The 43365-nt window shown below is 72.4% G+C and carries 38 protein-coding genes and 1 pseudogene; 15 read left to right on the top strand and 24 right to left on the bottom strand.

The window, feature by feature from the left end; genetic code table 11:
• Nucleotides 1-144: 144 nt before the first annotated feature.
• From ACIQU3_RS35510 to ACIQU3_RS35520, 3 genes are all read right to left on the bottom strand, one after another.
• Nucleotides 145-1764 (bottom strand): RICIN domain-containing protein, encoded by a 1620-nt coding sequence (locus ACIQU3_RS35510; RefSeq protein WP_403929762.1) that lies wholly within the window; start codon nucleotides 1762-1764, stop codon nucleotides 145-147.
• Nucleotides 1765-2094: 330 nt separating this feature from the next.
• A complete protein-coding gene (locus tag ACIQU3_RS35515) occupies nucleotides 2095-2472 on the bottom strand; it encodes a toxin Doc (protein ID WP_403743417.1) in 378 nt (125 codons plus the stop codon).
• A gap of 3 nt (nucleotides 2473-2475) precedes the next feature.
• A complete protein-coding gene (locus tag ACIQU3_RS35520; protein WP_030845137.1) occupies nucleotides 2476-2721 on the bottom strand; it encodes a hypothetical protein in 246 nt (81 codons plus the stop codon).
• 185 nt (nucleotides 2722-2906) lie between these two features.
• Here ACIQU3_RS35520 and ACIQU3_RS35525 point away from each other — a divergent pair, with 185 nt between their 5' ends.
• Complete coding sequence (locus ACIQU3_RS35525) at nucleotides 2907-3872, top strand: sigma-70 family RNA polymerase sigma factor (protein ID WP_403743423.1); 966 nt, start codon at nucleotides 2907-2909, stop codon at nucleotides 3870-3872.
• 36 nt (nucleotides 3873-3908) lie between these two features.
• Here ACIQU3_RS35525 and ACIQU3_RS35530 read toward each other — a convergent pair whose 3' ends face one another.
• From ACIQU3_RS35530 to ACIQU3_RS35540, 3 genes are all read right to left on the bottom strand, one after another.
• On the bottom strand, nucleotides 3909-4700 hold the full coding sequence (locus tag ACIQU3_RS35530) for an alpha/beta fold hydrolase (RefSeq protein WP_403743425.1): 792 nt from the start codon (nucleotides 4698-4700) through the stop codon (nucleotides 3909-3911).
• 85 nt (nucleotides 4701-4785) lie between these two features.
• Entirely contained in the window at nucleotides 4786-7029 is a 2244-nt protein-coding gene (locus ACIQU3_RS35535) for a glycoside hydrolase family 9 protein (RefSeq protein ID WP_403929765.1), read from the bottom strand.
• 157 nt (nucleotides 7030-7186) lie between these two features.
• A complete protein-coding gene (locus tag ACIQU3_RS35540) occupies nucleotides 7187-10282 on the bottom strand; it encodes a glycoside hydrolase family 2 TIM barrel-domain containing protein (protein ID WP_403929768.1) in 3096 nt (1031 codons plus the stop codon).
• A 256-nt stretch (nucleotides 10283-10538) separates the two neighbouring features.
• On the opposite strand from ACIQU3_RS35540, the gene ACIQU3_RS35545 reads away from it, so the two are divergent.
• Both ACIQU3_RS35545 and ACIQU3_RS35550 read left to right on the top strand, forming a co-directional pair.
• On the top strand, nucleotides 10539-12926 hold the full coding sequence (locus ACIQU3_RS35545) for a SpoIIE family protein phosphatase (protein ID WP_403743431.1): 2388 nt from the start codon (nucleotides 10539-10541) through the stop codon (nucleotides 12924-12926).
• Nucleotides 12927-13260: 334 nt separating this feature from the next.
• Entirely contained in the window at nucleotides 13261-14520 is a 1260-nt protein-coding gene (locus tag ACIQU3_RS35550; protein WP_403743495.1) for an SLC13 family permease, read from the top strand.
• 12 nt (nucleotides 14521-14532) lie between these two features.
• On the opposite strand, the gene ACIQU3_RS35555 is transcribed toward ACIQU3_RS35550, so the two are convergent.
• Both ACIQU3_RS35555 and ACIQU3_RS35560 read right to left on the bottom strand, forming a co-directional pair.
• The gene (locus ACIQU3_RS35555; RefSeq protein ID WP_403929771.1) at nucleotides 14533-17043 is read right to left on the bottom strand and encodes a ricin-type beta-trefoil lectin domain protein; all 2511 of its coding nucleotides are present in this window, start codon (nucleotides 17041-17043) and stop codon (nucleotides 14533-14535) included.
• Between the two features lie 371 nt (nucleotides 17044-17414).
• Nucleotides 17415-18282, bottom strand: a pseudogene (locus ACIQU3_RS35560) (helix-turn-helix domain-containing protein).
• Between the two features lie 282 nt (nucleotides 18283-18564).
• Between ACIQU3_RS35560 and ACIQU3_RS35565 the strand changes: the two are divergent.
• Complete coding sequence (locus tag ACIQU3_RS35565) at nucleotides 18565-19407, top strand: phytanoyl-CoA dioxygenase family protein (protein WP_403929773.1); 843 nt, start codon at nucleotides 18565-18567, stop codon at nucleotides 19405-19407.
• Between the two features lie 16 nt (nucleotides 19408-19423).
• Here ACIQU3_RS35565 and ACIQU3_RS35570 read toward each other — a convergent pair whose 3' ends face one another.
• From ACIQU3_RS35570 to ACIQU3_RS35580, 3 genes are all read right to left on the bottom strand, one after another.
• On the bottom strand, nucleotides 19424-20392 hold the full coding sequence (locus ACIQU3_RS35570; RefSeq protein WP_403929775.1) for an aldo/keto reductase: 969 nt from the start codon (nucleotides 20390-20392) through the stop codon (nucleotides 19424-19426).
• A 106-nt stretch (nucleotides 20393-20498) separates the two neighbouring features.
• Nucleotides 20499-21035, bottom strand: a complete 537-nt coding sequence (locus tag ACIQU3_RS35575) for a flavoprotein (RefSeq protein ID WP_403929777.1) — start codon at nucleotides 21033-21035, stop codon at nucleotides 20499-20501.
• 28 nt (nucleotides 21036-21063) lie between these two features.
• Nucleotides 21064-21522 carry a nuclear transport factor 2 family protein gene (locus tag ACIQU3_RS35580; RefSeq protein WP_403929780.1) on the bottom strand — a complete coding sequence of 153 codons (459 nt, stop codon included), beginning with the start codon at nucleotides 21520-21522 and terminating at the stop codon, nucleotides 21064-21066.
• Nucleotides 21523-21614: 92 nt separating this feature from the next.
• On the opposite strand from ACIQU3_RS35580, the gene ACIQU3_RS35585 reads away from it, so the two are divergent.
• Nucleotides 21615-22166: a TetR/AcrR family transcriptional regulator gene (locus ACIQU3_RS35585; protein ID WP_403929783.1), complete on the top strand. Its 552-nt coding sequence runs from the start codon at nucleotides 21615-21617 to the stop codon at nucleotides 22164-22166.
• A 9-nt stretch (nucleotides 22167-22175) separates the two neighbouring features.
• Here ACIQU3_RS35585 and ACIQU3_RS35590 read toward each other — a convergent pair whose 3' ends face one another.
• A complete protein-coding gene (locus ACIQU3_RS35590; protein WP_403743446.1) occupies nucleotides 22176-22373 on the bottom strand; it encodes a ferredoxin in 198 nt (65 codons plus the stop codon).
• A 12-nt stretch (nucleotides 22374-22385) separates the two neighbouring features.
• Nucleotides 22386-23582 carry a cytochrome P450 gene (locus ACIQU3_RS35595; RefSeq protein WP_403929786.1) on the bottom strand — a complete coding sequence of 399 codons (1197 nt, stop codon included), beginning with the start codon at nucleotides 23580-23582 and terminating at the stop codon, nucleotides 22386-22388.
• Between the two features lie 476 nt (nucleotides 23583-24058).
• Between ACIQU3_RS35595 and ACIQU3_RS35600 the strand changes: the two genes are divergently transcribed.
• Nucleotides 24059-24691, top strand: a complete 633-nt coding sequence (locus ACIQU3_RS35600; RefSeq protein WP_403929789.1) for a LysE family transporter — start codon at nucleotides 24059-24061, stop codon at nucleotides 24689-24691.
• 103 nt (nucleotides 24692-24794) lie between these two features.
• Nucleotides 24795-25244, top strand: coding sequence for a nitroreductase family deazaflavin-dependent oxidoreductase (locus tag ACIQU3_RS35605; protein ID WP_403743453.1), 450 nt, complete (start codon nucleotides 24795-24797; stop codon nucleotides 25242-25244).
• 87 nt (nucleotides 25245-25331) lie between these two features.
• Here ACIQU3_RS35605 and ACIQU3_RS35610 read toward each other — a convergent pair whose 3' ends face one another.
• The gene (locus ACIQU3_RS35610) at nucleotides 25332-26393 is read right to left on the bottom strand and encodes a cation diffusion facilitator family transporter (RefSeq protein ID WP_403929791.1); all 1062 of its coding nucleotides are present in this window, start codon (nucleotides 26391-26393) and stop codon (nucleotides 25332-25334) included.
• On the opposite strand from ACIQU3_RS35610, the gene ACIQU3_RS35615 reads away from it, so the two are divergent.
• Both ACIQU3_RS35615 and ACIQU3_RS35620 read left to right on the top strand, forming a co-directional pair.
• A complete protein-coding gene (locus ACIQU3_RS35615; RefSeq protein WP_403929794.1) occupies nucleotides 26392-27417 on the top strand; it encodes a glutathione S-transferase family protein in 1026 nt (341 codons plus the stop codon). The genes ACIQU3_RS35610 and ACIQU3_RS35615 overlap by 2 nt on opposite strands.
• 36 nt (nucleotides 27418-27453) lie before the next feature.
• The gene (locus ACIQU3_RS35620; RefSeq protein WP_031108703.1) at nucleotides 27454-27750 is read left to right on the top strand and encodes a DUF4235 domain-containing protein; all 297 of its coding nucleotides are present in this window, start codon (nucleotides 27454-27456) and stop codon (nucleotides 27748-27750) included.
• Nucleotides 27751-27891: 141 nt separating this feature from the next.
• On the opposite strand, the gene ACIQU3_RS35625 is transcribed toward ACIQU3_RS35620, so the two are convergent.
• Together ACIQU3_RS35625 and ACIQU3_RS35630 are read right to left on the bottom strand one after the other, a co-directional pair.
• Nucleotides 27892-28284, bottom strand: coding sequence for a VOC family protein (locus tag ACIQU3_RS35625; protein ID WP_403743460.1), 393 nt, complete (start codon nucleotides 28282-28284; stop codon nucleotides 27892-27894).
• Between the two features lie 79 nt (nucleotides 28285-28363).
• The gene (locus ACIQU3_RS35630) at nucleotides 28364-28828 is read right to left on the bottom strand and encodes a pyridoxamine 5'-phosphate oxidase family protein (protein WP_403743462.1); all 465 of its coding nucleotides are present in this window, start codon (nucleotides 28826-28828) and stop codon (nucleotides 28364-28366) included.
• A 712-nt stretch (nucleotides 28829-29540) separates the two neighbouring features.
• On the opposite strand from ACIQU3_RS35630, the gene ACIQU3_RS35635 reads away from it, so the two are divergent.
• The gene (locus tag ACIQU3_RS35635; RefSeq protein ID WP_403929798.1) at nucleotides 29541-31223 is read left to right on the top strand and encodes a hypothetical protein; all 1683 of its coding nucleotides are present in this window, start codon (nucleotides 29541-29543) and stop codon (nucleotides 31221-31223) included.
• A 184-nt stretch (nucleotides 31224-31407) separates the two neighbouring features.
• Here ACIQU3_RS35635 and ACIQU3_RS35640 read toward each other — a convergent pair whose 3' ends face one another.
• From ACIQU3_RS35640 to ACIQU3_RS35665, 6 genes are all read right to left on the bottom strand, one after another.
• Nucleotides 31408-32658, bottom strand: a complete 1251-nt coding sequence (locus ACIQU3_RS35640) for a cytochrome P450 (RefSeq protein WP_403743467.1) — start codon at nucleotides 32656-32658, stop codon at nucleotides 31408-31410.
• Nucleotides 32655-33257, bottom strand: coding sequence for a GTP-binding protein (locus tag ACIQU3_RS35645; RefSeq protein ID WP_403743469.1), 603 nt, complete (start codon nucleotides 33255-33257; stop codon nucleotides 32655-32657). Before ACIQU3_RS35645 ends, ACIQU3_RS35640 begins: the two co-directional genes overlap by 4 nt.
• Entirely contained in the window at nucleotides 33238-33609 is a 372-nt protein-coding gene (locus tag ACIQU3_RS35650; RefSeq protein ID WP_104784390.1) for a DUF742 domain-containing protein, read from the bottom strand. Before ACIQU3_RS35650 ends, ACIQU3_RS35645 begins: the two co-directional genes overlap by 20 nt.
• Complete coding sequence (locus ACIQU3_RS35655; RefSeq protein WP_248502226.1) at nucleotides 33606-34016, bottom strand: roadblock/LC7 domain-containing protein; 411 nt, start codon at nucleotides 34014-34016, stop codon at nucleotides 33606-33608. Before ACIQU3_RS35655 ends, ACIQU3_RS35650 begins: the two co-directional genes overlap by 4 nt.
• Before the next feature lie 5 nt (nucleotides 34017-34021).
• Nucleotides 34022-35764: an ATP-binding protein gene (locus ACIQU3_RS35660; protein ID WP_403929801.1), complete on the bottom strand. Its 1743-nt coding sequence runs from the start codon at nucleotides 35762-35764 to the stop codon at nucleotides 34022-34024.
• Nucleotides 35765-36051: 287 nt separating this feature from the next.
• Nucleotides 36052-36996, bottom strand: coding sequence for a GlxA family transcriptional regulator (locus ACIQU3_RS35665; RefSeq protein WP_403743474.1), 945 nt, complete (start codon nucleotides 36994-36996; stop codon nucleotides 36052-36054).
• Nucleotides 36997-37067: 71 nt separating this feature from the next.
• Here ACIQU3_RS35665 and ACIQU3_RS35670 point away from each other — a divergent pair, with 71 nt between their 5' ends.
• Nucleotides 37068-38018, top strand: a complete 951-nt coding sequence (locus tag ACIQU3_RS35670; protein ID WP_403743476.1) for an NADP-dependent oxidoreductase — start codon at nucleotides 37068-37070, stop codon at nucleotides 38016-38018.
• Nucleotides 38019-38039: 21 nt separating this feature from the next.
• On the opposite strand, the gene ACIQU3_RS35675 is transcribed toward ACIQU3_RS35670, so the two are convergent.
• Together ACIQU3_RS35675 and ACIQU3_RS35680 are read right to left on the bottom strand one after the other, a co-directional pair.
• Nucleotides 38040-39146, bottom strand: a complete 1107-nt coding sequence (locus ACIQU3_RS35675; RefSeq protein ID WP_403743479.1) for an NAD(P)-dependent alcohol dehydrogenase — start codon at nucleotides 39144-39146, stop codon at nucleotides 38040-38042.
• A gap of 23 nt (nucleotides 39147-39169) precedes the next feature.
• Nucleotides 39170-40624, bottom strand: a complete 1455-nt coding sequence (locus ACIQU3_RS35680; protein ID WP_403929803.1) for an aldehyde dehydrogenase family protein — start codon at nucleotides 40622-40624, stop codon at nucleotides 39170-39172.
• A 104-nt stretch (nucleotides 40625-40728) separates the two neighbouring features.
• Between ACIQU3_RS35680 and ACIQU3_RS35685 the strand changes: the two genes are divergently transcribed.
• The 4 genes from ACIQU3_RS35685 to ACIQU3_RS35700 all read left to right on the top strand — a co-directional run bounded on the left by ACIQU3_RS35685 (nucleotide 40729) and on the right by ACIQU3_RS35700 (nucleotide 43278).
• Complete coding sequence (locus tag ACIQU3_RS35685) at nucleotides 40729-41166, top strand: MarR family winged helix-turn-helix transcriptional regulator (RefSeq protein WP_403929806.1); 438 nt, start codon at nucleotides 40729-40731, stop codon at nucleotides 41164-41166.
• A 204-nt stretch (nucleotides 41167-41370) separates the two neighbouring features.
• Entirely contained in the window at nucleotides 41371-41748 is a 378-nt protein-coding gene (locus ACIQU3_RS35690) for an anti-sigma factor antagonist (protein ID WP_403929809.1), read from the top strand.
• Between the two features lie 105 nt (nucleotides 41749-41853).
• Nucleotides 41854-42516 (top strand): DUF4230 domain-containing protein, encoded by a 663-nt coding sequence (locus ACIQU3_RS35695; RefSeq protein ID WP_403929812.1) that lies wholly within the window; start codon nucleotides 41854-41856, stop codon nucleotides 42514-42516.
• Nucleotides 42517-42732: 216 nt separating this feature from the next.
• Nucleotides 42733-43278: a VanZ family protein gene (locus ACIQU3_RS35700; protein WP_403743489.1), complete on the top strand. Its 546-nt coding sequence runs from the start codon at nucleotides 42733-42735 to the stop codon at nucleotides 43276-43278.
• Nucleotides 43279-43365: the final 87 nt, after the last annotated feature.

The raw sequence follows: 43365 nt of genomic DNA on the forward strand, positions 1-43365 counted from the left end.
CCGCCCCGGGGCCCGGGGCCCGGGCGGGGGGGGGGCGGGGCGGGGGGGGGCGGCCGGGGCCCCGCGGGGGGGGGGGGGTTGGGGGGGGGGGGGGCGGGGGGGGGGGGGCGCCGCCCCCCCCCGCTCAGTGCCCGCAAGCCCTCGTCACGGGGTGCGGCCCTCGGACACGGTCACCTGCCGGGCGGCCGGCTCGTCCTGCTCCTCGATCGACAGGGAGCCCTCCGTCGCCGGCAGCCGCTCCAGCTGCCAGCGCTGGGCGTCGGAGGAGCGGTCGCGGACCTTGACGACGAGGTCGGCGTCCGGGTCGTCGTCGGCCGGGGTGAGGGCCAGTCGCTCGTCCCAGCGGGGCAGCAACTCCCCCTGCGCGGTGAGGTCGTAGCGCACGTCGTCGCCCCGCTCGGCATCCTCGTCGGCGCAGGTGCCGAGGACCACGACACCGGCGTCCTTGTGGGAGTCCAGGCACAGCCCCGGGTCGGCGACGCTGCGCAGCAGTCCGTCGTCCTCGTACGTCCACTGCTGGGTCCACACCGTCGAGCACTGCGCCAGCTTCGTGCCCGAGCCCTCCTTCGGCAGGTCCCGGATGTCCAGGCACAGGCCGGCGCCGGTGTTGCGCAGCCGTGTCACCCCCTGGGCCGCCGGGAGACCGGCGGTGCCCGGTGGCGTCGCCGAGGTGGAGCCCTCGCCGCCGGCGGCGCTGTTGGAGCCGGCCGGGTCGGCCTGCCCCCCGTCGTAGGAGGACGCGCTGATGATGAGCACCGTCGCCAGTACCCCGGCCGAGACCGCGCCGACGCCCGAGAGCAGCGCGCGCGGGGTGCGCAGCGTCTCCCGGCGGGCGGGCACGGGGAGCCGGGACAGCAGCCCGTGCCGTCCGCCGCCCCGCCGGCCGCCGCCGCGCCGGCCCGCGCGAGCGCCCCGGGTGCCGTGCGAGGCCCGTCCCGGGCGCGAGTCGAGGTAGCGGCGAGCGCCCCAGCCGAGCACCGCCTCGGCGATCAACTGCCCCAGCGGGCCCTCGAAGTGGCTGAGTTGTTCCGCCGCGTGCCGGCAGTACCGGCACTCGTCCAGATGCTGCTGGACGTCCGGCAGCAGTGCGCCTCCCCGGCGGATCGGGACGTCGAGGAGGCGGTTGTAGAACCGGCAATCGTGGGTCGGCGCGAGTTCGCGATGGGCGCGTACACAGCCTTCACGGAATTTGTCCCGCGCCTGTTCGAGGGTCGCCGCGGCGATGTCCGTGTCCATGCCCAGCAGGCCGGCCGGGACGCTTAAAGGATCTGCCTCGACCTCGACGTGCCAGAGCAAACAGCGCGCGCCCGCGGGAAGTGCCTGGAATGCCCGCTCCGCGAGGGTTCGATTCTCGGGCGTCATGGAGGTCGCCGCGCGCAGCCCGCGCCCGCCTGCCGGTTTCTGCAATGCGGGCAGAACGGCTGATATTCGATCGTCGCCGGACCACTCCCGGATCGTGTCGCGCACGGTCACCAGAAGGGCCGGGCGCAGCGCCACGGCGGACTCGCCGAAGGCGAGGCGATTGAGGGTCCGGTGGAAGGCGGTCCCGGTCACCATCTCGGCGACCTGCGCCGACGAGGCGAGGCAGATGACCGCGTAGTCGTGAACCGGCTGGTAGTGCCGCGCCATCAGCAGTGCGACGGAATGGGCGGCGACCTCGCCCTCCGGACTGCCTCTCAGCGGTGCGGCGAGTGATTCATCGGATTCCCCCGGATCCCCGCCGGGCGGGGGATACGGGGGACGAGGGGGGTGGGGGGTGGGCACTGAGATGGTTCCTTCCCACGCATGTGACACACAGAAGACCTGGCGCCGAAAAAGGAGGCCCGGTTGGTGCGTACCTTTTTTGGCGCGGCGCGGGAGGTGCGAATTCACCGACGGTGAATCGGACGCGGTCCACAAAGCACGTGCGACACCCGGCCATTCCCCCCGCACGCGCGTTTCACTCTTGCACAACCCCCACACGGCCAACAAGGCGCCCGGACAACATCCCCACCATTGACAGAAAGTCAGAAACGGGGAACGTATGCGCGCCACTCGCACCTGTATTCGACATTTCCCTGCGGCCTGTGTGAATCGGGCATCCGGCCCGGTTCCTCAGATCTGCCAGGAGCGCAGCCGGTCAGCCGCGCCGTAGACGTCGGTGGCACCGGACAGCAGGTCGCGGGCGAGGTCGACGAGCGCGCCGTAGGGCGGGTCGATGCCCACGCCGCTGACGAACATGTACGCCACGGCGGTCGCGCAGGCGAAGCGGGCGTTGGCCGAGGGCAGCGGCCGGAGCACGGTGATCGTGTGCAGCAGCGCGGCGGCCCGCCAGGCCGGGTCGGAGTTCACCCCGAGGCGCGGCGGGTCGACGCGGTGCCGGGCCACGGCGGCGACCAGCGCGGAGAAGTCGTTGACGGTGGGCTGGTCCGGCAGCACCTCTTCATGGCGCTGCAGCAGCCAGGGCACGTCGATGTGAATCGCGGGCGCCATGGGTCAGGCGGCCCGCCCTTCGCCCTTGGCGGGCGGTTCGTCGTCGGGGAAGGCCGCGGCGAACTCGTCGGCGTGGGTGGCGAAGAACCGGCGGAAGGCCTCCGCGCCCTCCTGCAGGGCCCGGTGACGGGCGATGTCGGCCGCGGCCGCTTCCCGCACGAGCGCCTTCATGGACGTACCGCGCTCCTTGGCGATCTGCCTGAGGTCCTCAAGTTCGCGGTCGCTGAACTCCACGTTGAGAGCTGGCATGCCCTCACGGTACCGCTCGGGTACTGGCGCGTAAATATCCCCAGGTCAGGGAGGACCCCTGACGGTACCGGCGGCACCGGGGCGGGCGCCCAGGCTGAGAGGTGGGTCACATCGGTGCGCGAGGTGTCATATTTCGGGGCCCTGTCCGGCTCGCAGTGGTGAGCGCGCCCGAGGGAGGCCCCCGCATGACCGAGATCCCCACACCCCGTACCGACTCCGCACCCCGTACCGATGCCCCGCTCGACGATGCCCCGCTCGACGCGGCGACCGGGGTGTTCGTCGACCACCGCGAGCTGCTGTTCGGCGTCGTCTACAACGTGCTCGGCAGTGTCGCCGACACCGAGGACGTACTGCAGGAGACGTGGCTGTCCTGGACGGCCCGTGGCGGGGGTGCTCCCCTGGCCGGGGTCGGCAACCCGCGCGCCTATCTCGTGCGGGTGGCGGTCAACCACGCGCTGCGCCGCCGGGCCGTGATCAGCCGCCGGCAGGAGACGTACGTCGGCCCGTGGCTGCCCGAGCCGCTGGTCGCCGCGGAGGGCGCCGAGACCGCCGAGGGCCCGGCCCTGCGTTCCGAGTCGGTGTCGCTGGCGATGCTGGTGGTCCTGGAGTCGCTCACCCCGCTGGAACGGGCCGTGTTCGTACTGGGTGAGGTGTTCGGCTACCCGCATGCCGAGATCGCGGAGATCATCGACCGCTCCCCCGCCGCGGTACGCCAGTTGGCGCGCCGGGTCCGGGAGCACGTGCACGCCCGGCGACCGCGGTACGAGGCGCATCCGCGGGTGCGGCGGGAGGCGACCGAGCGGTTCGTGCGGGCGGCGCTCGGCGGGGACATCGCCGAGCTGATGGAGGTGCTGGCGCCGGACGTCACGGCGTGGACCGACGCGGGCGGCAAGCGCAGGCGGGCCGGTCTGCGCCCGGTGCACGGCCGGGACAAGGTGGCCCGGCTGCTCACCTCCGGGCGGGGCGGCCCGGACCAGCCGGTCTGGCACTACCGGCGGGTCAACGGCGACGACGCCGCGGTGCTGTTCGACGGTGACGCGCCCTTCGCCGTCCTGGTTCTGGACCTCACCCCGCAGGGCGACCGGGTGCGCGGCATCTACGTCGTGGCCAACCCGGACAAGCTCGCCCATCTGCCCGGGGCGGCTGCGTGAGCGCCTCGGGACGGGGCGGCGGGACCGGGCGACCGGTCAGGAGTGCGCGCGGCAGAACTCCCGGACGGTCCGGTTGAACGGCTCCGGAGCCTCGAGGTTGCTGAGGTGCCCGATCCCCGGCAGGACGACCAGCGTGGCCCGCGGAACCGCGGCGAGGAACTGGTGGGCGACGGGCTCCACGGGTGAACGGGCGTCGAGCTCGCCCCACAGCAGGAGCGTCGGCACCTCGATCTTCGGCAGCAGGTCCCGCAGGTCCGCCTCGACCATGATCGTGAGCTCGGTCCGCATGCTCTGGGCGCGGGTGTCGGCCGACATCACGGACAGCAGACGGACCGCTTCGGCGGGTGGCGGCCCCGCGAACAGTCCCGGCATGGTGGGTGCGAACGCCTCGGCCGGGACCGCGAGCATGCGCTCCGCCCCCTCGGCCCGGGACCGCACCTCCGCCGCCGGGAGTGACCCCTTCCAGCCCGCGTAGGTGTCGACGAGGAGCAGCGTCCGGACGAGCTCGGCGTGGCGCCGGTAGAGCTCCAGCACGACGGTCCCGCCCCAGGAGGCGCCCAGGACGTGGGCGGGGCCGAGGTCGACGTCCTCGATGACGGCCGCCAGACAGCGGGCGTAGTCGGCCAGGGTGAAGGGAGCGGGGACGTCGGAGGAGCGGCCCGCGCCCGGCTCGTCCCAGGCGATGACCGTGAACTCGTCGGCCAGGTCCTCGGCCTGGGGGCGGAACAGCCGGGCGTCCGCGGTGGCGCCGTGCGCGAGCACGAGGGGCGGACCCTGGCCCACCCGGTCGTACGCGACCTCGATGCCGTCGACCCGCACCGCTGGCATGACACCAGGCTACGCGCGCGTGCCGGAGGCGTCCTCCTGGCGGGACTCCCCCGGCACGCGGCGGCTGCCCGGCTCCTGCCCTGGGCTACGCCTGGTCCGCCACGAAGGAGGCCATGCGGGTCAGGGCGGCGTTCCAGTTGATCGTGTGCTCGTTGGTCGACCAGGACTGGATGTCGTCGATGTAGCAGAACTGGCCGACGCAGCCCTGGAGTCTGCTCTGTGCGTAGGGGTCCTGGATGCTGCTGTTCGGTCCGCCCGCGAGGGTGCCCTTCGGCGGGTTGGGCTGAGCGGGGTCGAGCTGGTGGGCGTACCAGCGGCTGTGCTGGTTCTGTGCGCTGACCTCGCCGTAGCCGGTGACGTAGGAGATGTTCAGCGCGTTGCGGCCCAGGATGTAGTCCATGCTCTGCAGCGCGCCGTCCCGGTACTTCGGGGAGCCGGTGAGGTCGTACGCGGTGGCGAGGACGACGGCGTTGTTGAGGACCTGGTGGCTGGAGCCCCAGTCGTAGGTGTTGCCGTCGGGTGCGTACGGCATGCCGTACGGGTGTGCCCCGAGGGTGGCCAGGTAGCGGTCGGCGCCCTTGACGACGGACTGGCGCACCGCGTCCCGGCCGGGCAGCTTGTTCGGCACGGTCGCGAGGTCGAGCCGCCCCGCCGCGCCGGTGCGGGCCCAGTCGAATCCGATGGGCTTGAAGAGGTCGGCCGTGTGGACCGGGGACTTCAGGACGTACTCCTCGAACCGCTTCTCCCCGGTGGACAGGAACAGCTCGGCCGCCGCCCAGTAGAAGTCGTCGGTGACGTCGCCGTCCGCGTACGCACCGCCGCCGACGCCGTCGCTCTCGGAGGCGAGGCGGTCGGGGTGCGCGAGCGCGGCCGCCCAGGCCTTGCGGGCCGCGGCCAGGGCCTTGCCGGCGAACGTCCTGTCGTAGGGGCGGTACAGACGGGCGGCCTGTGCGGCCGTGGCGGCCAGGTTCAGCGTGGCGGCGGTGGACGGCGGGTGCAGTTCGCGCTTCTGTGGGTCGTCGCTCGGCAGCAGCGGAAGGCCGGTCCACTGCTCGTCGTGCATCTTGTGGTGGGCCATGCCGGCCAGCGGCCTGCCGTCGGGTACCTGCATCCTCAGCAGGAAATCCAGCTCCCAGCGGGCCTCGTCGAGGATGTCCGGGACCTTGTTGCCGCTCTCCGGGATGGCGAGCGTGCCGTCGCGCAGTTTGTCCGCCTGCCCTGTGCGGGCGTGCCGGGCGCGTTCGTAGGTGCTGAGCAGCTCCCAGGTGGAGATGCCGCCGTTGACGACGTACTTGCCGTGGTCGCCGGCGTCGTACCAGCCGCCGCCGACGTCGAGGGTGTAGTCGCACACGCCGGGCTGACAGGGCACGGCGGTGTCGCCCTTGTTGGGGGCGACGCCCAGGTGACCGGCCGGGCGGCCGTAGCCGGGCCGCAGGTCGTCGCGTATCGCGATGCCGCTGCGCTGGGTGTAGTAGTACTTCGCCGAGTCGAGACGGAGCCGTTCGTAGGCCCTCGCGTCGATGTCGAAGGGCCGGCTGGTCTCGCCGTCGGCGACGAGCGTGAAGCCCGTGCCCTTGGTGCGGTAGGCGCCGAAGTCGACGGAGTGGACGTTCTGCCCGGAGGAGACGTCGACTCCGCGCGGCCGGGTCGTGCCCTTGGCGACGACCGTCCCGCCGGAGTTCTTCAGCTGCCAGGGCAGCCCGGCCGTGGCGTCGGTGACGAGGGTGGCGTTCTTCGGGCCGGCCGGGAGATAGCCGACCTGGTTGACGCGCACCCGGGGGCCGGTGTCGGGCTCGTACGGTTCCGGCGTCACGCCGCCGAGCAGCGAGACGTCGTCCATGCAGAAGCGCCAGGGGTCCGGGCTGCCGCCGAGCTGGAAGCCGACCTGGCCCTGCGCGGTGTCGACGGGCGAGGTGAAGGTGTAGGAGTAGCGGTCGCCGGAGACGCTGAGCTGCGGTGTCACCTCGTGGTAGGTGTCGTAGGGCGACACCGACAGGCCCACGATCGCCCGCACCAGGTGCCCGGCGGGCGTCCCGGTCGCGCTGAAGGAGAAGCGGTACGACTCGCCCTTCACGAGGGTGATGTCGTTCTGCCCGACGGCGGCGTCCCAGCGGTTGGCGGTGCCGCCGGGGACGTCGGCGCAGAGCCGGCCGTCGGACAGCCCCGCGGTGACGTTGGCGGTCGTCCACCACGGAGTGGTGCCGGTGTCGAAGGTGCCGTTCCTGACCTGCTCGACCTCGTCGGCCCCGGCGGGCGCCGACGGAAGCGCGGTGAGCGCGGTCACCAGCAGGGCCGTCAGGGACAGCAGGGCGGTTCTGCGTCGTTTCACGTCCGGGCTCCTCGTCGGAGGTGCGGGTGGCGCTCGGCGTGGGAGCGCTCCCAGATGCGGATGCAGGCCATGGTTGTGGCAGATGTGACGCCCCGTCAACGGTCCGGACGAGACCGGCTGTTCGCGCCCTTCCCGGCCGGACCGTGGCCGCCGGGCTTCAGGCGGCCGGGGTGTCCAGGCGGCTGATGCGGATCGCCCCCCGGGGCTCGCCGGGGTGGCGGCTCGTGAGGGTGAGCCGGACCCGCGAGCCCCGCAGGGCCTTGAACGTGATCACGGTGGGTGCGTCGGAGGCGGTCGCCCAGCCGATCCCGGTGTCCCGCGCCGCCTGCCACGCACGGCCGTCCCAGACCGCCACCTCGATCGCCGCGGGCAGACTGTGCCTGGCGTCCACGGTGAAGGAGACGTCCACCCGGTCGAAGCCGCGGGGGCGCCCGTGGTCGACCGAGACCCAGTCCTCGGCCCGCGCCCCGTCGAAGGCCGGCAGCAGGGGCGTGGCCTGTTTGAAGAAGCCGTTGGACCAGCCGGTGGCCGGGTCGCCGGCGAGCATGGCGGCGGGCAGGGTGTCCGGGTGTCCGGAGTAGCTCGCGTCCGCGTGCGGGTGGCCGGCGGGGGTCGGGTGCCCGGGACGGAAGGCCGCCGGGGCCGTCTCGGCCCGGTCATCGGCCCGGGTGGCCCGTACGGTCGCCGTGCCGGTGCGCAGGCCCTCGGCACGGGCGGTCACCGTCACCGTGCCGGCCTTCGTGCCGGACCGGACGATGGCGAGGGCCTTGCCGTGGAAGGCGGTGCGGGTGCTCGCCTGGTAGCGCTCGGCGCTCTCCTGCCGGCCGTTGTCGAGTCCGGCGAGGGAGCCGCCCGTCACGGCGAAGGACAGCAGGTGCTCCGCACCGGGCACCACCACGCCGTGCCGGTCGACGACCTCCGCGGTCACGAAGACCAGCGAGCGGCCGTCCGCGGCGACGGACGCGCGGTCCGCGGTGAGGCGTATCGCGTGCGGGTCTTCGGCGGTGCGCAGCACATCGGTGGCGACCACCTTGCCGCCCCGCCGTGCGACGGCCTTCAGCTCGCCCGGCGCGAAGGGCACCCGCCAGGTCAGGTGGAGCTTGCCGGCGCTGCCGTTGGGGCTGGTGTAGCTGCCGGGGTAGGGGCCGTCGGTGAACGTCTTGTCGTCGCCGGTGGCCTCGGTCGTCTCCAGGTAGGTGCGGCCGTCGACGGTCCTCTTGGTGTCGAACCGCCGTACGCCGAGGGACTGGCCGTTGAGGTACAGCTCGACCGTCTCGACGTTGGCGTAGGCCCAGACCTCGACCGTGTCACCCTTCCCGTGGTTCCAGGTCATCGGCAGCAGATGGACCATCGGTTCGCTGGTCCACTGGCTGCGGAAGAGGTGGTACATGTCCTTCGGGAAGCCCGCGGTGTCGACCGCGCCGAAGAAGGAGGCCTTCACCGGGAAGACGTCGTAGGGCGTGGGTTCGCCGATGTAGTCGATGCCCGACCAGAGGAACTGCCCGGCGAACCACTTCCGGTCCCGGTCCTTCTTGTGGCCGTACTCGCCGCTCATCGTCCAGGAGGCGAGGTTGTTGTCGTAGGAGGAGGTCGCGCGTCTGCCCGGGGTGTGGTTCTCACCGGTGTTGAGGTGCTCGGGCTCCTGGTAGGCGCCGCGGGTGGAGGTCTCCGAGGAGGACTCGGACTCGAAGAGGAACAGGTGCGGGTAGGCCGCGTGCAACTGGTCCACGGACTTGGCGGTGTTGTAGTTGAGGCCGAGGCCGTCCAGTCGGGCCAGCATCAGGTCGGCGGCGGAGCCCTTTGCGGGCAGGCGGCGGTACTTGTCGGAGCCGATGACCAGCGGGCGGGTGTCGTCGGCGGCCCTGATCGCCCCGATGATCCGGTCGGCCATGGCGAGGCCGGCGGTCGTGGTGGAGTCGGGGACCTCGTTGCCGATGGACCAGGCCAGCACGGCGGGCGAGTTGCGGGCCGCGAGTACCATCTCCGTGGCATCCCGCTCGCACCACTCGTCGAAGAAGCGCCCGTAGTCGTACGGGTTCTTCCCGGTCCGCCAGCAGTCGAACGCCTCCACCAGCATGACGACGCCCAGCTCCTCGCAGACCCGGATCACCTCGGGCGCGGGCGGGTTGTGGGAGGTGCGCAGGGCGTTGACACCCATGGAGCGCATGATCTCCAGCTGCCGGCGTACGGCGTCGACGCTGACGGCGGCGCCCAGCGCGCCGAGGTCGTGGTGGAGGTCGACGCCCTTGATCTTGTGGTGGGTGCCGTTGAGGAAGAAGCCCTCGTCAGGATCGAAGCGGAAGGTGCGGAAGCCGAAGACCGTGCGGTAGGTGTCGGTGGTCCTGCCGCCGACGCGCAGTTCGGTGTGCAGGGTGTAGCGGTGCGGTGTCGCGAAGTCCCACAGGCCGGGCCGCCGGACGGTGAGTTCGTGGGTCTCGGTGTGCTCGCCGGTGACGGGGGCGGTGGAGGAGGTACGGGCGACCGTGCGGCCCTTGCGGTCGGTGACGCGGGAGACGACCTCGACGTCCGCGGCCTCGCCGGAGGCGTTGACCACGGAGGTGGCGACCCGGACCACGCCGCGCTCGGCGGAGATCTCGGGCGTGGTGACGCGAGTGCCCCAGCGGGCCACGTGCACCGGCTCGGTGACCACCAGGCGGGCCTCGCGGTAGATGCCGCTGCCCGAGTACCAGCGGCTGCTGGGGAGCCGGTTGCGGACCTCGACAGCGATCACGTTCCCGGTGGTGCCGTCGGTGTGCACCAGGTCGGTGAGGTCGAGGGCGAAGCCGGTGTAGCCGTAGGGGTGGCGGCCGGCCTCCGTGCCGTTGCAGTAGACGGTGGAGTCCATGTAGACGCCGTCGAACTCCACCGAGACACGCCGGCCGGTGAGGGCCGGCGGGAGGGTGAAGGACAGGCGGTACCAGCCGAGGCCGCCGGGCAGAAAGCCGGTGCCGCTGGTGGTGCCGTGTTCGGTGGTGGGGGTCTGCTCGATGCTCCAGTCGTGGGGGACGGCCGTCTCGCGCCATCCGGAGTCGTCGTATCCGGGGAGGTGGGCGTCGGCGTGGGCGCCGGTCGGGTCGGTGATGCCGCCGGGGTTCACCAGCGCGAAGCGCCAGCCGTCACGGAGTGCGACCGTCCGGCGGCCGGACGTGCCGCGCGCCTCCCCGTCGGCCCACGCCTCCGGGGCGCCGGGCAGCGCTCCGGCCGCGGGCGCGGCCGCGGAGGCGAGCAAGAAGGATCTGCGCATGACCGACATGGAGACTCTCCCTCATCAGGGCCCAAAAGTACTCACAACTGATCGTGAACAAACAGATTCTGTCGACCCGTCATGGGCGATCGTCAAGGGTGCGTCAGCACCCTTCTGAGCCGGCGATCACTTCGTCCGGATGTGCGCCTCACCCCGGCCGGGGAGGCGGCAGCGGGGTTACCCGTCCACGCCGGGCGCCTACGGACTACGCTGGAACTCAACTGACTTCCCTGTTCACTGTGAGTGTCCGTATGGAGTCGCGACGATGAGCCCGGACGAGGCGTTCGACGACGGCGTGGCCGCCCGTGCCGTCATCGCCGCCGACGGCACGCTCACCGAGTGGAGCGAGGGCGCCCGCCGTCTGCTGGGCCACACGGCCGCCGAGGTCGTGGGCCGCCCGGCCGCCACGCTGCTGGCCGACGGCGCGGAGCCGCCCTCCGTGGCGGGCGATTCCCGCTGGAGCGGCACGCTCACCTTGCGCCACCGTGACGGCCACCCGGTGTCCGTCTGGGTGCTCGCCCACCGCAGGCCGCCCGACGGACCGGAGGCGACCGACTGGCTCGCGGTGTCCCCGCCGGAGGCCGGCGGCCAGGGGTTGCCGGACGATCCGCTGGTGCGCATGGCCCTGACGCAGTCGCCCTGCGCCACGATGATCTTCGACGAGGGGCTGCGGCTGCGCGGCCTCAACGACGCCATGGCGGACCTCCTGGGGCTGCCCGCCGCCCGGATGCTGGGTCTGAAGCCCACCGACATCGGCAGCCGGCCGCAGAACGTCGAGCTCGAGGAGTATCTGCGCCGGGTGCTCGGCACCGGCAAGCGGCAGGAGATGCAGACGTACATGAAGGCGACCGGTGAGAGCCGGGGGGCCCACGCCTGGCTGGCCAGGATGGCACCGCTCACCGACGGCGCCGGCCAGGTGCGCGGCGTGTGCGTGACGGCCCACGACTTCTCCGACCAGTACCGCTCGCGGGAACGGCTGCTGCTGGTCAACGAGGCGAGCGTGCGCATCGGCACCACGCTCGACGTCACCCGCACGGCCCAGGAGCTGGCGGACGTGTGCGTGCCGACGCTCGCCGACTTCGTCAGCGTCGACCTGCTCGACCCCCGGGAGTACGGCGGCGAGTCCGCCGGGCCGCCGGTCCCGCCGCTGAGCCTGCGCCGGTGCGCCCACCAGTCGGTCAACAGGGGCAGCCCCGAGGCCGTCGCCAAGCCCGGACAGGTGGACGTCTACCCGGAGAACTCCCCGCAGGCCGCCTCCCTGATGGCGGGGCACACGGTCGTGGCCTCGGGCGCCTCCGGCGACCTCGAACGCTGGCTCGCCTGGGACCCCGTACGCTTCCAGCGGGTCCAGGAGTACGGCATCCACTCCACGATGTCCGTGCCGCTGCAGGCCCGGGGCACGACCCTCGGCGTGGCGGTCTTCACCCGCTTCCGCCGGCCCGAGGCGTTCACCCCCGATGACGTGCTGCTGGCCGAGGAGGTCACGGCCCGGGCCGCCGTCTGCATCGACAACGCGCGCCGCTACTCCCGCGAGCGCGAGACGACCCTCACCCTTCAGCGCAGCCTGCTGCCCCGCACCCTGCCGCACACGGCGGCGGTGGAGGCCGCCTCCCGCTACCTGCCGGCCACGCGCTCCGGCGTGGGCGGCGACTGGTTCGACGTGATCCCGCTGTCGGGGATGCGGGTCGCCATGATCGTCGGTGACGTCGTAGGCCACGGCATCCAGGCCTCCGCCACCATGGGCCGGCTGCGCACCGCCGTCCGCACTCTCGCCGACATCGACCTGGCCCCCGACGAGCTGCTCACCCACCTCGACGACCTGGTCGTCCGGCTGTCCGAGGAGTCCGGCGGGGACGACGGCACCGGCGAGGTGGGCGCGACCTGTCTGTACGCGGTGTACGACCCGGTGTCCCGGCGCTGCGCCCTGGCCCGGGCCGGACACCCCCTGCCTCTGCTGGTGCCGCCGGACGGCCCGGCGCACCAGCTCGACCTGCCCTCGGGGCCCCCGCTGGGGGTGGGAGGGCTGCCGTTCGAGGCCGCCGAGGTGGAACTGCGGGAGGGCAGCGTCCTCGCCTTCCACACGGACGGGCTGCTCGTGAGCCGGGAGCGCGACGTCGACGCGAGCGGCCGGATGCTCCGCGAGGCGCTGTCGGCGCCCGCCGGCTCCCTGGACGAGACCTGCGACCGTGTGCTGAACACCCTGCTCCCGCCGGGCGGCTCCAGCGACGACGTGGCCCTGCTGCTGGCCCGCACCCGCGGCCTGCCGTCCGCCCAGGTCGCCACCTGGGACATCCCGGCCGACCCGGCACTGGTGGCCCCCATCCGCAAGCAGGTCGTCGACCAGTTGGAGCGCTGGGGGCTGCTCGAGGCCACGTTCACCGCCGAGCTGGTGGTGAGCGAGCTGGTCACCAACGCCATCCGCTACGGCGCACCGCCCATCCGGCTCCGGCTGATCCATGACGCGGCCACGCTGATCTGTGAGGTGTCCGACACCAACCACACGGCGCCGCACCTGCGCCGGGCCAAGACCTGGGACGAGGGCGGCCGCGGCCTGCTCCTGGTCGCCCAGCTCACCCAGCGGTGGGGCAGCAGGCACACCGGCGAGGGCAAGACGATCTGGGCCGAGCTGGCCGTCTTCGACGAAGAGATCTGAACGCACGTTCCCGATCCGGCGAGCGCCCGTCCCGAGCAGGAGGCAGCCCCTGCCCGTGTCCACAATCGGGGACGGGCCCGTGAGCCGGACACGCCCACGGCGCCCTCGCAGGGGCCCGCGCTCGGGGACGGGCCCGTGAGCGGGACAGGCCCACGGCGCCCTCGCAGGGGTCCGCGCTCGGGGACGGGCCCGTGAGCGGGACGTGCCCACGGCGCCCTCGTCGGGGTCCGCCATCGGGCGCGGCCCCGGAACGGGACAGGCCGACGGCTGCTCTCTTACCAACGCCTGCTTTCATGGGCGGGCACGGCCAGATCACGCTCCGGAGGACGCCGCCCTGAACACCCCGCTCGCCGAAGTCCTGTCCGTGACGCTGCTGGCCACCGTCCTCGTCTGGGCCGTCGCACGCCCGAAGGGCCTGCCCGAGGCCGTGCTCGCGGTGCCCGCCGCAGGTCTCGCCATCGCCCTCGGGGTGATCTCGCCGGACCACGCCTGGGAGGAGATCCAGCGGCTCGGGCCCGTGGTCGGCTTCCTGGCCGCCGTGCTGGTGCTGGCCCACTTCTGCGACGTCGAAGGGCTCTTCACGGCCTGCGGGGCGTGGATGGCCCGCTGGGCTGCGGGGCGCCCCACACGCCTGCTGACCGCGGTGTTCGCCCTGGCGTCCGTGATCACGGCCGTGCTCAGTCTGGACGCCACCGTCGTCCTGCTGACCCCTGTGGTGCTCGCCACCGCCACCCGCATGGGCGTCCGGGCACGGCCGCACCTGTACGCGTGCGCCCATCTGTCGAACACCGCCTCGCTGCTGCTTCCGGTCTCCAACCTGACCAATCTGCTGGCCTTCGCCGCGAGCGGCCTGAGCTTCACCCGTTTCGCGGCGCTCATGGCACTGCCCTGGCTGGTCGCCATCGCCGCCGAGTACCTGGTGTTCCGGCGCTTCTTCGACGAGGAACTCACGGCCCCCGCGCCCTCCCCCGACCCGGCGCCGCGTCCCGAACCGCTCCCGCTGTTCGCCCTCGTCACGGTCGGCTGCACCCTGGCCGGGTTCGTCGTGGCGTCCGCGGCGGGCATCGCGCCGGCGTGGGCCGCTCTGGCCGGTGCGCTGGTGCTGGCCGGGCGGGCCTTGGCACGGCGGCGGGCCACGCCGCTCACGGTGGTGCGGTCCGCGGCCCCGGCGTTCCTGGCGTTCGTGCTCGCGCTCGGCGTCGTCGTGCGCGCGGTCGTCGACCACGGGCTCGCCGACGCGTTGCACCGCGTCCTGCCCGGCGGATCGGGGCTGCTCACGCTGCTGGGCGTGGCCGTGCTGGCCGCGGTGCTGGCGAACCTCATCAACAACCTGCCCGCCGTGCTGGTGCTGCTGCCCCTGACCGCCGGGTCCGGCCCCGGTGCCGTACTGGCGGTGCTGCTCGGCGTGAACATCGGCCCCAACCTGACCTACGCCGGGTCGCTGGCGACCCTGCTGTGGCGGCGGATCGTCCAGCAGGACGGGCAACGGGTCGGGCTCGGCGAGTTCACCCGGCTCGGGTTGCTCGCGGTACCGGCCGCGCTGGTGTCGGCCGTGGCCGCCCTGTGGCTGTCGCTGACCGTCGTCGGCACCTGAGCGCGTAGCGGGTCAGCGGCGGCCGCCTCCTCCATGGCCGCCGTAGCCGTAGCCGGGGTAGCCGTAGTCCGGGTTGCCGTACCGGCCGTCCGAGTCGCAGTAGTAGCCGAAACGGTCGCAGGGCGGCTCGGTGGCGGGCGGGCTGCTCGGTGCCGGCCGCGGGGCCGAGGTGGTCGGGGACGGGGCCGGTGCGGTCCCGGGCGTCTTCGACGGCGTGGGACCGGCGGACGGCGTGGGTGTGGCGCGCGCGGCCGGTCGGGCGGCGTTCCAGTTGACGGCCTGCATCTGGAGGTCGGCCTTGGCGGTGTCGATCACCCAGCGCTGGACCTCGTCGTCCCTGCGCGCCTTGACGACCAGGGCCCCCGAGCCGTCGGTGGCGGCAGGAGCCAGGGCGAGGTCCTGGTCCCAGCGGGGCACCAGGGCGCCCTGGAGGGTGAAGTCGTAGCGGATGTTCTTCGGATCCGGCCGGGAGGGGCCCGCGCAGGGAGCAAGCCGCACGGAGTAGCCGAGCCGCGAGTCGAGGCACAGGTCGGGGGCGGCTGCGTTGCGCAGCAGCCCGTCGGTCTCGTACGTCCACTGCTGAGCGGCGTCCGCGGAGCAGGTGGTGAGCTCGGCCTCCCCGCCCTGGACCGCCTTCTCGCCCTCGATGCCGACGCACAGGTCCGAGGCGACGTTGTGCAGCCGGCCTCGCAGGGCGCCCTGCTGTGCGTCGCCCGCGCCGGTCCGGGACGGGTCGGTGGTCGCGTCGCCCGCGTCGGAGTCGGGTGCCTCCCCGGCCGGCCGGTCCGCGCCGGCCGGGGCGTTGTCGCCGGAGTCGCCGGTGGACCACAGGACCAGGGGCAGGACGACGAGGCCGCTGACGGTCAGGATGCCCGCGGTGAGGTTGCGCCGCCGGGCCGCGCGGCGGGCCGCCCTGTGGGCGGCTCTCCGGGCTGCCGTGCGCGCGCCTTCGGGCCGGTGGCGTGGGGGCGCGGGTGCTGCGGTACCGGCCGGTGCCGGGGCAGGTGGAGCACCCTCGGCCATGGGCGGGAACGGCGGTGCGGCCGCGGGTCCGCCCGGATCGGTGAACGACTCCCCGACCGCCCCGGCGAGGGCGACCGGGTCCGCGAAGACCTCACGGGCCGCACCGGTGACCGGGTCGTGGGCACCGGTGACCCGGTCGTGGGCGGGGAAGGCCGAAGGAGCCGAGCCGTCCGGGCCCCGCAAGGCGTCACGTGCGGCAGCGGTCGCCCCGGGGAATGCCTCGTGCGCCTCCGCGGTCGGGCCGGGGAACGTCTCGCGCGCCTCCGCGGTCGGGCCGGGGAACGTCTCGCGCGCCGCACGAACCGGGTCCTGGAAGCCCCGGGGCGCGGGACCGGCCGGGCCCGCGAGGGTCTCACGCGCTGCGCCCGTCTGCCCCGGAAAGGTCTCACGCACCCCACGTGCCGGCCCCGAGAAGGCCTCACCCGCCGCACCGGCGGGCCCGGGAGAAGCCTCACGCGACGCACGCGCCGGTCCGGGGGAAGCCCCGCGCGGCGCACTCGCCGGGTCCGGAATGATCTCGTACGCCAGCGGGTCCGGGTCCGGGAAGACCTCGCGTGCCAGGGCCACCGGGTCCGGGAACAGTGCGCGCGCCGCGACGGCCGGAGCCTCGGCGGCGGCCGCACCGGCCGCTCCACCGGGTCGCCCGCGCTCCGCGGCACTCTCGCCCGCATCGCTCAGACGGGCCTGCGCATACCCCCGCCCGCCCCAGCCCAGCACCGCCTCCGACAGGGCGACGCCGAGACCGTGGTTGAACTGGTCGAGCTGGTCCGCTGCGACGCTGCAGTGTCCGCACCCCTCGATATGCGCGCGTAGATCGGGGTCGATGTCGAGACCGCCGCGCCGGTACGTCACGTCGAGCAGACGCAGATAACGCCGGCACTCCTCGTCGGGGGCGAGTTCGCGATGGAGCTGGAGGCTCTCCTCGCGCAACCGGTCCCGGGCCCGGCCCAGTTCGACGCGCGCGCCCTCCTCGTCCAGGCCGAGCAGTCCGGCCGGGGACGCCAGCGGTTCGGCCTCGACCTCGACGTGCCACAGCAGGCACCGCGCGGACTGGGGCAGCCGCTGGAAGGCCCCGGACAGCAGGCGCCGGTGCCGCGACGGCAGCAGACGGGAGGCGGGCCGCTCCCCCTCGCCGGTCCCGGCGAGCAGCTCGGGGTGGAGCATGTCGCAGCGGTGGTCGCCCGCCCACTCGGCCGCGATGCGCCGCACGGTGAGCAGCAGATGGGGCCGCCACGCGGAGGTCGGGCCGTTCTGCCGGAGGGTCTCGCCGAAGAGCCGGGTGAAGGCCGCAGTGGTGAGCATGCCCGCGGAGCGCGGGCCGTCGGTGCACAGCCGGGCGTACGCGAAGGCCGCCTCCCAGTGCCGGTCCAGCAGTTCGCCGACGGGGTGGAGTGCGGGGGTCGCCCCGGTCCACTTCCTGAGCTCCGCGCTCAGTTGCTCGTCCGTCGCACCGAACCCGCGGGCCGAGGCCGGGGAATTCGACGGGCCTGCGTCTTTCACGGCTGCATTCCTCTCAAGGACATACGGAATAAAGTCCATACCAAGGGGTATGCCGGCCGGCGGCCTCGCGCATACGAAAGAAAGGCGTGAGGGGGCACGCCGACAGGGCACACCTTTGCACAGGTCAGGGACAGGGAACAAGCCATCGCGCGGTTTCGTGCATGACGACTGCGACCAGGGCTTTTTGACAAGAAGTCAACAGTGCAGCGAAAGGCATTTCTGTGCCGTCTGCCCCCATTCAGCGGCTCACATTTTGTCCGCTCTCGTCGGCCGTACGGAAACCTTTGGGTCGCCTCCCGAGCAGCAGCTCACGCGGTCGGCGGCGATTCCGCATCGGACTTTCGAGGCCGGCGGCGGAACCAATAGGCCGCTCAGCCGGGTCCGCGACCGCGCGTCGCGCGGTACGCCCCGGGCGGCTCCCCGTAGCGCGCGGAAGAGGCGGTTGAAGTGGAACGGGCTGACGAACCCCGAGGCGGCGGCGACGCGTTCCACGGGCAGGCCGGTGCCCTCCAGCAGCCGGGCTGCATGGCGCAGCCGCGCCTCGCGCAGCGCGCGCATGGGCGACCGGCCCAGCTGGCTGCTGAACAGGTGGGCGAAGCGGGACGGGGACAGCGACACGCTCTGCGCGAGCGAGCGGACGGTGTGCGGGGCACCCGGGTCGGCGTCGATCAGCTCCTGGGCGTGGCGGATCCGTTCGTCGAGGCCTGGCGGAGGTTCCGTGGGCCGGGCGCCGGCGGCGGTGAGGAGGACGATCTCTTCCAGCGCGCACAGGGCGAGTTCGCGGGCGGCGCTGCCGTGCGCCACGGCGATCTGCCCGTCCGGCGACGCCTCGTCCGGCGGCGACTGCGCGGGCGGTGCTCCGCTGCCGGTCCAGCGGGCGTCGGCGTGCATCCGCCGGAACGCCGCCCCGACGCGGCCCCGCACCCCGGCCGGGACGGAGGTGACCACGTACATCCCGTGTCCGGTGTCGTAGGGCCGCAGCCACGCGGCCCAGGACGGGCGGGCCTGGCAGTGCGCCCACCAGAACCGCCAGTGACGGGCGCCGGGTTGGACGCCGTAGCCGTGCGGGACCCCCGGGGCGAGCACGACCAGGGAGCCCGCGCCGGCAGAGGTGCGCGCGTCGCCCTGCCGCAACCGGCCCACGCCCGCCGTGGTCCAGGTGAAGAGCCAGCTCGCCGATCCCCGAGGGCGGTTGACGCCGTAGCCGGACGGCTGGTCGAAGTGCCCGAGCACGACCAGCCCGGGCGGCGGCGCGGGATCCCCGTTGGTCGCGGTGGTCGTAGCCGTAGCGGTGGACAGGGTGGTCGCGGCGGACGCGGTGCCCGGGGCGATCGCGGTGGTCGTAGCGGTCGCGGTGGATGCGGTGGTCCTTGCGGTCGCGGCGGACGCAGCGGTCGCGGTGTTGTCGCGGCGTCCCCCGGCAGCAGTCACAGGCAATCCGTCAGCGCCCACGGGCATCCTCCTCGGCGGCCGCTCGGCCTAGCGTTTCGTACCGATGACACCCGACCGAGGGGAGTGTTCATGACCGTCACGGACAACGGGGCCACCGGTGCTTCCATCCTGGACCCCGCCGGGCTACGGCGGTACCGGGAGGAGTTCGAGGAGGACGGATTCACGGTGGTGCGCGGGCTCTTCGGAGCCGATGAGACGCAGCGGCTGTGCGGCGAGTTGGCGGCGCTCCGGGCGGCCGGTCCGGTACCCGGGCATTTCGAGCCCCGCGCGGCGGACGGGCCGAGCGCCGATCCCCTGCACGTGTGGCCGCGGGTGATGCACCCGCACGAGATCAACGACGTGTCGCGTGAGGTCCTGCTGGACGCCCGGCTGCGGACGGTCCTGGAGGTGCTCCTCGGCGAGGAGGTGCTGGCCGCGCAGAGCATGTTCTACTTCAAGCCGCCGGGAGCCCGGGGGCAGGCGCTGCACCAGGACAACTTCTATCTGCGGGCGGAGCCGGGCACGTGTGTGGCGGCGTGGCTGGCCTGCGACGTGATCGACCGGGAGAACGGCGGGCTGGAGGTCGTGCCGGGCACGCATCGGATGGACTTGTTCTGCCCGGAGCTGGCCGACCGGGAGGTGTCGTTCGCCCGGGAGTACGTTCCGCCCCCGGAAGGGCTGACGCCGGTGCCGGTGGACATGGCGCCGGGGGACGTCTTGTTCTTCAACGGGAGCCTGGTGCACGGGTCGCAGCCGAACCGGGCGGCCGAGCGGTTCCGGCGGTCGTTCATCGGCCACTACGTGGGGCGCTCGGCCGAGCGGATCGGGCGGTACTACCGGACGCTGGCGATGAGCGGGGCGAGGGTGGAGCTGGCGGAGAGCGAGGGGGCGGGGCCCTGCGGGACGGAGTTCGCGCCGCAGGGACCCCACTGACCTCCGGGACGTGCGTTCAGTGCCCGGCGATGGGGTGGGGGCCGTACGGGGCCTGGAGTTCCTCCAGTTCCCCGTCGCTCAAGGGGAGTTCGACGGCGGCCACCGCGTCCTCCAGGTGCCCGGGCCTGGACGCGCCGACGATCGGCGCGGTCACCGTGGGCTGGTGGAGCAGCCAGGCCAGGGCGACCCGGGCGCGAGGGACACCCCGTTCGCCGGCGATGCGGGTGACCGCCTCGACGATGCCGCGGTCGCCCTCCTGGTACAGGCTGCCGCCGAAGGCGTCGGTGGCGCTGCGCTCGGTCGTGGTGTCCCAGTCCCGGGTGAGACGGCCGCGTGCGAGCGGGCTCCAGGGCAGCACACCCACACCCTGGTCCGCGCACAGCGGCAGCATCTCGCGCTCCTCCTCGCGGTAGATCAGGTTGTAGTGGTTCTGCATGGAGACGAAGGGGGTCCAGCCGTTCAGACGGGCGGTGTACTGGGCCTTGGAGAACTGCCAGGCGTACATCGAACTGGCCCCGATGTAGCGGACCTTGCCCGCCTTGACGACGTCGTGCAGGGCCTCCATCGTCTCCTCGACCGGGGTGTCCGGGTCGAAGCGGTGGATCTGGTAGAGGTCGACGTAGTCGGTGCCGAGGCGGGTGAGGCTCCGGTCGAGCTCGGTCATGATCGCTTTGCGGGACAGACCGCCGCCGTTCGGGCCGGGACGCATCCGGCCGTGCACCTTCGTCGCGAGGACGATGTCGTCGCGACGGGCGAAGTCGCGCAGGGCCCGGCCGACGATCTCCTCGCTGGTGCCGTCGGAGTAGACGTTGGCCGTGTCGAAGAAGTTGATCCCCGCCTCGACCGCCTGCCGGATCAGCGGGCGCGAGGCCTCCTCGTCGAGGGTCCACTCGTGGGTGCCGCGGTCGGGCAGACCGTAGGTCATGCATCCCAGACAGATCCGCGAGACGTCCAGGCCCGTCGAACCGAGCTTCACGTACTTCATCGTTGCTGCTCCTGCCTTCGGGAGGGTTCCACGGGGAGCGTACGGGTTCGTGTGCGCTCGAAGACGCGGCCCGACAGGCGGTCCGGGTACGGCGCGGGCCGCTCGGTCAGCGGCGTTCGACCAGGTCCAGAGCCCGATTCCACCCGAACTCCGGCCGGTGGCCGTCCTCCCCGGGCTCACCCGCGTACGGCTCCCCGAACCGCACGCCCATCCCCCGCAGCCGTTCGAGGCTGTCCCGGTAGGCGGGATGGGCGGCCAGGGCGTCCGCCACGCACGGCAGGACTGCGATCGGCACCCCGAGCCCCGCGACCTCGCACAGGGTGCCCAGGGCCAGGGTGTCGGCGATGCCGGCCGCCCACTTGTTGACGGTGTTGAAGGTGGCGGGCGCGACGACCACGGCATCGGGCGCCGGGAACGGGCGCGGCTCGCCGGGCGAGCGCCAGGCGGAGCGTATGCGGTGCCCCGTCAGGGCCTCGACGGCGGCGGTGTCGAAGAAGCCGTTCATGGCGACGGGCGTCGCGATGACGCCCACCTCCCAGTCCCGTTCCCGCGCGGCGGTGATCAGCTTGTCGACGTCCTCTGCGATGCCGGCGGCGCAGACGACGACGTAGAGGAAGGGCTTGCGGGCGGCCTGGTCGGTCATCCGGGAAACCCTAGCGACTCCCCCGGACTCACCGGACGGGGAAGGTGGCTCCTTGTTCCGACTCTGTGCGGGGGCCGAAGATGCGGCGCTCGCGCTCCTCGATCCGCACGTCGTCGATGCTCGCCTCGCGTCGGGTCATCAGGCCGTGCTCGTCGAACTCCCACAGTTCGTTGCCGTAGGAGCGCCACCACTGCCCGTCCGTGTCCCGGCACTCGTACTGGAAGCGGACGGCGATGCGGTTGCCGTCGAAGGCCCACAGCTCCTTGCGCAGGGCGTACTCCTGCTCGCGCTCCCACTTGCGGGTCAGGAACCCGGCGATCTCGGCGCGGCCGGTGACGAACGTGTCGCGGTTGCGCCAGACGGAGTGCGGCGAGTAGGCGAGGGAGACCTTGTGCGGGTCGCGGGTGTTCCAGGCGTCCTCGGCGGCCTGGACCTTCCGTGCGGCGGTCTCGCGAGTGAAGGGCGGCAGCGGCGGGCGGTCGGTCATGGTTCCTCCCCGGCAACGGAGGAGAACGGGCGTTCTCCCCGGTGGCTGCTACCGTAGGAGAACGCTCGTTCTCGCGTCAAGGAGGACCGGAGATGGACAGGGCAGTGGCCCGGGAGCGGGCGCTGGACGCCGCCGAGGAGCTGTTTTACGGGAGGGGCGTGCAGTCCGTCGGCATGGACGACGTGCGCGGCACCTCCGGGGTCTCTCTCAAGCGGCTCTACCAGCTGTTCCCGGCGAAGGAGCAGCTGGTCGAGGCGTATCTGGAGCGGCGCGACACGCGCTGGCGCGGGGAGCTGGCCGAGTACGTCGAGCGGCGGCCGGAGCCCGACGAGCGGATCCTGGCCGTGTTCGACTGGCTAGGCAGGTGGTTCGGGGAGCCGGGTTTCCGCGGCTGCGCGTGGCTCAACGCCTACGGCGAGCTGGGCGCCACCTCGGAGCGCGTGGCCGACCAGGTGCGGGCGCACAAGCGGGCGTTCCGGGAGTACCTCGGGGCCCTCGTGACGGCGGCGGGACGGCCCGACGCGCTGGCCGGCCAGCTGTTCCTGCTGGCCGAGGGTGCCATGGTCACGGCGGGCGTCACCAGGAGCGCCGAGCCCGCGGCCGAGGCGCGCGAGGCGGCCCGGCGGCTCCTGGGCGCCGGATGATCTCCCGGGTCAGCTCACCCGCTCGGACACGGTGACGGCGCCGACCGGACAGGCGCGGGCAGCCTCACGCACCAGCGGGCTGCCGCTGTCCTCGCCGCCGGGCAGCAGGGTGCTGTAACCGTCGTCGTCCTGGGTGAACACGTCCGGAGCGGTCAGGGCGCACTGGCCCGCGCCGATGCAGACGTCCTGGTCGATGTCGATGTGCATGTGTGCAGGCCCTTACCAGGTCACGGGGAGTTCGAGCATCCCCTGGATGGTGTCGCCGGGCTTGAAGGGGATCTCCTCGGCCGGGGCAGCCAGGCGCAGGCCGGGCAGCCGTTCGAAGAGGCTGTGCAGGGCGATCTCCAGCTCGGCGCGGGCGAGGTTCTGGCCGAGGCACTGGTGGATGCCAAAACCGAACGCCACATGGTGCCGGGCCGGACGGCTCCAGTCGAGCGTGTCCGGGTCGGGGTAGACCGACTCGTCGCGGTTGATGACGGAGGTCGCGAAGACCACTCCCTCGCCCTTGCGGATCGTCGTCCCCGCCACGTCGATGTCCTCGACGGCCAGACGCAGCATGCCGTCGGCGATCGACAGCATCCGCATCAGCTCCTCGACCGCGGCGGGCAGGAGCCCCGGGTCCGCGCGCAGCTCGGCCAGCCGCTCGGGGTGCTGGAGCAGGGTGAAGGTGCCGAGCGAGATCATGTTGGCGGTCGTCTCGTGGCCCGCGACCAGCAGGATCAGGGCCATGGCGATCAGGCCCTCCCGGTCGAGGCCGCCCTCGCGCAGCTGCCGGTGGACCAGGTCGTCCAGCAGGCCGGTGCCCGGCTCCCGCTGTTTGCTGTCGATCAGTTCGCCGAAGTACTTCTCCAGCCGGTCACGGGCGTCGAGTACGTCGGCGGTCTCCGGGCCGCGCAGCAACCGCCGCGACTGGGCCTCGAAGAAGTCGTGGTCGGCGTACGGGACCCCGAGCAGGGCGCAGATCACCATGGACGGCACGGGCAGCGCGAAGGCGCTCACCAGGTCGGCGACCGGACCCCGGGAGATCATCGCGTCGAGCCGTTCGTCCACGATCTGCTGGATGCGTGGCCGGAGTTCGACGGCCCGCTTGAGGGTGAAGTCCCCAACGACCATCCGCCGCTGGGCGCGGTGCTCGGGGTCGTCGACGCCGAGCAGGGCCGTTCTGCGGTTGCGGATCCCGGCGAAGCGCCGGGTGGGGGCGGGGAAGCCGGGCCGGTCGCGGTTGGACGACAGGCGCGGGTCGGCCAGCAGCGTGCGGGCGGTGGCGTGCCCGCTGACGAGCCAGGCCTCGCGGCCGTCGAAGAGGGTGATCCGGGTCAGGGGGCGTTCGGTGCGCAGCGCGTCGTAGGCGGCGGGCGGGTGATAGGGGCAGGTCCGGCTCTGGGGGAAGGCGACGGGTGCGGTCGTTTCCGTCATGGAGACCTCGCAGACGAGTAGTGCGTCGTGCCGATCTTCATTAGATGCCCCAGGCATCTATAGGGCGACGCGAAGTTCGGCCAGATCGCCGACGGCGGCAACATGGCCGGGGAATGCCGTGCGCCCGTTCGAACGGCGGCGGCCGGGGGCCGGTGCCGGGCACAGAAGACCGATGCCAGGCCCACAGGGCCGGGGCCAGAGGCCGATGTCAGACCCACAGGGCCGGGGCCAGAGGCCGATGTCAGGCACAGAGGCCAGAGGCCGGGGCCGGGGGCCGGGGTCGCGGGGCCGTGGCACCGGCCGGGGTCTGCGAGGTGCGGGCGCCGGTGCGAAAACCGGTTGCCGGAAGGGTGAGGCGGGCCGCAGGATCCGGCCATGCCTACCTTCACCGTCTTCCTGCCGCTGTCCGCCGCCGCGTCCGCGTCGCGCCGACAGCAGCAGTCCGGCCGCCGTGGAGGACCGACGCCGCCGCGGTCATGACGGCCGCGCTCGTCGCGGGGCTGCTCGCGGGGTACGGCATCGCCGTCCCGGTGGGTGCCGTCGGGACCTACCTCGTCTCCCTCACCGCCCGCACCAGCTTGCGCACCGGTGTCTGCGCGGCCCTCGGCGTCGCCACCGCCGACGGGCTCTACGCCCTCGCGGCCACCCTCGGGGGCACGGCGGTGGCGTCCGCGCTGCGGCCGGTGCTCGGGCCGCTGCGGTGGATCTGCGTACTGGTGCTGCTCGTGCTGGCGGCGCGGGGCGCACTGACCGCGCTGCGCGAGTACCGCGGCCATCGGCTCGCGACCCGGTCGGCCCCCGCTCCCCCGGGCCCTGCCCGGGCCTATCTGGGGCTGCTGGGCATCACCTTGCTGAACCCCACCACCGTCATCTACTTCGCGGCCCTCGTACTCGGATCCCGGGCCACGAGCCCGGCCGGCGCACTCGAACAGGGCGTGTTCGTCGTGGCCGCCTTCGCCGCCTCCGCGAGCTGGCAGGTGCTGCTGGCCGGGAGCGGGGCACTGCTGGGCCGGGCGCTGACCGGCCGTCGGGGGCGGCTGGCGACGGCATGGGTGGCGAGCGGAGTGATGACGGCACTCGCCGTGCGGATGGCGCTCGCCCCTGGATGAGGTGCGCTTGCGGCCGGATCCCGCGGGTGCGGATGATTCGCCGGAGCACGGTTGTTGACGGCAGATGGCGATGAGCCACGGACGCGACGATGGGACGGATGTCATGCCGCTCGAAGGCGAGTACGAACCCAGCCCGACGCAGTGGGTGCGCAAGCAGGTGGAGCTGTACGAGAGCTCCGGCGGTACCGAGGGGACGACGCTGCAGGGCTCGAAGATGCCGGTCGTCGTCCTGACCTCGCGCGGCGCCCGGAGCGGGAAACTGCGCAAGACACCGGTGATGCGCGTGGAGCACGAGGGAAGGTACGCAGCGGTGGCCTCCCTCGGCGGATCGCCGAAGCACCCCGTCTGGTACTTCAACCTGCGCGCCGATCCGCACGTGGAGCTCCAGGACGGACCGGTGAGGCAGGACATGACCGCGCGCGAGGTCACCGGCGAGGAGAAGGCGGCCTGGTGGGAGCGGGCCGTCGCGGCCTACCCGGCCTACGCCGACTACCAGAAGAAGACGGACCGGGAGATCCCGGTGTTCGTCCTGGAGCCGGCCGAGGCCGGCTGACGGCGGACCGGCTGCCCGGTGCGGGCAGCCGGCCGGAAAATCTTCCGCCGCGTATGTGTGAACCCGCCACGAGGGGGCAGGCGAGGTTCAGGCCCCGCCGCGCTCCCCCGTCGCGGCGGGGCTTTCCGCTGCCTCGCCGGCGGGACGATCGGTCACGTCGAGGAAGATCTGGTCGGCCTCGGGCACCGTCCGGGCTATGGACCGCTTGATGCGGACGGCGACCTCCTCCACGCGCTCGCTGTCCAGGCCGGGCACCAGGTCGACGCGGGCGGCCACCAGGGCCGTGTCGAGTCCGGTCTTCATCGTGAACAGCGCTTCCACGCTGTCGATCTCGGGCTGTGCCCGCAGCAGCGCGCAGATCCGCCCGCTGGCCTCGGGGTCGGCCGCCTCGCCGATCAGCTGGTCGCGGGCGTCGCGGCCCAGCCGGAAGGCCACGTAGACGAGCAGCGCACCGATCGCGAGTGAGGCCGACGCCTCCCACACCGCCTGGCCGGTGACCATGTGCAGCGCCATGCCGACGATGGCCAGGGTGACGCCGAGCACGGCGGTGCCGTCCTCGGCGACGACCGTCCGCAGCGCCGGATCGCGCAGCCCGCTGCCCGCGCCGCCCTGCTGTCGCACCTGGTACAGCGCCCGCAGCAGCGAGCCGCCCTCCGCGAGGAGGGCGACGCCGAGCACGATCAGGCCGGCCACATAGCCGCTGAGCTTCTCCTCCGTCTCGCTCGTCAGGGCCTCGAAGCCCTGGAAGAAGGAGAAACAGCCACCCATCACGAAGATCCCGACGGCCGCGAGCAGCGACCAGAAGAACCGCTCCTTGCCGTAACCGAACGGGTGGCGCCGGTCGGCGGGGCGGCGGCTGCGGCGCAGTGCCGCGAGCAGGAAGACCTCGTTGAGGCTGTCGGCCACCGAGTGGGCCGCCTCGGACAGCAGGGCCGGTGAACCGGCCGCGAGGCCGCCGATGGCCTTGGCCACCGCGATCACCAGATTGGCCGCGAGCGCCACCAGCACGGTGACGCGTGTCTTGTGATCACTTCCTTCATCAGTCACCTCCGCCGATTGCCCCGGTCGGGGGTACTCACACCGTGCCGTCGACGGAAAACGGGGAACGCGTTCACCAGGGCCCACGTACGGCAAGGAGGTCACCCCCATGAGCCGCGACGACGGCGACGACGGCAACACCGACTACGGAAGGAGGGCGTTCAAACGGTCCAAGGCGCATTTCACGGACCGGATCACGGCGGACGGACGGGACGGCTGGCCGGTGGAGTCCGGCCGCTACCGTCTGGTCGTCAGCCGTGCCTGCCCCTGGGCGAGCCGGTCGCTGGTTTCCCGGCGGCTGCTCGGCCTGGAGGACGCCTTGTCCCTGGCCGTCGCCGACCCGATCCAGGACGACCGCAGTTGGCGCTTCACGCTGGACGAGGACGGCCGTGACCCCGTCCTCGGCATCCGCTATCTCAGCGAGGCCTACGACCGCCGGGAGAGCGACTACCCCGGCGGGGTCAGCGTGCCGGCGATCGTGGACGTGCCCAGTGGGCGGCTGGTGACCAACGACTACCAGCAACTCACCCTCGACCTCGCGACCGAGTGGACGGCCCTGCACCGGGAGGGCGCGCCCGACCTGTACCCGGACAAGTTGCGCGACGAGATCGACGAGGTGATGGCCGACGTCTACCAGGACGTCAACAACGGCGTCTACCGGGCCGGTTTCGCCACCGGGCAGGAGGAGTACGAGGCCGCCTGCGCCGGGGTGTTCCGACGGCTGGAGCTGCTGGCCGGGCGGCTGGAGCGGCAGCGGTACCTGGTCGGCGACACGATCACCGAGGCGGACATCCGGCTGTTCACCACGCTGGTCCGCTTCGACGCGGTGTACCACGGCCACTTCAAGTGCAACCGCTGGAAGCTGACGGAGAACCAGGTGCTGTGGGCGTACGTCCGCGACCTGTACCAGACGCCGGGGTTCGGCGACACCGTCGACTTCGACCACATCAAGCGCCACTACTACCAGGTGCACACGGGCATCAACCCGACCCGCATCGTGCCGCTGGGCCCGGACCAGGCCGGCTGGCTCACCCCGCACCGCCGTGAGGAGCTGGGTGGCAGGCCGTTCGGTGACGGTACGCCGCCCGGGCCGGTCCGCGCCGGGGAGCGGATCCCGGCGGCGCACACCCCCTGACCACACTCACCCCCCCTCAGCGATCAAGGAGCGACCGTGGCCAAGAAGAAGAAGATGTCCCTCGCGTACCAGCCCCTGGGGTTCGTCCTCGGCTGGTCGGGCGGCTGGCTGGCCGGGCTGGCCTTCCGCAAGACGTGGATGGCGATCCGGCACGAGGAAGACGCGCCCGACGCGCTCGACAAGGACCGCGGCTGGGGCGAAGTCCTGCTGGCGGCGGCGATCCAGGGCGCGATCTTCGCGGTGGTGCGCAGCGCCGTGGACCGCGCGGGAGCCAAGGCCATCGAGCGTTCGACCGGCACCTGGCCGGTCGGCGAGAAGGGCGGCCGGGACTGACAGCGACACGGCCCCGCCCGGCACCGTGCCGGGCGGGGCCGTGCTGTGCGCCCGGCCGTTTCCCCGGCTCGTCCTCGCGGTGGGCGCGGCTCGGGGCGCGGAGCGGCGGTCAGGCCCCGCCGGCACCGGGCGTACGCGTGTTCAGCCCTGCTTGGGTGCCGTCGGGGCGGTCCGGCGCAGGGTGAAGGAGTGGCCTGCCGGGTCCGCGTAACCGCGTTCCTCCAGAGGGCCGGAGGGCTCCTTGGCCTCCAGGGGGCGGCCGCCGAGGCTGATGACGCGGCGCTCCACCGCGTCGAGGTCGTCCACCACGAACTCCAGATGGGCCTGGAGGGAATTCTCGGGGCGGGGCCAGCTGGGCGGGGTCGCGTTGACGTCCCGGCGCAGCGCGATCCGGAAGCCGTCGGCGCTCTTGATCTCGACCCGGTTGGCGGTGGCGTCCGACTCCTCCCCCTCCAGCAGTTCCTTGTAGAACGCGGCGAGCTTCTCGGGCTCGGCGCAGTCGAGCACGAGAACCCCCGCTTTCACCAGTGCCATGTCTCCTCCGCAGGATTCCGGGCGCGGGACGGTCGTGCCCCGCGGCCCTCTCCCTTGCGGATATCCCGGTGCGGCCGATTCAGTCGGTCTTCAACCACCTTCCGTCACGCATGAGTTCGCGTCCGTCGAGTTCGTCCGCCTCCCGCCAGGCCTGCACCCGCCGCGGCACGATCCGGAAGTACAGGTACGGCGTGGCGAGCCGGCGGGGATCGAACCCGGTCTTGGCGGCGAAGAGTTCGGCGTCCTGCTCGGTCAGTTCACCGGGCTGCACGGTCTCGACGACGCCTTCGACCATGACGACGTCCCGGGTCGGCCCGATCCCCACCCGGGCCCGGCCGGACGCGGCCAGGTTCCGTCCGGTGGGGCTCGACGCGGGCGTGGCGAACAGCAGGTACGAGCCGTTCCAGAGGAACGACAGCGGGACGAGGTACGGCATCCCCGATGCGCCGTCGGCCGTGGCGACCCAGGCGTCCACGTCGTGGTCCAGCCGGCTGAGGGTGTCCTTCTTACGCTGCTCAGCGCTGCGTACGGGTGCGGACGTCATCGCGGGTGCGCCTCCTGGGAGTCGTGATACGGACTCGGACCAGTGTGGCGTGCCGGGACGCCTGAGGCCCCGCGGACAAGCCGGTCCCGGTGAGGGAGGACGGAGTGTACGCAGCTCAAGTGCTTCCCGCCGTAACCGAGATCACGGTGGTGTCACGGAATGGCGCAATCACGCCGTGGGCAGTCTCGTACCGCTTCTCGGTTCAACGTTCGGACTGCGAAGCCGAGTTCGAGTGTGCGGCCGGTGACGACACCGTCCGCTCGCAGGGGCGGGGGGCTCTGCGGTCCGTCTCCCGGAAGGAAGCACATGCCTCAGGACGCCGGTTCGACCTGCCCTTCGACACCCCGGTCAGCCGCCGGCACGCCTCGGGTGAAGCAGCGCGTCCCGGCTCCGTCGGTCGTGCCGCGCCTGACCGGCCGCGCGTGCTTCCTGGTCAACACGGCTGAGGCGGCGGGGCAGGCGCGCGCCTTGCCGCAGGAATGCCGTCAACGCAGCAGCCGTGCCCCTCGCGGTCCTGCGTAGCGGGAGCCGGTCGCGTGAGTCCGGCTGTCCGGCTGTCCGGCGGGGCCGTCGCGGAAAGTACAGAAGATTCTCGGTCACGGCCGGTCCACGACCACGGTCGACCGATTCCGTTGTCATGACCACAGCTTATTGGGAGACCGGTGTGAAATCTCGAGTCGCAGGTGCTGTTCCGAAGGCGTCCGCCGAGAGCTTGATCCCAGCCCAGCCGGACGCCCGGCTCCAGTCCGCGGAGGCGGGGAACGCCCTGGCCCGCCTGCTGGTGGAACGTGTCAACGGGAGCACGCAGGAGTTCCGAAGGTGCCAGGACGCCGCCCGGCAGCGGCTGGACGCACTCGGATCCCCCGGATCGAGCACCGCGCTACGCGTGGAGGGTGCCCTGCATCTCGCACGGCCCGCATTCCTCCCGCCCGACGAGGAGGGATACGCCAGGTTGCGGCGTCTCGACGCCGGCCTGCGCGTGATAGAAGAGGCCTTCCCGCAGGTCAGCACGGATATCGAGGTCTGCAGACTGACCTGCGAGATGCTGGAGGGCGCCTGGAGGACCCGGGCGCTCGCGCCGCAGCACGAGCAGGAGCAGACAGCCGCCTGCACCTGCCCGCTGTGCCGCCGCCTGCCGACTCCCCCCGCACGCACGCTGGACGACTACCGCTGGCGGCACAGCGCCGGTCGCCCCCTCGCCGTCAAGAACTGGCCGCACCGGCGGGAACTCGACAGTGTTCTCACCGGTGGCTGGTCCTGGACCCGGCAGATGAACGATCTCGAGCGAGACCTCGGCCACCGCCACCGCTTCGAGGACGACATCCTCGTCTTCCACGAGTACAAACGCGTGATCGACACCATCGACACAACCCGCCTCACCCAGCACGTCGAAGAGCGCCTGGCCGAGAACTTCAGCACCAACAGCGCACGGGCCCTGGTCTCCGGCCTCTTCGCGGCCCACAAGCGGTCCGTCGACGAGTACTGGCTCCAACAGCACGACGCGGGCAACGTCGTACTCCCCCAGACCAACCCCCTCACCCAGAGCACCTACTCGATCCTGCAGATGCTGGACTGCCTGTTCTGGCACGTCGCGCCCGACACCGAGCTCTGGCAGGAGGAGAACCTCGCCTCCCTGCTGCTGTGCCGCGCCATCGACGACATGGCCGACGTCCGGGCCGACGCCCTCACCGGCGAGATCAGCAACTTCTGGCTCGCCGACATGCCCACCCACACCAAGGCCCTCTACGCCGCCTGCGCCATAGCCATCGTCAAGTACGGCTGCATGCCCGAGGCGCACGACCCGATGTGGAACACCTGGCTGATGACCACCACCGTCGTCTGGATGGGGCTCACCGGCCGCCATGCCCTGTGGTTCGACGGCATCACCAAGGGTCTCCCCCCGGCCGAGGACTGCCCGCTGTGCGACCTGCAGCCCAACTCGTGCAGCGGCATCCTCACCCACGGCACCACCCTCACCATCGCCCCGCGGCGCACCGCAGCGGGCCTGAGCCCCCGGGCCGCCGAGCTGTCCGCGCGCTGCCGGGCCCGACACCAGCAGGCATGGGCCCTGTTCGACGCCGAGCTGCACGCTTTCGAGGCTCTGCACGGCCCCTGGCACGGCAACACGGACAGCGTGTGGGAGATCCTGCGCCGCACCTACATCGCCGCCGTGGAGGCGTCCGGCGCCGAACCGTCCCTGGAGCGCGCCCGTCAGATCCAGGAGGACGCGGGGGTGGTGGGCTCCGAGAAGTTCCACACCCTGCACGATCCTCGGACCGGCAGGGAGGACACCGCTCTGCTCGCCTACATGTTCGGCGGCGCCCACCCGCATTTCCTCTGGAACGCCACGGGATACCGTCCCACGGGCGTCGCAGGCGACTGGCTCGACGGCTGACGCCTCGATTCTCAAGACTCTCGGGCCGCTGCTCACACCCGCCCGGTGGGGGTGACGGCCCGGCCCCTGCCCGGCCCCACCGCGGGCGCGACAAGCACGGCCGGGGCATGGCCGTACACGAGCTGCACCCAGGTACGGCGTCGCCCGGCCGGAAGCCGGCCGGGCGACGGTCCGCGGGCGTGGCCTAGACGGTGAACTCGACCGGCAGGCCGTCCAGCCGGGACTCCCACGTGGAGGCGGTCGAGCCGAGTTCTTCCGGCGGTACTGCCAGGCGCAGGTCCGGCAGCCGGTGCAGCAGCACGTCCACGCCGATCTCGATGATGGACTGGCCGATGTTCTGCCCGGGGCACTCGTGCGGTCCGGCGCTGAACGCCAGGTGGGACTGGTTGCCCTGCACGGCGACGGCCGAGTCGGGCCGTACCTCCGGGTCGAGGTTGCCGGCGGCCAGGCCCAGGATGAGCAGTTCTCCCTCTTGGACGTGATGGCCGCCGAGCTCCAGGTCGGCGGTTGCGAACCGGCCCGGCAGCACGGACAGCGGCGGGGCGTCCCACATGACCTCTTCCACCACCGAGGAGATGTTCAGCTCCCCGCTGACCAGACCGGACAGCCGGGCGGCGTCGGTGAGGACCCGTTGCAGGACCCGGGCCAGCAGATTGCTGGTGGTGGTGTGCGCGGCGATCAGCACCAGGCGCAGATGGCTGACGACCTCGTCGTGATCGAGGCCGGCCGCGTGCTCCAGCAAGGCCGTGGCGAAGTCGGCGCCCGGCTCGGCCCGCTTGCGCTCGGCGAGTTCCGCGAGGATCTCCATGATCCGGTCGTTGTGCTCGAGGGCGCCCTCACCGCCCTTGAAAACCTGGGCGCACGACTCGATCAGGCGCAGCCCGTCCGCGGCGGGAAGGCCCAGCATCCTGGTGAGCACGAGCATCGGCAGTTGCTCGGCGTAGTCGGCCACGAGGTCGGCGCGCCCGGCGTCGGCGAACGCGTCGATCTGCTTGTTCGCGAAGTACGTGACGTGCCGCCGGATGCCCCGGGCGGCCGCCGCCTGCAACCCGTCGGTGACGGCGCCGCGCAGCCTGCGGTGCGGTTCGCCGTCCTGGGACACACAGTCGGGGCGCCAGCCGACCATCGGCATGATCGGCGAGGTCTCCTCGACCCGGCCCTCCCGCCAGTCCCGCCAGATCCGCGCGTCGCGGCTGAACTGGCGGGGGTTGTCGAGCACCCGCCGGTTGTCCCGGTAGCCGAGCACCAGCCAGGCGGGCACGTCGCCTTCGAGCAGGACCGGCGCGACGGAGCCGTGCTCCTTGCGCAGCCGCTCGTAGATGCCCACCGGGTCGGTCGCGGCCTCCGGGCCGTACAGCCGGGCCGGTTCGGCGCCGTGGTGGGCGACGGGGCAGCCCCGCACGGCCTGCGGGCTGGTTTCGGTCTGGTCGTTCATCGGGGCTCCAGGGCCACGGCGGAGCGTTCCTTCAGATGGTGGATCAGGGCGACGAGGACGTCCCGGCTGGAGGCCCGGTCACGGGCGTCGAAGGCCACGACCGGGGTGTGTTCGGGGATGTCCAGGGCGTCCCGGATCTCCTCGACCGGGTAGTTCCGGGAGTCGGGGAAGACGTTCAGCGCGACGACGAAGGGGACTTCCTGGCGCTCCATCTCCTCGATCGCCCGGAAACTGGACTCCAGGCGGCGCGTGTCCACCAGGACGATCGCCCCGAGGGCCCCTTTGAACAGGCCGTTCCACAGGAACCAGAACCGTTCCTGGCCGGGCGTGCCGAACAGGTAGAGCACCAGGCTCTGGTTGATGCCGATCTTGCCGAAGTCCAGGCTGACGGTGGTCTGCGTCTTGTCGGCGACGCCGATGAGGTGGTCGACGTCGGCGCTGGCCTGGGTGAGGGTCTCCTCGGTGGTGAGCGGCTTGATGTCGCTGACCGACCGGACCATGGTGGTCTTCCCGGTGCCGAAGCCGCCCGCGATCATCACCTTCACCGAGCGGGTGTCCCCGGCCGAGCCTCCGGGTTGGTCAAAGCCTTTCAAGTCCACTGAGTACCTCCTCAAGGAGCGCGAGGTCGGGCCCGCGGCCGGCTTCGTGTGCCGGGATGGGGTTACGGGCTTCGACGCGACCTGCGTCCAGCAGGTCCGACAGCAGCACCGCGAGAATGTTGAAGGGGAGCCCGAGGTGAGCGCCGAGTTCGGCGACCGACAGCGGGTCCCGGCAGCGGCGGAGGATTTCCTCGTGCTCGTGCTGCATGCCCGGTAACGGGGCGGCGCGGGCGACGACCAGGGTCGCCACGTCGAGGCTCGACGCCGAACCGCCCGGTCCGCTGCGCCCTCCGGTGAGGACGTAGTAGCGCTCGAGACCGGACGGGTCCGACGGTCTGCGGGGAGCACTCATCCAGAGTGCTCCTCCAGGCGCGGAGTGGTACCGAGGAGTTCACCCATCCTGCGGGCCAGGTCCCTCATCTGATGTCCCAGCAGCCCCTGGTCGAGGCCTTCCCTGGCGAGGACACCGAGGTACGTCTCCACGCCCGCGCGCACGACGAACAGGTGCCCGCCGTCCACCTCGATCATCGCCAGGCGCAACTGCCCGGCGTAGTTGGGGAACTGCTCGGCGACCGGCTGGGCCAGGGCCTGCAGGCCGGCCACCACGGCCGCGAAGCGGTCGACGTCGTCGGGGTCTTCGGCGCCGTAGGAGGTGATGGCCTTGCCGTCGCTGGAGGCCACGAGGGCGAAACGGATCTCCTGGATGCTCTCGACGAGATCGCGGAGCGCCCAGCTCACGTCTGTTCCTTGTTGCGTCATGAGGACTAGTCGCTCTCTTCGGTGCGGTGCTCGGTGTACTCGCGGCCGGCGAGGGTCTCACGGTCGACGGCCTGCTCGGAGGCCTCCGCCGCGTCGCGTCCGGCGGTGGCGAAGGCGGCGAGTCCCGAGAAGGACGCGTCCGGCGGGACGGCGGCCACGGTGGTCCGGTCGCTTCGCTCGGCGGGCCTGGGCGCCTCCGTCTCGTTCCGCTTGCTGCGGCGCCGGGGCAGTCCGCCGGGTGTGGTGTCCCCGTTTTCGGCCCGCGCGGCCCGTTGTCCGGGCACGGTGGCCGTCTCGCGGGCCGGGGCGTCGGTGGCGGTACGGGCCTGCGGGGCGGACGCGGCAGTCGCCGGCGCAGCCGCGGCGGGCGCGGCCGCGGGCAGCGGGCTGAAGTACTTGTGCGGGACCACGACCACCACGGAGGTGCCGAGCCACGGGGAGTCCGCGAAGGTGACGCGGATGCCGTAGCGGCGGGCGAGGGCGCCGACGACGCGCAGGCCGATGTTGGCGTCCTCGGTGATGCCGCCGAGGCCCGCGCCGGGCGCGGTGCCCGCGAGGGCGTGCTCGGCCTCGCGCTTCTTCTCCTCGCTCAGGCCCTTGCCCGAGTCCTGGATCTCGATGCCGACGCCGTTGGGCACCTCCCTGCCGGAGATGAGCACCGGCTCGGTGGGCGGCGAGTAGCGGGCCGCGTTGTCCAGGAGGTGGGCCAGGACCAGCGTGAGGTGATCGACGAGGCCGCCGTCGACGCCGAGTTCGGGCAGGTGGCGCACCTGGATCCGGTGGAAGTCCTTGATACGGCCGATGCCGCCGCGCACCACGCTCAGCAGGCGCTGCGGCTCCTGCCACTGCCGGCCGGGCCGGTCGGAGCCGCCGAGCACGCCGATGCTCGCGGCGAGCGAGTCGGCGGGGCCGAGTTCCTGGTCGAGTTCCATCAGGCCCCGGGCGACGGCCGGCAGCCGGCCGTGCTCGCCCTGCATCTCGTGCAGCCGGCCACGGAGCTTGCTGGTCAGGACGTGGATGCGGTTGCCGATGCTGATCACGGCCTGCTCGGCGGAGGTGGAGCGGTCGAACTCCGTCTCCAGGCCGATCAGGGAGGTGCGCAGCAGCTTGCGCAGTTCGGCCTGGAGTTCCGAGCTGACCTTGGCGCACTGGTTGACGGTGGGCAGCAGGTCGTCGATGGCGTCGCCGGCGCGCAGCTTCGCCATCGCGTCGGGCAGCTGCTCGTCGGCGAGCCGGGCGACCGCGGCGAGCTGGTGGGAGAGCTGCTCCTGCCAGACCTCGGCCTGGTCGGCGAGCTGGGCCTCGTAGGACGTGGCCTGCTCGGTCAGCCGTTCCTCGTAGGCCCGGGACCGGTCGGCGAGCTGCGACTCGTAGGCGGCGCTCTGCTCGGCCAGGCGTCGCTCGTACGTCGCGTTCTGCTCGTTGAGCTGGGATTCCAGGCCGGCGCGTTCGGCGGAGAACTTGCGTTCCAGGCCGGTCACGTGCTGCTGCCACTGCTGGTTGTGCTCGGCCTGCGTGGCGCGGAAGGAGCTCTCCGCCCGGTGCAGTTGTGCCCTGGTGCGCAGCAGCAGCCGTACGCACACGGCACCGGCCGCCGTCGCCGCGACTCCGGCGACGGCCGCGGTTATTCGCTCCGAGCTCATGAACGTGGCGGCAACGGTCCCGCCTCCCAGGCCCAGCGGCATCAACCACCAGCTGTACCAGGCGACAGGGGCCCGCGCCGCCGGTGGCGGAGTGGCGAGTTCCATCTGCATCCTTCGAAGCAACACGAACGAACAGGGGGGGTGTGTGGACCGCACTCATGAGTACGCACCGCGGGTCGACTGGACGCGATCGCGTCAACTCGCAGCGCCGATCGGAACCTTATCGGGTTCGGGCCCGAAAGGATCAATCTCACCCTGTCGCGGACGTGAGGGTTCCGTCACTCTCCGACAGAAGGCAACAGGTCGACAAATGGCTTTGCAGTCAGGGTAATTGAATGAGCGTCAGGCTGCGGCACACCGGCGCGCGTCGCACCGCACGGACGCCGTCGAGGTCAGCGGGCGGTCTGGAACGTACGGCGGTAGGCCTGCGGGGAGACGCCGATCGCCGCGTGCAGGTGCTGGCGCAGCGACGCGCCGGTCGCGAAGCCGACCCGGCCGGCGATCTGGTCAACCGTCAGGTCGCTGGACTCCAGCAGGTGCCGGGCCCTGACCACGCGCTGCTGGATCAGCCAGCGGCCGGGGCTGAGGCCCACCTCGCCCTGGAAGCGGCGGGCGAAGGTGCGCTGGCTCATCCGCGCGTGGCCGGAGAGGTCGGCCAGGGTGAGCGGCTCGTCGAGGCGCTCCAGAGCCCAGGCACGGGTGGCCGCGGTGCTCGCGGCGCCCTGCTCGGGGACGGGCTGCTCGATGTACTGGGCCTGGCCGCCGTCCCGGAAGGGCGGGACGACGCAGCGGCGGGCGACGCTGTTGGCCAGCCGGCTGCCGTGGTCCTTGCGGACCAGGTGCAGACAGATGTCCACGCCGGAGGCGGCCCCGGCGGAGGTCAGGAACGGGTGGTCGTCGACGAACAGCACGTCCGGGTCGAGGTCGACGCGCGGGAACATGCGCCGGAAGCGGTCGGCGACCTGCCAGTGGGTGGTCGCCCGGCGCCCGTCGAGGAGACCGGCGGCGGCGAGGACGAAGGCGCCGGTGCAGATGGAGACGGTGCGGGTGCCGGGGCGGATGAGCGCGAGCGCCCCGAGGACGGCGTCGGGCACCTCGTCGGCCAGCCGGTCGGGGGCGACGGGCGCGATCACGACGGTGTCCGCCGTGGACAAGATCTCGGGGCCGTGCTCCACGGTGACGCCGAAGTCCGCGTTGGTGCGCACCGGACGGCCGTCGACCGAACAGGTGAGGACCTCGTACCGGCCGTCGGCCGCGCCGAGGATCCGGCTGGGGATGCCCAGCTCGAAGGGATACACCCCGTCCAGGGCCAGGACCACCACTCGTTCACGTCGCATGGCACGATCGTATCGAATGTTGGCAATCTTGCCATTGGCGCGGGGGGCGCGGACCGGCACGCTGGTTGACCATGAGCACACAGAACACGATGCGAGTCATCACCCAGGACGTCCTCGGCGGCCCCGAGGTCCTGAAGGAAGCGGAGATCGAGCGCCCCGCGCCCAAGCCCAACGAGGTACTGGTCCGGGTGCGGGCCGCCGGAGTCAACCCGACCGACTGGAAGCACCGCGCCACCGGCGGATTCCTGGGCGAGCCGCCCTTCGTCCTGGGCTGGGACGTCTCCGGGGTGGTGGAGGCGGTCGGCATCGGCGTCGTGGCCTTCGTGCCCGGTGACGAGGTCTTCGGCATGCTGCCGTATCCGTACGGGCACGGCTCGCACGCCGAGTACGTCATCGCCCCGGTCCGCGCCCTGGCCCGCAAGCCGGCCGGCGTCGACCACACCCAGGCGGGCGCGCTCCCGCTGGTCTCGCTCACCGCCTGGCAGGCGCTGACCGAGCACGCGGACCTCCGTCCCGGGCAGCGGGTGCTGATCCACGCCGCGGCCGGCGGGGTCGGGCACGTGGCGGTGCAGATCGCCAAGGCACGCGGCGCGTACGTGATCGGCACGGCGAGCGCGGGCAAGCACGAGTTCCTGCGCGGCATCGGCGTCGACGAGACGATCGACTACCGGGAGACGGACTTCACCGAGGCCGTGAAGGACGCCGACGTCGTGCTGGACACGATCGGCGGCGACAACGCCCTGCGCTCCCTGCGCGTGCTGCGCCCCGGCGGTGTCCTGGTGTCGATCCTCCCCGTCGGCTCGGACGACCTCTACGAGGAGGCCGAGCGGCTCGGCGTGCGTGCCCTGCGGATGCTGGTGGACGCCGACCGCGGCGGCATGGAGGCGGTCGCCGGGCTCATGGAGGCGGGGAAGCTGCGCGCCACGATCGCCGGTACCTTCCCGCTGGCCGAGGCCGCCGAGGCACACGCCCTCGGCGACACGGGCCGCACGACGGGGAAGCTGGTGCTGCTGAACGACTGAGCCGGACCACGCCGGGCGGTTTCAGAACGTCAGGACCGGCTTGATCGTCTTGCCGGACCTCATGTCCCGGACCGCCCGCTCGATGGCGTCGAAGGGGTAGGTGCCGATCAGGCGGTGCAGCGGGAGCCGTCCGTCCTTCACCAGGGCGACCAGGGCCGGGATCATGGTCTGCGTCTCGCTGTCGCCGAGGGTGAGGCCGACGACGCGCTTGCCGCCGAGCAGGCCGTTGACGTCGAGGGCGACCTCGGTGCCGAAGGGCGGGGCGCCGACCACGACCAGGGTCCCTCGGGCGGCCAGCGCGTCGACGCCCTGACGCAGGACACCGACGTTGCCCGTGGTCTCGACGACCCCGTCCGCGCCCCCTCCTCCGGTGATCTCGCCGAGGGCCCGGGCGAGGTCCGCCCCGCTCGTGTCGACGGTGTGGGTGGCGCCCAGCTCCCTTGCCAGGGCGAGGCGTTCGGCGACCCGGTCGACGGCGACGATCCGGGTGGCCGGGGTGAGCGCCGCCGCCATCACCGCCGACAGGCCGACCGCTCCGGCGCCCAGGACGACGACCGTGCCGCCGGTCTCCGGCCGCAGGACGTTCCACACGGCGCCCACACCGGTCTGTACGCCGCAGCCCAGCGGGGCGATCGACTCCAGCGGCACCTCCGGGTCGACCTTGACGAGGCTGCGCTCGTCGGCCAGGGCCAGCTCGGCGAAGGAGGACTGGCCGAAGAAGTGGCCGCCCAGCCTCTCGCCGTCCCGGCTGATGGTGCTCGTGCCGTCGGCCCGGCTGCCGCCGATCAGGTTCAGCGGCAGCCAGGTCGCGCAGTACGCCGGGTGCCCGCCGCGGCAGTTGCGGCAGTCGCCGCAGGAGGTGAAGGAGAGCAGGACGTGGTCTCCCGGCGCGACGCCGGTGACGGCGGGGCCGACGGCCTCGACGACGCCCGCGCCCTCGTGGCCGAGGACCCCGGGCAGCGGAAAGGGCAGCCCACCGCTTGCCACTGAAAGATCGGTGTGGCACAGGCCGGCGGCGACCATGCGGACCAGCGCCTCGTGCGGGCCCGGTGCGTCGAGGACGACGTCGGACAGGGTGAAGGGCGCGCCGCCGGACTCGACGACCGCGGCACGGGTGGTGAAGGGCATCGCGATGACTCCTTGACGGTCGCTCAGTCGAGCGAGACGACGACGGACTTGACCTTGGTGTAGCCGGCGAGGGCCTCGGGCCCGTACTCGCGGCCGTAGCCGGAGTCCTTCACCCCGCCGAAGGGCACCGCGGGGTCGAGCATCGCCCAGTCGTTGACCCAGACGATGCCCGCCTGGAGCCGGTCGGCGACCCGGTGGGCGCGGGCGAGGGCGGCGGTCTGGACCCCCGAGGCCAGGCCGTAGGGGGTGGAGTTGGCGAGGGCGACGGCCTCGTCCTCGTCGTCGAAGGGCTGCACGGTGAGGACCGGGCCGAAGATCTCCTCCTGGATCACGCGGGAGTCGTTCGCCAGACCGGCGATGACGGTGGGCATGTAGTAGTAGCCGCCGTCCAGGTCGAGTCGTTCGCCGCCGCAGACGATGCGGGCGCCCTCCTTGCGGGCCAGGGCGACGTACTCCTCGACCTTCTTCAGGTGCTTCTCGGCCGCCATCGGGCCGATGACCGTGGCCGGGTCGCGCGGATCGCCGACCGGTACACCGGGCACGGCCTCGGCGAGGATGCCGAGCAGGGTCGGGTACACCGAGCGGGCCACCAGCAGACGCGGTCCGCCCATGCAGAACTGGCCGGTGTTGAAGACGAAGCCCTTGATGACCGCGCCGACCGCCCTCTCCAGGTCGGCGTCCTCGAAGACGATGTGGGCGGCGTTCCCGCCGAGCTCCATGGTGACGGGCTTGAGCGCCTCGCCGGCGACGCTCGCCACGTGCCGGCCGATCGCGGTGGACCCGGTGAAGGCGACCTTGTCGACACCGCGGTGACGCAGCAGCGCCTCGCCCGCCACCGGGCCGCTGCCGGTGACGACGTTGACCACGCCGTCGGGGACACCCGCCTCCTGGAGCAGCCGGGCCATGTACAGGGCGCTGAGCGGTGTCTCGTCGGCGGGCTTGTGGACGACGGTGTTGCCGGCGGCCAGCGCCGGGGCGATCTTCGAACCGGCCAGGATCAGGGGGAAGTTGAACGGGGTGATCGCGGCCACCACGCCGAGGGGCTCGCGCTTGGTGTAGGCGAGGGCGTTCACGGGGAGGTCGCGCAGGGCGCCGTCCTGGCCCTGGGCGAGATGCGCGTAGTACTCGTAGTCGTTGGCGGCGTTGGTGACGTCGACCGCGCCGCACAGTGTGATCGGCTTGCCGACGTCCAGGCTCTCCAGCGCGGCGAGCTCGTCGGCGTTGTCCCGGATCAACTGGGCTGCGCGTTGCAGGACCCGGCCGCGCTCGCGGCCGCTCAGACCGGACCAGGATCCGTCGTCGAACGTCTCGCGGGCGGCGCGCACGGCGGCGTCGACGTCGGCGGGGCCCGCCTCGGCCACGGTGGTGACGACGGTCCCCCGGGACGGGTCGACCACCCCGGTGCGCGCCCCGTCGGCGGCTTCCCGCCACCGGCCCCCGATGAACAACTGCCCGGGTGTGCCCTCGAAGGTGGTCATCGCCACTCCTCAGCATCGTTGCCAAGTTTTCAACAAACAGGATTCCTGTCTGTGAGCAGCTTTTATGAGAGACAGGAATCCTGTCAATGCTCTAGCCTGACTCCATGCTGGACGCACAGGCGACCAAGGCGCCCCCTTCCCTGCTCTACATGGTGAAACAGGTGGAGCTCGTCGTGCGCTCCCATCTGGACGAGCTGGTCAGGAGCTCCGGGATCACCGCCCTGCAGTACACGGCGCTGACCGTGCTGGAACGGCACGATGGGCTGTCCGCGGCCCAGCTGGCGCGGGACTCCTTCGTCACCGCCCAGTCGATCGCGGACCTGGTGCGCTCCCTGGAGGGCCGCGGGCTGGTGCGCCGGGAGCGCAACCCCCGCAACCGCCGGGAGCTGCTGATCCTGCTCACCGACTCCGGCCGCGAGGTGCTCGCCCGGCACGCCGGGCCGGTCCGGGACCTGGAGGAGCGGATGGTGCGCGACCTCACCGTGCGGCAGACCGAGCAGTTCCGTCAGGCACTCACCAAGGCCTGGCACGCCCTGTCGTAGTCCGGTCGGGGCCTCGGGACGCGCCGGGTGAACCAGACCCGCGCACGCCCCGGCGCGAACCTCGGGCATCCCGGCGGGTCTTCACAGACATATGTCAATCGAACATGCTCAAATTCACTCGTTGGAGGGTAACTTGCAGGGCGGGGAACGGCGTTGAGCCCGTGCCCCTCCCCACGCACGGAGCAGGCTGGAGGCGATCTCGTCGTGCGGCAGGAACCTGCACCGCTCACCCGGCATCTGCGCGTACGCCGGGAACGAGGCCACACGGTGCTGGAGTTCCGCGGTGAGATCGATCTCGCCGCGGCCTCGGAGATCGCACCGCACCTGGACCGGGAGACGGCCCGCCCGGCCGCCCGGGTCGTCATCGACCTCAGCGGGATCGACTTCTTCGACTGTTCCGGACTGCGGCTGCTGTACCGGGCCCGCAGCCGGGTGCTCGACCGGCGCGGCCAGGTGCTCCTCGTCTGCGCGCACCCGCTGACGCTGCGCGTCCTGCGGATCACCGGCCTGTCCCGGCTGCTGCCTCCGCAGCCGACGCTGGACGCGGCGCTGGAACAGCCCGGGGCGACGTCCCGCCCGTGACGGGTGTGCGCCCCGCGTGCTTCCGCCGCGGCCGTACCGTCCCGGATCGGGCGGTCTGGCCGGAAGCCTGGCGGGCATCCGGACAGTAGGAAGGAGGGCTGTCGCATGACGACTCCCGTCAAGCGTCTTCCCAGGCGCATGCCCGGCTGGGCGAAGGTGGTGGCCGCGCTCGTGCTGCTGCTCGTCGTGTTCTTCGCGGGGCTCCGGCTGAGTGTGATCCCGGGCCTGAAGGACCTGTTCGGCACCGAGACCCAGGACCGGTCCGGCCCGGCGCTGCTGAAGTCCATCCAGGACATCAGCCGCTACGACGCCGCGTCCGGCAACTTCCAGGTCGTCGTGGACCTGGAGAAGGACGCCAAGCTCCTGCCCGACGCGATCCGCGGGACCCGCACGCTGTACGTCGGTGCGGGCACCGTCGACGCCTACGTCGACCTGGGCAAGGTCGGCGAGAACGACGTGAAGGTCAACGACGACCGCACGTCCGCCACGCTCCGGCTGCCCCACGCACAGCTGGGCAAGCCCGCCCTCGACCCCGACCGCTCCTACGCCGTATCCAAGCAGCGCGGCCTCCTCGACCGCCTCGGCGACCTCTTCTCGGACAATCCCAACGGCGAACAGGCCGTCCAGAAGCTGGCGGTACGGCACATCGGCGACGCGGCGAAGGAGAGCGAGCTGACCGCACGCGCCGAGTCGAACACCACCGGCATGCTCGAAGGCCTCTTGCGCTCCCTCGGTTTCAAGCAGGTGCGCGTCTCGTACGGGAGCTGATCCGGCTCCCGGGCGACGGGGCGGGGCCGCGGGCCCCGCCCCGTCGTCACGCCCACCGGAGGAGTGCCCGGGCCGAACGCGGGCAACGGAGCAGGGGCGACGGTCCCCGGCGGAGCCGACGGGAACCGTGGCCGGGAACGGCCCCCCACGGCATCGTCGCCTCGTCCGTGGGTAACCGCCTTGTCACGCAGGGAAGTTGAAGAGTGGAGGACCCCCATGGCCAGTGCAGCCTCACGTCCCCGGACCACCGGGTCAGGGAGCGAGCGCCGCCCCCTCCCGCTGCCCGTCCGGCTGCTGGCGATGCTGTGCGCGTTCATGTTCATGGTCGCCTTCGCCGTGGTGCTGGCCCGGCTGACCCTGCAGCCCTCCCCCGCCTCGGAGGCGCTGACCCACAGCAATCTGCAACCCGGCAGCTCCCTGAAGGCCTACCTCGACCAGCCAGAACTGCGGGACGCCGTCAAGCAGATCGGCGGCAACATCCTGCTGGGCGTTCCCTTCGGCGTCCTGGTGCCCGTGGTCGCTCCCCGCACCCGCGGCATCCTGCGCGTACTGTTCCTGACCGCGATCGTGATGCTCCTGGTGGAGGTCGCCCAGGGAGCCCTGGTCACCGGCCGCGCCTTCGACATCGACGACGTCATCCTCAACACGTCGGGCGCGCTCGTCGGTTACCTCCTCCTCGGACGCCGCCTCAGCCGGGCCGTGCACGCCCGCAGGCCCCGCCCGGCCCGGGCGGAGGAGAAGCCGCCGGCCGGCAAGGCCTAGGTGTGCTGTCCCGGGACGTTGGTGACACGCGTGCTGGGTGCTTGAACAGGTGAGGGCCTTCTGGGTTCGGTGTGGATTGCGACATCT

Source organism: Streptomyces sp. NPDC101110 (assembly GCF_044759525.1).
Taxonomy (GTDB): Bacteria; Actinomycetota; Actinomycetes; order Streptomycetales; family Streptomycetaceae; genus Streptomyces.

Bases quoted from the DNA above. Each gene is read 5' to 3' on its own strand.
- ACIQU3_RS35615 (WP_403929794.1), top strand. From the start codon at position 26,392: ATGAGCCGCGACGACGGCGACGACGGCAACACCGACTACGGAAGGAGG.
- ACIQU3_RS35640 (WP_403743467.1), bottom strand. From the start codon at position 32,658: ATGAACGACCAGACCGAAACCAGCCCGCAGGCCGTGCGGGGCTGCCCC.
- ACIQU3_RS35685 (WP_403929806.1), top strand. From the start codon at position 40,729: ATGCTGGACGCACAGGCGACCAAGGCGCCCCCTTCCCTGCTCTACATG.
- ACIQU3_RS35585 (WP_403929783.1), top strand. From the start codon at position 21,615: ATGGACAGGGCAGTGGCCCGGGAGCGGGCGCTGGACGCCGCCGAGGAG.
- ACIQU3_RS35675 (WP_403743479.1), bottom strand. From the start codon at position 39,146: ATGCCCTTCACCACCCGTGCCGCGGTCGTCGAGTCCGGCGGCGCGCCC.
- ACIQU3_RS35515 (WP_403743417.1), bottom strand. From the start codon at position 2,472: ATGGCGCCCGCGATTCACATCGACGTGCCCTGGCTGCTGCAGCGCCAT.
- ACIQU3_RS35680 (WP_403929803.1), bottom strand. From the start codon at position 40,624: ATGACCACCTTCGAGGGCACACCCGGGCAGTTGTTCATCGGGGGCCGG.
- ACIQU3_RS35595 (WP_403929786.1), bottom strand. From the start codon at position 23,582: ATGACGGAAACGACCGCACCCGTCGCCTTCCCCCAGAGCCGGACCTGC.
- ACIQU3_RS35700 (WP_403743489.1), top strand. From the start codon at position 42,733: ATGGCCAGTGCAGCCTCACGTCCCCGGACCACCGGGTCAGGGAGCGAG.
- ACIQU3_RS35610 (WP_403929791.1), bottom strand. From the start codon at position 26,393: ATGGGGGTGACCTCCTTGCCGTACGTGGGCCCTGGTGAACGCGTTCCC.
- ACIQU3_RS35575 (WP_403929777.1), bottom strand. From the start codon at position 21,035: ATGACCGACCAGGCCGCCCGCAAGCCCTTCCTCTACGTCGTCGTCTGC.
- ACIQU3_RS35670 (WP_403743476.1), top strand. From the start codon at position 37,068: ATGAGCACACAGAACACGATGCGAGTCATCACCCAGGACGTCCTCGGC.
- ACIQU3_RS35630 (WP_403743462.1), bottom strand. From the start codon at position 28,828: ATGACGTCCGCACCCGTACGCAGCGCTGAGCAGCGTAAGAAGGACACC.
- ACIQU3_RS35695 (WP_403929812.1), top strand. From the start codon at position 41,854: ATGACGACTCCCGTCAAGCGTCTTCCCAGGCGCATGCCCGGCTGGGCG.
- ACIQU3_RS35650 (WP_104784390.1), bottom strand. From the start codon at position 33,609: ATGAGTGCTCCCCGCAGACCGTCGGACCCGTCCGGTCTCGAGCGCTAC.
- ACIQU3_RS35625 (WP_403743460.1), bottom strand. From the start codon at position 28,284: ATGGCACTGGTGAAAGCGGGGGTTCTCGTGCTCGACTGCGCCGAGCCC.
- ACIQU3_RS35605 (WP_403743453.1), top strand. From the start codon at position 24,795: ATGCCGCTCGAAGGCGAGTACGAACCCAGCCCGACGCAGTGGGTGCGC.
- ACIQU3_RS35665 (WP_403743474.1), bottom strand. From the start codon at position 36,996: ATGCGACGTGAACGAGTGGTGGTCCTGGCCCTGGACGGGGTGTATCCC.
- ACIQU3_RS35565 (WP_403929773.1), top strand. From the start codon at position 18,565: ATGACCGTCACGGACAACGGGGCCACCGGTGCTTCCATCCTGGACCCC.
- ACIQU3_RS35545 (WP_403743431.1), top strand. From the start codon at position 10,539: ATGAGCCCGGACGAGGCGTTCGACGACGGCGTGGCCGCCCGTGCCGTC.
- ACIQU3_RS35660 (WP_403929801.1), bottom strand. From the start codon at position 35,764: ATGGAACTCGCCACTCCGCCACCGGCGGCGCGGGCCCCTGTCGCCTGG.
- ACIQU3_RS35655 (WP_248502226.1), bottom strand. From the start codon at position 34,016: ATGACGCAACAAGGAACAGACGTGAGCTGGGCGCTCCGCGATCTCGTC.
- ACIQU3_RS35600 (WP_403929789.1), top strand. From the start codon at position 24,059: ATGACGGCCGCGCTCGTCGCGGGGCTGCTCGCGGGGTACGGCATCGCC.
- ACIQU3_RS35530 (WP_403743425.1), bottom strand. From the start codon at position 4,700: ATGCCAGCGGTGCGGGTCGACGGCATCGAGGTCGCGTACGACCGGGTG.
- ACIQU3_RS35525 (WP_403743423.1), top strand. From the start codon at position 2,907: ATGACCGAGATCCCCACACCCCGTACCGACTCCGCACCCCGTACCGAT.
- ACIQU3_RS35590 (WP_403743446.1), bottom strand. From the start codon at position 22,373: ATGCACATCGACATCGACCAGGACGTCTGCATCGGCGCGGGCCAGTGC.
- ACIQU3_RS35570 (WP_403929775.1), bottom strand. From the start codon at position 20,392: ATGAAGTACGTGAAGCTCGGTTCGACGGGCCTGGACGTCTCGCGGATC.
- ACIQU3_RS35520 (WP_030845137.1), bottom strand. From the start codon at position 2,721: ATGCCAGCTCTCAACGTGGAGTTCAGCGACCGCGAACTTGAGGACCTC.
- ACIQU3_RS35540 (WP_403929768.1), bottom strand. From the start codon at position 10,282: ATGTCGGTCATGCGCAGATCCTTCTTGCTCGCCTCCGCGGCCGCGCCC.
- ACIQU3_RS35580 (WP_403929780.1), bottom strand. From the start codon at position 21,522: ATGACCGACCGCCCGCCGCTGCCGCCCTTCACTCGCGAGACCGCCGCA.